Genomic DNA, 57,671 nt, shown 5'->3' with positions numbered 1-57,671 from the left:
CCAAAACCAGAATCTTGGCTACCGTGAATCGCTTCTGCCAATTCAATCGTTGATAGCGTTGATGTACCAAGTTTACCAACCACAACACCAGCAGCGGCATTTGCTAAAGCACATGCTTCATCAAGCGGTTTACCTGTTGATACTGATGCTGCCAGTACAGAAATTACCGTATCACCGGCACCAGTTACATCAAATACTTCACGAGCAAGTGTTGGTAAGTGCAGTGGTTCCATATCGCGACGAAGCAATGTCATGCCATGTTCACTACGAGTAACAAGCAAAGCTTCAAAATCAAATTCTTCAATGATTTGTTGGCCTTTCACTACCAAGTCATCTTCATCTTTTACTTTGCCAACAACCGTTTCAAACTCAAGCATGTTTGGTGTTAATAACGTCGCACCACGGTAACGCTCAAAATCCGCACCTTTAGGATCAATGAATACAGGAACATTTACTTTTCGAGCTTCTTGAATCATTAATTGTACGTGCTCTAGTGCGCCCTTTGCGTAATCCGATAATACAACGGCTTTTACTTTTGATAAGGTCGCTTGCATACGGCTGATCAATGGTTCAGCGGGTACATCATGAAAGCTCTCTTCAAAATCAAGACGAATAAGCTGTTGGCCACGGCTCATCACTCGTAATTTAGTAATCGTTGGAAACTCAGGAAGAGTAACAAAATCACAATGTACTTTTAATGACGCTAATGTTGCCTCTAGCGCTTTTGCTGGTTCATCATCACCAACAAGACCAACAAGATGAGCATCGCCACCTAATGCGGCAATATTCATCGCTACGTTAGCAGCACCACCAGGACGCTCTTCAATATTATTAACTTTAACCACAGGAACTGGAGCTTCAGGTGAAATACGAGTTGTTGGACCACCCCAATAGCGGTCAAGCATTACATCACCAACAATCAATACACCGGATTGATCGTAATTAGGAAGTGTTGGTTTCATTCTTTTCTCCGGGTAATAAACAGCAAATCATCCACCATTATTGGTTCGAGCTATTTATAAAAATTATCTGCTATAAATGGTAGCATTTACGCAAGTTCTGCGCCAACTTAGAAATAATAAACTCAAGGTTAAGTAATATTACTCACCAAACCATTGCTTCCAAGCTGTGACTACCGCTTGTCGCTCTTCGATAAAACTGGTATCAGCAACATCGGCATCGAAACCCAATAAGTTGCGATGATGGATCTCATTTCTCATTACACAATAAGCATGAATTAATGATTGAGATAACTCTTCACTCATTACATTCTGCTCAGAAAAGCTTTCAAAAATACGAACATTGTCGGACCATCGGGTTAGTTTTGGCGCTTGATGACTGTGATTCAAAACTAAATACTGTGCTAAAAACTCAATATCAGTAATACCTCCTGCATCTTGCTTAATCATAAAGCGACCAGCTTTCTTCCCACCTAAGTGATCTCGCATTTTTTCACGCATTTCGACAACATCTTTCTGTAGCTTATTTTCATCTCGCTCTAAACAAAGAATATCATGTCGCGTTGCATTAAACGCCGATTGTAACGCCGTATCACCATAGATCATGCGAGCACGAACCAAAGCTTGATGCTCCCATGTCCATGCATCTTCTCGTTGGTACTCATCAAAGGCTTCGCTAGTACTTACCAACAAACCTGATGCCCCAGATGGACGTAAACGCGTATCTACTTCATACAAAATACCAGAAGAGGTACGTACAGAGAAAATATGAATAATTCGTTGCGCTAATCGCAGGTAGAACTGACGACCATCGATCTCTTTTTTACCATTAGTGTACGTATTTACATCGCAATCGTGCATAAATACGATATCAAGATCGGAGTTATACCCTAACTCCCAGCCCCCCACTTTACCGTAGCCAATCACCGCAAAGCCTTTACTGTCTCGTCCCTCAAGATGAGTAGGTTCGCCAAATTTTTCAGTGACTTGTAACCATGCTTGATTTACTACAGCTTCAACAATTGCTTCTGATAAGTACGTTAAGTGGTCACTTACTTTCATTAAAGAGAGTCCGCCAGCAATATCTGAAGCCGCAATTCTTAATAAACAGACTTGCTTAAATTGGCGTAAAGCCTCCATCTGCTGTTCCATATCATCTTCTGGAATGCGGGCAAGAAACTCATTTAATTCAATTTTATATTGGCTCAACTCAATTGGGTTATAGAGTTGATTTATATCCAGTAATTCATCCAACAAAATTGGATAACGCGTTAACTGTTCTGCAACCATTGGGCTTGCCGCACACAGGCGAACCAGATGTTGCAATGCTCCGCTATGCTCATCAAGGAGCTCTAGGTAAGTCGTTCGAGTTGCAATCGCTTGAATAAGTTTGGTAATACGAGGTAAGGTATCACTAACATCTTCTCGACTGATCACCACACTAAACAACTTCGGCATCAGATTAGTAATCGCTTCTCGACCTCTTGGACCAAGGGTTTTCTTTTTCAACTCGCCTTTAAACTCAATAATATGTTGAGTTAACGATTCAGCTTGTTCTGGGTTGAGTTCTTGTAATATATGCTCAAGTACATCTTGGTTATGTGCCATATCCCATAACTCAATATACGCTTTACCAACACTACTCTCTGATTCCTCTTCTTCATGGCCAATTAAGTCTTCAAATACGGCATGAATCGTATTCATATGGTGCTCTATTTCAGAGTACAACTCAGCCCAATGTTCCATTCCCATAGCAAAAGCAAGACGAGTTTGGTCGCGATCATCCATTGGTAAGGTTTGAGTTTGTTGGTCTCCAATCGCTTGTAATAAATTCTCTAAACGACGTAAAAAGCAATAACCGTTGGTGAGGTCATCAATTTCTTGAACAGATAATTGCCCTAGTTCTTTAATCGCTATTAATGTTTCTAATAATCCTCGACCTCGTAAAGAAGGCTCTCTACCACCGCGAATTAATTGGAATACTTGAGCAATAAACTCAACTTCTCGAATACCACCAGCGCCAAGTTTTATATTGTCATGTAAACCACGGCGGCGAACCTCTGTTGTTATCATTGATTTCATTCGACGTAGTGCTTGAATGGCACCAAAATCAATATAACGACGGAAAACGAATGGGCGTAACATTTGACGCAATTCTTGGTAATGACTGTACGTTTCTTTTCCCATCACTCGCGCTTTGATCATCGCGTAACGTTCCCAATCACGTCCTTGTTCTTGATAATAATCTTCAAGTGCAGCGTAACTCATCACTAATGGTCCACTTTCACCAAAAGGACGTAAACGCAAATCAACTCGATAACAGAAACCATCAACTGTCGTTTGATCTAACGCTTTAATTAGTTTTTGACCTAAGCGTGTAAAGAATTGAGCATTCGCAATACTTCGACGAGCGCCTTCTGTCTCGCCATTTTCGGGATAAGTAAAAATCAAATCGATATCAGATGAGAAGTTCAACTCTCCGCCACCTAGTTTACCCATACCAATAATGAGCATCGGCTGCTCTTCACCTTGCGCATTTCTTGGTGTTCCCCAATCAATACATGCTTGCTTGTAAAGCCATTGGTAAGATTCAACTATTAGTGCTTCTGCGAGTAAGGAAAGGTGAGAAAGACTGATTTCTAAAGACCAATTATTGTCAGCGGAATGAGTATAAGTAAAATCGCGCCATGCTATATAAGCCATTTCACGTCGGCGGAAATAACGTAGCTCTCTCATTAATCCATGTTCATCAGTACAGGACGACAGTATTGCCTGTAATCGAGAGCGGTATTGCTCACTTCTGTCTGCTGCTTTAAACATTGATGGAAAATGCTGACACAGGAATTCATCTTTTTGAAAGCATTCGTGTAAAAAGTCACTACAGCCAAGAGCAATAAGTAATTGCTGCTGATACAGTTCAGGCCAATTTTGAACATGAGAAAGATGAGTCAACTCTTGCTGACGACGCTCAGCAAGAGTTTGTAATGATGATGGCAAAGACATGATATTCCTTATCGAAATTTCCATAACGTTAGTTAATACAGCATAACGGATAAAATAATGGTGCCAAACTTTATTATTAGCCGCAAACAAAAACGCCTACAACTGAGTGTAGGCGTCAGGAAATAAAACTAATGCGTTAGATCTTAAATACTTTCATTTTTTCTTCTAATTCTTCCGCATTTTTTTGCATCTCTTCAGAAGTCTCTGTTAGCTCTGTCATGACAACCACAGAAGCGTCAACCAGCTCTCGAACATTCGTCAGGTTTTGATCCATTTCTTCCGCAACGCTGCTTTGCTGTTCTGCCGCACTTGCGATTTGGAAGTTCATTTCATTAATACTACTAACTTGGCTCACAATACTGTTTAACTCTGTACCAGCGTTAGTCACTAACTCAACACCTTCAGCCGCTTCAACAACACTTTTCTCCATTAGCTCAACCGCTTGATTTGCACTATTTTGAAGTTGAGTGATCATATCTTGAATTTCAACCGTGGCACCTTGTGTACTTTGCGCTAGGTTTCTAACTTCATCTGCAACCACAGCAAAACCACGTCCAGCATCCCCAGCTCGTGCAGCTTCAATTGCCGCATTTAATGCCAATAAATTCGTCTGCTCTGAAATACCACGAATCGTTTCAACCACTGAGCTAATAGACATAACACGCTCTTCAACCTGATTAACCACCTCAGCAGAAGCGGCAATGTCACCAGATAGCGCTTGAATTTTAACGATCGTACCTTCTACAAACTGTTGCCCGACTTTTGCTTGCTCTTGAGCTTGCTCTGTACCAGCCGATGCATTACGTGCATTTTCTGCCACATTTTGTACCGTTGAACTCATTTCACTCATCGCCGTAGCAAGTTGATCTATTTCAGCAAACTCTTCTTGAGCAGCTTCTTTTGTTCCTTCCATACTGATCGTCATGATCTCTGTTAGGCTAGATAACTCTTGGGAAGCCGCCAATTGAGTTTCAACGACTGATTTAAGTTGTAAACGGGTTTTATTTAACTCTCTTGCTAAATCACCAAATTCATCTTTACAGTTCATTTCTACCGGTTCAGATAAATTTTGGGCTGCAATTTCTTTCATTGATGCATTTAAGTAGCGCATTTGACGTAACATAATACTTGAAGCACCAAGAAGAATAACCATAAAAGCAACGATCATGACTATCGTTTGCCAAATAACTTGGAAAAGATAATCTTGATAATATACCTCAGCACTCTCTGATGTTTGAGAAGCCACCACTACCCAATTATGGCTAGGCACTTTTACTGCAAATTCATAACGACTGTGATCATTAAGAGAATACGCTTTTTGAGAAGAAAGCCCCTGAAGCACCTCTTTTAATGAACGCCCCTCATCTAATGAAGACGAAAGAGAAGAAAGTGACTTCACCGATTGATGACCAAACACTTTGCCGCTATCACGATCTATCACATAAACATAATTACCTTTAGCCAATGCATTAGATTGAATACTAATTGCCTCACTAGCGAGTTCTTTACCGTTTGGCTTATTACTTAAAATGCTATCAACTAACTCAGCGCTGGCAATAGCTGACTCTTTGGCTTGCTCTTTTTGAATAGTAATTACTGCTTGATAAAAAGTATTTGCGTCCCATAACTGTTTTGACACCAATAAAACCGTACTAAATACCATTAAAATGACCAGCTTTGGCACTAACTTAATATCAGTGACCAGCCTTTCCCATGGCTTAAAAGCTATTGTTAACATTCTCTTCCCTCACTACCTTTCGGAATCAATTTTTTTAGTGCATGATAAAACGTATAACGCTTATCATCATGCAAACACATATTTCTATTTTATATCGACAGACAGACATAAGTAATTAACATGAATCATAACAAAATTGACCTTAAACCCATGAGTTTAATGTCACTGATACTATCCTTTTTATCGTTAATTGTGATCTCAAGCCTTCTGTTCGTACCACTAGAACACAATAGCCGAACGATACTGATCACCCTTGATACCATTATATGTGGTCTCTTTATATTTCAGCTTTCAGTTGATTTTTTCCGTAGCAAACATAAGCTCCAATATTTAAAAGAACACTGGATTGACTTTGTTGCTAGCATCCCAATTATTGAACCAGTACGCTATGCTCGTATATTTCATATTTTACGTGTTTTTCGTTTACTTCGTTCAAGCCAATCTTTGTTAAAACAAATCCAATCAAATCGAAAAGAAGCGACCATTGCTTCTATTCTAATTTTAATGGTCACCCTAATTTCTTTAGGGTCTGTCTTTATGCTGATGTTTGAAGGCAATGATCCTAATGCAAATATCCATACAGCAAGCGATGCGGTATGGTGGGCTTTTGTAACTATATCAACGGTTGGATATGGCGATCACTACCCAGTAACCATGGCTGGAAAAATACTGGCTGTATTAGTGATTATTTCAGGTGTGGGGATTTTTGGTATGATTTCAGGTTTGATAACTTCAATAATTACCGAGCCCTCAAAAATTGAGAAAAGAAAAAAAGAACAAGAAGATAGGCACCATAGAGATGAAAAGCTAGAACTACTTTTACAACAACAAACTGAAATACTACAAAAGCTAGATCAGATAAATAATATAAAAGAGAAGTGATTACTTCTCTTTTATATGATTACACATTCTTATTAGACGTAAAGTTATTGCCAATAAGGAGGGTATTCTAGCCCCGCTTTACGGGTTTGTTCCATCGCATGAAGAATTGAACGCTCTTGGCGGAGTAACCAACGCACAAGTTGCTCTCGCTCTTCCTCGTCATCCAGCAACTGAACTCGAGTTCTTAATGGTTCCAAACTCATCAAGTCATCTATACCTTGCAATAAATCAAGCCAAGGTAAGCGGAACCCTTTTCGTCTCTCATCGTCATAAATAAGAGCAAAACACGTCCCTGTCATTAGATTTCGGCGTAAACGCATTTTTTGCTTAAAGTAATCTACGGGTAATAATTGATTTTCTGTAGAGAATGCGGAATCTAATGCTTCCCAAGTACGGTCGAGTAAAGTCCCAGAATGACTATCGATAGATTCTTGCAATATTTGACGCTTTTTATCGTCTAAAAATGGCTGCCAATCACGCGTTAAAATCCAACGACTCAAATCTAATAGCAAACCACAATAACGAGATGACATTAATAAAGACATCATTTCATCTGTCTTTGGTAACGATTCTGCACTTTCTTTAAGACTAGCAACTAAGAACTTTCTCGCATCTAATTTTCTTAATACATTGCCTTTTTCTTCAATTAAGTAGTCTAGGTGCTCTGATTCATCTAACCAATGAAGCTGCTCTTCTAACCACTTTAACTCTTGGCGCAACAATTCACTTGCACGTTTTGGCACCATTTCACCAAACACCAAAAATATTTGGCGTAGAAAGGCTATCGCTATACGGATCTCCTGCAAAGCAAGTAGATCTTGTGTGTCGATATAAATTTGTTCGTGATAATGCCAATGAGAAAGTGCGTATTCCAAAGAATTAATAAAGCACGTTTCAACGCTGTCACTAGACTCCGTTCTCACTAACGACAAGTTTTTTACTTTATCCGCTGGAGTATTCATCGCTAAACGATACCCTTTGGCCGCTTTACTTTGGTTACCTAGACGCATTCCACCCGAGCTACATAAATCACGAGCTAGTGTAAATAATGCATCCGTTTGTCCTGACTTAAGCTCTAGTTCTACTTCGCAAATTGGTGTGGTTTTATCACCAGCAATGACTTCACCTTGGTCAAAGGCCAGTTCTATTTCACTGCCATCAGGCATCGCAACTAACCATTGTTGACGTACGAAATTAGTCGAAAATAAAGGGGCTAACTGTTGCTGAAGATCGTCTAACGTAATATCGCTAGGCCAAGCATCTTGAGGGTGTAAATTGACATTAGGGACATCAGAATCATGCTCTGCATTGTACTCTGGTCGCTGGTGTAATCCGGCAACAACTCGACCTGCAGTCTTCAATGTTTGGGTTCTTTCATCGTTAAATCGACGAATACGTAAGCCTGTGTCATGCTTACGAAGATGCTGTTCGGGTGTGTCAAAATAGATGTTACCCAAGTTAAGGCAACTCTGCTCTATGACTTTCGCTCCTGATATTTTGTCTATAATAGTGTCTACAAACTCAGGAAAAACAAAAAATTTCAGTTCTATTTCAGTTTCCATAATGACCTCATAACCGTTGTCTTTCCAAGGATATGGCTTAAACTGTTCGGTATCAAGCAACAAATAATGCCAAAACCATGATCTAAAGTAGTTTTATTGATAGTGGGATTGGGTTAACATTCGCGCCTTTATGGCCATCGTCTAACAATTCACCATTAGGTACTTGTTTTATTAGGTTAAGAAACCATGCCAGTAAATACTATTATGGGGTTATTCGCAAAGTCCCCAATGAAACCTCTGCAGCGTCACGTTGTTTGTGTCAATGAATGCTGCTCACTTCTTATTCCGTTTTTCGAAACGTGTGCAAAAGGTGATTGGGAAAAAGCGGGTGAACTTCGTGCACAAATTTCTCATTTAGAGAAAGAAGCGGATGTTCTAAAACGTGAAATTCGTTTAAAACTTCCTCGTGGGTTATTCATGCCTGTTGACCGTACCGACATGCTCGGTCTGTTAACTCAGCAAGATAAACTTGCAAATCTGGCTAAAGACATCGCAGGTCGCGTTGTTGGTCGCCAACTTGAAATTCCAAGCTCTATGCAGGACGCATTTTTAGCTTATGTTCAACGTTGTTTAGATGCGGCTAATCAAGCGCAAGAAGTCATCAGCGAATTGGACGAGCTATTAGAAACCGGCTTTAAGGGACGTGAAGTCACTTTGGTTGCTGAGATGATCAATAAATTAGATATCATTGAAGATGATACTGACGAATTGCAAATTCAACTGCGCCAGCAACTCATGAGCATCGAACACAAGTACAATCCGATCGATGTTATGTTCCTTTATAAAATCCTTGAGTGGGTTGGTGGCATTGCCGACCAAGCACAGCGTGTTGGTTCTCGTTTAGAACTAATGCTATCTCGCTCATAAGTTTGTGATTCAGTAACAGGTAATACAATGGATATTCTTGCTAACTACGGCACGACCCTTATTTTAGTTGCGGCCTTCTTCGGCTTCCTTATGGCTATTGGTATTGGTGCAAATGATGTAGCCAATGCAATGGGCACCTCTGTAGGGTCTAAAGCACTAACAGTAAAACAAGCGATCATCATTGCTATGATCTTCGAATTTGCAGGGGCATACCTTGCAGGTGGCGAAGTTACAGATACAATTCGTAAAGGGGTAATTGATACCTCTCTTTTTGCCCATCAGCCTGAAGTATTAGTTTACGGCATGATGTCAGCACTTCTTGCTGCGGGTACTTGGTTATTGCTTGCGTCTTACATGGGCTGGCCAGTATCAACAACTCACTCAATTATCGGTGCTATCATCGGTTTTGCGTGTGTTGCCGTAGGTACTGAAGCAGTTGATTGGAACTCAGTTCAAGGTATCGTAGGGAGCTGGTTAATCACCCCACTCATATCCGGTATTTTTGCTTATATGATCTTTATCAGTGCTCAACGACTGATATTTGATACTGATAAACCATTAATGAATGCTAAACGTTTTGTTCCTGTGTACATGTTCATAACCACTATGGTTATTGCACTTGTTACTATCAAGAAAGGTCTAAAGCACGTTGGTCTACATTTAAGCAACGGTGAAGCATGGATTGCATCTGCAGGCGTATCAGCATTAGTGATGGTTGGTGGTTATCTGTATATCTCTCGTAAATTTGCAAATACCGTAAATGACGAGAAAGACAGCCGTGGTTTTACTGGCGTAGAAAGTATTTTTAGTACGTTAATGGTTATTACCGCATGTGCGATGGCATTTGCTCATGGTTCTAACGATGTTGCTAACGCGATTGGTCCACTGTCTGCTGTTGTTTCAACAGTTGAACATATGGGTGAAATCACAACGAAGAGTACTATCGCTTGGTGGATCCTTCCTCTAGGTGGTATTGGTATCGTTGTTGGTCTTGCAACACTAGGCCATAAAGTAATGGCAACGGTAGGTACGGGTATCACTGAACTAACTCCTAGCCGTGGCTTTGCAGCTCAACTAGCAACAGCATCAACGGTAGTACTCGCTTCAGGCACAGGTCTCCCTATCTCAACAACGCAAACGCTTGTAGGTGCGGTATTAGGTGTAGGTTTTGCACGTGGTATTGGCGCACTAAACTTAGGTGTGGTACGTAACATTGTCGCGTCTTGGGTTGTAACCTTACCAGCTGGTGCATTATTGGCTGTAGTTTTCTACTACGCAATGCAAGCAATCTTCGGTATTGGCGTTAGCGCATAAGCTTAATCAATTTTGAAACAATTGCACAAAGAGGAGAGTAATATCTCCTCTTTTCTTGCATCTGGGCTTAAATATTTTTAGTATCTATAACTTCGTTTGAATCTGTCGTGATGAGTAAATTTTTTTTCTCTTTACTTAGAAGGTTCAAGGCCAATTTGTCAAAGGAATATTATTGTGAAGCATTTTATTAGCCTGATTCTACTTACTTGGGCTATTGCTGCGCCAGCGCAAGCTCAAACTCGTTATATTTCTGATAACCTGTTTACGTACATGCACTCAGGTCCAAGTAATCAATACAAGATCATTGGTAGTGTAAATGCCGGTGAACGCATTACTCTATTAAGCAGCAACAAAAACTCTGGTTTCACACAAATTGTTGATACTAAAGGCCGTAAAGGCTGGGTTGAAAGTAAATTTGTTTCTCGCCAAGCTGGTCTAGGTGAGCGTTTACCAAAAGTTGAAGCTGAACTTACTTCAGTAAAAACACAACTGGCTAACGCTCGTAAAGCAGCAAATGATGAGAAAGCGGGCTTAGCTGATAGTCTGACTCAACGTAACCAACAAATGCAAGATTTAGAGCAGAGCTACAGTGATGTAAATAACCAATTGGTTAGCTCTCAGTCTGAAATTCGCGAGTTACGCGCTAAGCTAGATACGCAAAAAGAAGATTTATTACTTAAGTACTTCATGTACGGCGGTGGTGTTGCAGGTATTGGTCTATTATTTGGCCTTCTACTTCCTCACATGATCCCAAGCCGTAAGAAAAAACAAAACGGTTGGTCTTAATCATTATTGATAACTAATCTTCAAACGTTATATACAAAAAAGCTCAGAATTATCTGAGCTTTTTTATACCAATGTAATTACTGGAATTGATATTAACCTTTCCACTCATACAGAGCGGGAATTTCTATCTTTTGACCTTCAAAATCAATCACTACATTTCTTGGATTTATTTCTAATAATGTAATTCCATTTGAAATATGCCCTCCAAGATTCACTTCCCTACCATTTACTTTTACCCAACGACGACTCGCCTTAGAAGTATAATTATGCGTTTGAAAATTAAGCGGTGGTAAGCGTCCTGAAAATTGAGCACCTTTTTTATCTAACTCAACATATGAGGAGTCACCATACTTAGCAGAATCGCTTTCATTTCGCTCCTCAACCTCAGATGGTTCATTTAAAATAGATTCAAATCGCGCAGCCAATTCCGGTGACAACCCAGATAAATCGAGATTATCAATATCTAAAGGTTCTTGATTTTGTTCAACTGCGATATTTTCTACATTATCTTTTGAATCCGACTTCCCTCTAAATTCTTCGATTGAATTCACTTTTTTCGTCGGTTCTTTTAAACGACTTAAAGATAACGCTGTCGCTCGTAGCGGTAGCTTTACCGTTTCTAAAACGGGTAGTGATAATACCGTATATGTAGGTTTGTAAGGCTCTATCTCCTGTTGAGACGCTTTATAGTAAGGTAATGAAAGATAGCTAGATATCATCAAAGGAGGAAGCACAACAATTGAGCCTAACACCCCTAAAGGAATACGGAAAGACGACATTTATTCACCTCCTTGCAGCAAAGGCGCATCAATATTAACCACACTGTCTAACCACATTAATGTACTTGAGCCTGCAACACCGTCGGTGGTTAAACCAAATATTTCCTGAAACTCTTTCACTTGCTTTTCTGTCTCTTTATTAAATCTATCTAAATTACTGAAGGGTTGTTCTAATGCAAAGGACAATAAACGATTTAGCTCTAAAATCGCCTCCCCTTTATCACCACGTTTCATTGCTCTGTCGGTAATAATTGGTTTTTTCCACAATTGAATATAAGCCCCATTCCAATGTTGCTCAAACCATTGATGAGAAACTTCAACATGTTCAGAGGGCAAAAGCAATTCCACCCCTTTAGAATCAACACGATAAACAAGCGCTAATAAATCATCACCTGTTGCCTGTTGTAACCAAACCACTGCAGGTCTGTTAATCGCCAGCAAATCATTTAAACTTCCGTTACTGTCTAAACAATATAATTGTGCTCTTTTTGCATTGGTACAATTGGCTTGAAATGAATTGGTTGAATAACCCCATACCGATAATAAAGCTTGAAACGCATCTGATTGAGATTCAAATCCAATTAATGGCGCCTCTACGATAGGCGCACTCATTGGGTAATGAGCATCTAAATATTTAGGAAGAAAATGATAACTCCCTAAACTCAATAATGCAGAGAGACCCAATGCTATAACTAGTGGGGTGAATGCAAAAGAATCTCTCTGATGAGTTCTCACTTCTGGAGAACTTTGCCAATCAAGCACCAACTCTCTCGCCTGCTCTACCGCTTTGCTATTTACGATCTTATTGCCGCTCTGATAACTTATCCAAAGTGCTTTATCACACAATAAATTTACGACGCGAGGTATCCCACTAGAATGATGAGCTATTTTTTTAATTACCGATGCTGGAAATAAGGAAATATCCCCACCCGCCACCGTTAAACGATGGGTAATATAATACTCAATTTCTTTTGGGGTTAATGGTAATAAGTGATACCTGGCCGTAATACGTTGCGCTAGTTGACGTAAATTAGTTTGTTGTAATTTCTGCTGCAGTTCAGGTTGGCCAATTAAAAGAACTTTCAATAATTTGTCACTGTCCGTTTCAAAATTCGTCAATAAACGAAGTTGTTCTAAAACATCTGGACCTAAGTGCTGTGCTTCATCAATCGCAACTATCGTTTGAAAACCTTTCTCTCTTTCTTGTTTAAGAAAGCCAACAATATTATCTGTTAAGTTTTTCAAAGAGGTGCTATTTGAATAGATAATCTCCAACTCATCGCAGATAGCTTCAAGCAATTCTTGAGCGCTAAATGTAGGGTTTAGAATTAAGGCTAAGTGCACTTTATTTTCTAATTTAGAAAACAAAGCTTTTGATACCGTCGTTTTACCCGTACCGACCTCTCCTGTTAATAATGCAAACCCACCACCTTGCCCTAACCCAGACAATAAATAATTCAGCGCTTCTTTATGGCGTTCACTCAAATAGAGAAAACGCGCATTAGGCGTCATTGAAAATGGAAGCTCATTAAAGCCAAAAAAATCTTGGTACATAAAAATGGTGTTTGCCTTATCTGAATAATTCCAAGAATAAATATGGAATAAAAAGTCGAAAACCTATGATTGCACGGTATCATTGGAGTTAAGAAAGTAAAGAAAGTTCTCTTTATCTTGACAGCTAGTAGGGCAAAACGTGGAAATTTATTTAGTTGGTGGTGCCGTTCGAGATTCACTTCTCAATATTGATGTAAAAGATAAAGATTGGGTTGTCGTTGGATCTACCCCTAACGAAATGGGTTCGCTCGGCTATCAAGCTGTCGGACAAGACTTTCCTGTTTTCTTACATCCAAAAACCAAAGAAGAATATGCGTTAGCAAGAACTGAACGTAAAAGCGGCCAAGGTTATAAAGGATTTACTTGTTATGCAGAACCTGACGTTACGTTAGAAGAAGATTTACTGCGCCGTGATTTAACCATTAACGCTATTGCTAAAACTGGTGATGGTGAACTCATTGATCCTTACAATGGACAGGGGGATTTAAAGAATCGCCTATTACGTCACGTATCAGAGGCCTTTGTCGAAGATCCGTTGCGTGTTTTACGTGTCGCTCGATTTGCAGCTCGTTTTCATCATCTTGGCTTTACTATCGCAGTTGAGACAATGACATTAATGAAAACCTTAGTAGAGAGTGGAGAGTTATCTCACCTAACTCCAGAGCGTGTATGGCAGGAATGGGAAAAATCCTTATCAAGCCAACATCCAGAGATATTTCTTTCTGTGTTAAAAGAGTGCGGTGCCCTAGCTGTTGTATTACCAGAGTTGGATGCATTGTTTGGTGTACCTCAACCAGAAAAATGGCACCCAGAAATAGATACTGGCATTCATACATTAATGGTTACTCAACAAGCCGCATTGCTAAGCGAAGATTTACCCACTCGCTTTGCTGCTCAAGTTCATGACTTAGGTAAAGGTATAACACCAGAATCTGAATGGCCAAGTCATAAAATGCATTGTCATACAGGTATTAAACTTATTAAAAAACTGTGTACTCGAGTTAAAGTTCCCAATGAATATAGAGACTTAGCTTTGTTAGTTTGCGAGCACCACACCAATATTCATCGAGCTTCTGAACTTCGCGCTCAGACCTTTATTAAAATACTTGATAAAATGGATGTATGGCGTAAACCAGAGCGTTTAGAACCTATTTTACTTTGTTGCCAAGCAGATCATGCAGGACGATTAGGATTAGAATCTGAACCTTATACACAAAAAACACGTTTTGAAATGGCGTTTGAAGCAGCAAAAAATGTGGAAGTAAAAGAAGTGGTTGCGGCTGGGTTTAAAGGACCAGAGATTAGAGATGAGTTGACCAAAAGACGAATTGAAGCGGTGAAGGATAAGTTGGATATCAAATAAGCTATACGCTACGCTGACTAGAACGCTTCGCTCTAGGAACTATAAAAGCTAAGGTTTCAGGTTTCAGGAAAATCAAAACCGAGTACACCTGAAACCTGCAAGCATAGCGCCCTGAAGCCTAGAACATTGCCACGCCAGCAATACTCGCTCTTATCGTTTCTAGTTAGCGAAGCGTATAGCCTCTAGTTTCTAACCGAAACTTAACCAAGCAAACAAGCCGGCACCTAACAACAAACGGTAGATAACAAACGGCGTCATTCCCATGCTTGAAATCAGCTTTAAGAAGAAATGAATACAAATATAAGCACTAATAAAAGAAACCAAAACACCCGTACTTAACAAGCCTAGATTCACAGAAACATCGCTCATTGCTAATTTAAGGCCAAGGTAAGAACCAGCAAGAGTGATGATTGGGATAGACATTAAAAATGAAAAACGAGCCGCCGCTTCACGAGTAAAACCTAGATAAAGAGCAGCAGTAATCGTAATACCAGAACGAGACGTACCAGGGATCATAGCCATTGCTTGAGCAACACCTAAAAATAACGCTTTTTTCCACGTCATCTCATATTCACCTTTCGCTAACTCTGAATTTTTATCCACCCACCAAAGCAAGAGACCAAATACAATCGTCGTCGTTGCAATCACCCATGCACTGCGTAGATATACTTCAATAAAATCTTTGAATAACAATCCACATAATGCGGCTGGAATAGTCGATAAAATAATTAACCAAGCCAGCTTAGATTCTTTATTGTGTTCTTTTTTAACAATAGAGCCAATCCAAGCAGTTAATAGAGTCACCACTTCCTTTCTAAAATAGATAACAACAGCAGCTAACGTACCAACATGCACAGCGACATCAAAGGCTAAACCTTGATCAGGCCATCCAAGAACGGCAGAAGGAAGGATAAGGTGAGCAGAACTTGAAATAGGTAAAAATTCAGTAAATCCTTGCAGTAAAGCAAGAAAAAAAGCTTCAAAGTACGTCATTGATATTCCATTAAAAATTTAAGTTAACTAAAACGGGTTTAAGTGATTGGCTGTGTGAAAAACCAGCCCATATTTGACTGATCGTTTTCTCAGTATTAGGGACAATAAGATCAGGGTTCAGCTCTACCATCGGCAAAATAGCAAAAGCGAACTTAAAAAGATCCTCTCTAGGTAATGTGGGATCTGATGCTGAAACGATGTCACCATACAGTAAGATATCAAGATCAAGAGTTCTATCTTGATTCTTTTTTGCATCAGGCTCTCTACCCCATTTAATTTCAATAGCACGCAATAAAGCACCAAGCTCACTCAATGAGTGATTAACCTTTAGCTCAACAACTAAATTGAAAAAATTATGACCAGAAAACCCCACAGGTTCGGCTTCATACACTGTTGACACTTTTGTTACTTCACCAAGTTGATGTAATTCATCAATGGCTCTTTTTACATTTTTTTCAGGAGAAATATTGGAGCCAACACCAATATAGGTTGTGATCATTTACTTCCTCGCTCAATCACAACACCTACACTATGTGCATTAACGACAGCACCAGGCTTAGATAAATGAATTCGAACCCAAGGCACTGAAAAACGAGCCATAATCAGATTGGCAATTTCTTCAGCTACGCGTTCAACCAAAAGAAAACGCCCTTGTTGAATATGTTCTGTTACCGCTTCACTCACCTCAGCATAGTTTAAGCAATGCTCAACATCATCTGAATCTGCCGCTGGTTTATTGTCGTGAGCCATATCAATATCTAATACGAGCTTTTGTTTAATGCCTTGTTCCCACTCATAAACACCAATGGTTGTAATAACTTCAAGTTGTTTTATAAATACTAAATCCATCTTTGATCACACTTTTTATTAAGAGGTCGGATACCCATCAAAAGAAAAACAACGTAATATTAATATTACTTTGCTCGATGTGCTGAGCAATATACTATAAAAATGATTTCTGATCGCTCTTGATCGCTTAAATAAAGGCTCATTCATGACCCCTCTTGCACTAATTATGATCATCATCGCCTATCTCCTAGGATCGATCTCTAGTGCGGTTTTAATATGTCGATTAAAAGGCTTGCCAGACCCAAGAACTTCTGGCTCTCATAATCCAGGAGCAACTAATGTTCTTCGCTTGGGAGGAAAGGGCGCAGCAGGCTTGGTTCTTCTATGTGATATTTTAAAAGGGATGCTACCGGTATGGGGCGGCTACTTTCTTGAAATTAACCCTTTCATTCTAGGTATTATTGCTATTTCAGCCTGTTTAGGTCACATGTATCCATTATTTTTTCATTTTAAAGGTGGGAAAGGGGTTGCAACCGCACTAGGTGCACTTGCCCCAATTGGACTCGATTTAACAGGAATGTTATTTGGTTGCTGGATCGTCACAGTATTAGTTACTGGGTATTCGTCATTAGCGTCAATGGTCACCGCTCTACTTGCCCCTTTATTTACTTGGCTTGTAAAACCTCAATACACCTTACCAGTTGCCATGCTTTCTTGCTTAATTGTTTTAAAACACCATGAAAATATTCGACGTTTTTTTGCAGGAAAAGAAACAAAAATTTGGCAAAGAAAAAGGGACTAATTAAGTCCCCTCTATATATTAAAGTCTAAAAGATCATTAACGATCTTTTTTGATCTGTACTATTTAGCAATAGGTTTTAGCTGATCTATCGGCCAACGCGGCTTCGCTTGAACCGCTAAGTCAGTTGTCTCACCATTTTTCAGACGCTGCATACCTGCATAAGCAATCATGGCACCATTATCGGTACAAAATTCAGTTCGAGGGTAAAATACCTCGCCACCAACTTTCTTCATCATCACTTCAAGCTCTTGGCGTAAATAGGTATTCGCACTCACACCACCAGCCATAACCAGACGTTTCATGCCTGTTTGTTTTAATGCTCTACGACACTTAATCGCTAAAGTATCAGCAACGGCTTCTTGGAAAGCAAACGCAATGTCAGCGCGAGTTTGTAAATCATCATCATTTGCACGAATGGTATTTGCCGCAAATGTTTTTAGGCCAGAGAAACTAAAATCTAAACCAGGACGATCAGTCATGGGACGAGGAAATTTAAATCTTCCTTTTATGCCACTCTCTGCTAATTTTGAAAGCAAAGGACCACCAGGATAATCCAACCCCATTAATTTAGCCGTTTTATCAAACGCTTCACCAGCTGCATCGTCAACAGATTCACCAAGAATTTGGTATTCACCAATGCCTTTTACTTCAACCATCATTGTATGACCGCCTGACACAAGTAGTGCTACAAACGGAAATGCTGGTGGCTCATCTTCAAGCATTGGAGCAAGTAAGTGCCCTTCCATGTGGTGAACAGGAATGGCTGGGACATCCCATGCATACGCGATACTACGACCGATAGTTGAACCAACTAATAACGCGCCCACCAAACCAGGACCTGCGGTATAAGCGATACCATCGATATCATCTTTAGTCATGCCTGCATCATTTAATGCTGCTTGAATTAGGGGGATTGTCTTTTTAACATGGTCACGAGAGGCCAATTCAGGTACAACACCACCATAATCTGCGTGCAATTTTACTTGACTATACAGCTGATGAGCCAGTAGCCCTTTTTCGTCATCATAAATAGCTACACCCGTTTCATCACACGAGGTTTCAATACCTAAAATTCGCATATTTTTCTCAGTTACCCGTTAATTTATCGCCATATTACCTACATCCCTAAGCTAGCTCAAGCGACCTGATGACTAGAGAAGACAAAATAAACAAAGAAATTACTCAATTCTTAATCAAGAATGCTTTACAAAACGTCTTGATCGGATTAAAATTCGGCACCAATTTGAATAATAGCTGGTTAATTATAACTACCAGCGAATTGACTAACACCTGAGGTGAAAGGCATATGCCAGTAGTTAAAGTACGTGAAAACGAACCGTTCGACGTTGCACTACGTCGTTTCAAGCGCTCTTGCGAAAAAGCAGGTATTCTTTCTGAAGTTCGCCGTCGTGAGCATTACGAAAAACCTACTACAGTACGTAAACGCGCTAAAGCAGCAGCTCAAAAGCGTCACGCTAAGAAGTTGTCTCGCGAAAACGCACGTCGCGTTCGCCTGTACTAATAACTTACCTAATTTAGGACTAAGTTATGGCTCTAATTGAAAAACTCAAAGACGAGCAAAAGTTAGCGATGAAAGCCAAGGATAAATTACGCCTTGGCACAATTCGTTTAGCTTTATCGGAAATTAAACAACGTGAAATCGACGGTCATACAACTTTGTCTGACGATGAAATCATTGCTGTTTTAACGAAGATGGTTAAACAACGTCGTGATTCAGTATCGCAGTTTACTGCCGCTGGTCGTGATGATCTTGCAGATAAAGAGAGTGCTGAAATTTCAGTACTTGATGATTTTATGCCGCAAGCACTTACCGATGAAGAAGTTGCCGAGTTATTAGACAAAGCAATTATTGAATCAGGTGCTGCAGGAATGCAAGATATGGGCAAGGTGATGGGCGTGTTAAAACCTCAAATCCAAGGCCGCGCTGACATGGGTAAAGTAAGCCAACTAGTTAAATCTAAACTGGCTTAATAGTACTCTATTTATAAAACAAGCCGTGCTATCTTTGATCGCACGGCTTGTTTGTATTTACAGGAAAAGAAAAAATGGCAGGACATATCCCTCGCAGTTTTATTGATGAGCTTTTAAATCGACATGACATTGTCGATATCATTGACGCAAGAGTAAAACTGAAAAAACAAGGGAAAAACTACGGTGCTTGTTGTCCATTCCATAACGAAAAATCCCCTTCTTTTTCTGTTAGCCAAGAAAAACAATTTTACCACTGCTTTGGCTGTGGGGTTCATGGTAACGCCATTGATTTCCTCATGGAGTTTGACCGCTTAGAATTTGTTGAAGCAATTGAAGAGCTTGCTTCAATGCTTAGTCTTGAAGTACCACGTGAACAACGCAGTGGTTTCAATGCTCCCTCTGGCCCAACAGCAAACTCAGAACAAAAACGAAGCTTATATGATTTGATGGGTGGCATCAGTCAATTTTATTGCTCTCAATTAAAATCCGCAGCAAATATTCACGCAATCAACTATCTTAAGGATCGAGGACTTTCTGGCGAAATAGTTCAGAAGTTTGGTATCGGTTATATTGCTGATGAATGGGAGTTAGTGAAAAACAACTTTGGTAGAGACAAAACATCACAAGACGCATTAGTCAGCGGTGGGATGTTAATTGAAAGCGATAATGGCCGTCGTTACGACCGTTTCCGTGGTCGAGTTATGTTTCCAATTCGAGATCGCCGAGGGCGTGTTATTGGATTTGGTGGTCGTGTAATTGGTGAAGGCACTCCCAAATATTTAAACTCACCAGAAACACCTATTTTCCATAAAGGAAAAGAACTTTATGGTTTATATGAAGCACTACAAGCTTATAAAGAATTACCACAAGCATTAGTGGTTGAAGGCTATATGGACGTCGTTGCCCTTGCTCAATTTGGCATTGATTATGCTGTTGCCTCTCTAGGTACAGCAACAACTGGCGATCACATGCAATTGCTGTTTCGTCAAACCAGTACTGTGGTCTGTTGTTATGACGGCGACCGAGCAGGTCGAGAAGCAGCATGGCGCGCAATGGAACAAGCTTTGCCATACTTAAATGACGGACGCCAATTAAAGTTCATGTTTTTACCTGATGGCGAAGATCCTGATACTTATATTCGTCAACATGGTAAAGAAGCATTTGAACAAGAAGTCGCTCAAGCTGATTCTTTAATTAATTTTATGTTTAGAAGTTTGGTTGATCAAATAGATACCAGTAGTCGCGAAGGGAAAGCAAAACTAACAACTTTAGCGGTTCCTTTGATTGATAAAGTTCCTGGTGGCACATTACGTCTTTATTTACGTGAGCAACTTGGCAAAACGCTTGGAATTATGGATGAAAGCCAATTACAACAACTAATATCTAAACAAGGCGCTCCAGAAACAAAGCGCAAGGCTCAGCCAGAAATTAAACGCACAGCAATGCGTGAAGTAATTACATTATTATTACAAAACCCAAATTTAGCTCAATTGGTTCCAGATTTAGAGAGTGTAAAAGACATTCCCCTCCCTGGATTAAGTTTATTTCTTCAATTACTTGAAAATTGTCGACATAACCCCCATATCACTACAGGCCAATTATTAGAATATTGGCGCGGTGATAAAAATGAAAAATTATTATCACGCTTGGCCGCATGGGAACTTCCTATCGACCAAGACAACATACAAGATTTATTTATGGATTCGCTGGACAATATTTTGGCCCAGTGCATCAATCAACAAATTGAAAGTTTGCAGACGAAAGAAAGAACACTTGGCTTATCAGCCGAAGAAAAGCGGGAGCTACTAGCCTTAATGCTAGAACTAAAAGCATAGAATCCCAGCATCGTCATCAATGAAAAAATTTGTTATTATTAGTAGTTTGCATTTCGCATACTAATTCCTTCACACAGACCAGAAGTAGGATACCGTCTATGGATCAAAATCCGCAGTCACAGCTAAAATTACTTGTAATCAAAGGCAAGGAACAAGGCTATCTGACCTACGCAGAAGTTAACGATCACCTACCAGAAGAAATTGTAGATTCTGAGCAGGTTGAAGATATTATCCAAATGATCAATGACATGGGTATCAAAGTGGTAGAAACCGCACCTGATGCTGATGATATGTCATTGAATGATGATGATGCCGTAACTGATGAAGATGCAGCAGAAGCCGCTGCAGCCGCACTATCAAGTGTAGAAAGTGAAATTGGCCGTACAACGGATCCGGTTCGTATGTACATGCGTGAAATGGGTACCGTTGAACTTCTTACTCGTGAAGGCGAAATCGACATCGCTAAACGTATTGAAGAAGGCATCAATGAAGTTCAGTGTTCTGTTGCTGAATTCCCAGGCGCAATTTCATACCTATTAGAACAGTTTGATAAAGTTCAAGCCGAAGAAATTCGACTTACTGACATCATTTCTGGTTTTGTTGATCCTAATGATGATGGTTCTGCAGCACCAACAGCAACACATATCGGTTCAGAACTGAGTGAATCAGACCTTGAAGATGAAGAAGCTGAAGATGATGAGGACGAGGAAGAAGAAGATGTAGGTATTGATCCAGAGCTTGCTTTGGAGAAATTCACTGAACTTCGTACTTCTTACCACAACATGCAACTTGCTTTTGAAGAGCATGGCCGTGATAACGCAAAGGCACGTGAAGCTATTGGCGAATTAACTAATGTTTTCCGTGAGTTCAAACTTATTCCTAAGCAGTTTGATTACCTTGTTCGTGAAATGCGTGGCAGCATGGATCGTGTTCGTACACAAGAACGTTTAATTATGCGTATGTGTGTTGAATACGGAAAAATGCCTAAAAAATCATTCATTTCACTCTTCTCTGGTAATGAATCTTCTGACGAATGGTTCAACGAAATCATCGCATCTGACAAACCATACGTTGAGCGCCTAAAGCGCTACGAGGATGATATTCGTCGTTCAATCAAAAAAATTGACAGCATTGAAAAAGAAACAGGTTTGCCTGTTGTAAATATTAAAGACATCAGCCGTCGTATGTCTATCGGTGAAGCGAAAGCTCGTCGTGCGAAAAAAGAAATGGTTGAAGCTAACTTACGTCTTGTTATTTCAATTGCGAAAAAATACACCAACCGTGGCCTACAATTCTTGGATCTAATCCAAGAAGGTAATATTGGTCTAATGAAAGCCGTTGATAAGTTTGAATACCGTCGTGGTTATAAGTTCTCAACTTATGCGACATGGTGGATCCGTCAAGCTATCACTCGCTCAATTGCCGACCAAGCACGTACTATCCGTATTCCTGTGCACATGATTGAAACGATCAACAAACTGAATCGTATTTCACGTCAAATGCTACAAGAAATGGGCCGTGAGCCATTACCTGAAGAACTTGCTGAACGCATGCAAATGCCTGAAGACAAGATCCGTAAGGTTCTGAAAATCGCTAAAGAGCCTATTTCAATGGAAACACCTATCGGTGATGATGAAGATTCGCACCTAGGTGATTTCATCGAGGATAATACCCTTGAACTTCCAGTTGATTCTGCAACTTCAACAAGCTTGAAATTTGCAACCAACGATGTTCTTGCTGGTTTAACACCTCGTGAAGCAAAAGTACTGCGTATGCGTTTTGGTATTGATATGAATACTGACCATACTCTAGAAGAAGTAGGTAAACAATTTGACGTAACACGTGAACGTATTCGTCAAATCGAAGCTAAGGCATTACGTAAATTACGTCACCCTAGCCGCTCAGAAGTATTACGTAGCTTCTTAGACGAGTAATAGCTCTCACTATTATTCATCAATAGAATCAAAAAGGTGGGCTTAGGCTCACCTTTTTTCGATCTAAAGTCACTTTTTTAACTAACTGATTAAAAACCAAACACCTTCTCTCTAGACACCCTTTTCATCTTCCCCTATAATCAACCACCTACAAAGGCCCCTTAGCTCAGTGGTTAGAGCGCACGACTCATAATCGTTCGGTCCCCAGTTCAAATCTGGGAGGGGCCACCAAATTTAGAAAAGGCTGATAAGTTAATTATTTATCAGCCTTTTTGCTTTTCTACTCTTTCTGTTTTCTTTTAATTATTAATACATAGCCCATCAAAAGTAAGAATAATGATAATTCAATCGTTGCCCTCATTAATCCAGAAGTAAATACCGCAACAACAATAAGAATAATAAAAAAAACGAGTATTCCTTTTTTATTCATCTTCTCTAATCCTTGAGTTCATCGAATAGATAATTATCCCTCATCATTTTTTAATTGGAAAATAGCCTTTTCCTCTATCAAAGAACCAATTGCACTATCAATATCTCACTATTAACCATTCCTTTTTTGGATATTTGATAAAGCTACCTATACTCAGAGCAATAACCTATTTGATTAAGGAATAATCGATGAAAAAATTAGGCATCTCGCTATTACTTCTTTCTACATCTTCTTGTGTCATAGCCAATGAACACGTTCCTACACAGAATCCTAAAATTAGTGGTTTTTATGTTGGTGCTGGCTTTGGTTCATTTGGTTATTCTGAAGAAGACTCTTGGGGCTATAGTAATAATAAAATAGAAGCAAAAGCAGATGGAAATACAACAAAAGTCTACCTTGGTTATCAGTTCAATAAGATAGTAGGGATTGAGGGGACTTACACCAACTATGGAAAAGTAAAAGCAAAAGTCGATGGCTACTCTATGGAACCAACCTCAATATCTCTTGCTGCTAATTTAGGCTACACTTTTGATAATGGTATCCGTCCGTTTGGTCTTGTTGGGATGTCTAATTTAGATTTAAAACAGAATAAAGAATATCTTAGTGATGATAATGGCGCGGCCTTTAAGTTTGGTTTTGGTGTTGAATATACCCCCGTATCTCTAAAAGGAGTCCAGCTTCGAGCAGCTTATGAGATGGATATGTATGCTGTTGATTATGTTGACATTCAAAATGGTTTTACAACAGAAACAAACTTATACGCTCTAGACTCTCTGTATATTGGCGCATCGTATAAATTCTAGTATATTTTATACATAAAGCAGTGGTTGGAGGTTCAATTACTGCTCTTATTGATAATAAAAACAAGAAATCACCTTTACCCTCTCTATTTTTTTCTTTTCCTTGATATACACTTAATCCATCCAGATAAACATTACTTCTCGATATAACACACAACAAAAACTAACAAAGGTTATATATGTACAATCTTGCTACCAATCTCGAACGTAACGCTACATTTCGTCCTAATAATATCGCGTTAATTTTCCACGATGTAAAAATTACCTATGCCGAGCTGAATAAAAAAGTAAATGCGATTGCTGATCATCTAACTCAACTAAACATACAGCCAAATGAGAAAGTTGCTCTATCATGCCCAAACACTCCTGAATTTGTTATTGCTTACTATGCTATACAAAAAATAGGTGCGGTCGTCGTTCCACTCAATGTTATGTTAAAAAGTGACGAAGTCGCCTATCACTTAAAAGACTCCGACGCTGTTGCCCTGATCTCATACCAAGGCTCTGATGCAATGCCTATCGGGAAGTTTGGCTATGAAGGATATGAAAAAGCAGATTTCTGTGAACACTTTATTTTAATTGAAACCATTGAATCTCAAAAACCAGTTGCAGCACACTCTTTTAATCAGTGGTTAAAAACGGGCAGAGAAACCTTTGATGCAGTGTATCGAACTGCCCAAGACAGTTGTGTCATTCTATACACTTCTGGTACAACTGGTGCGGCAAAAGGCGCAGAGTTAAGCCAAAGTAATATGCTATGTAATGCGCAAGCCTGTCAGTCATTAACAAACCAAAAGGGAACGGATGTTAGTATTGCGATACTTCCCCTATTTCACACTTTTGGTCAATCCTTGATCATGAATACCTCAGTTTTAGCAGGTAGCGCACTTATTCTTATTTCTCGCTTTGTTCCTAAAACAGTCCTTCAACAAATGCATGAGCATAAAGTAACGCATCTTGCCGGCGTTCCTACAATGTTTATTGGTTTACTTGCTTACGCAGAGAAACACAAAGGGGATTATCTCAAGGAAATAGCACAAACTCTTAAAGTTGCAATCTCAGGCGGAGCCTCAATGCCAGTTGAAGTTCTTAAGCAGTTCGAAGACAAGCTACAAGTTCCAGTCATCGAAGGTTATGGTCTATCAGAATCATCGCCTGTAGCGGCGTTTAACCATTTAGAATTTGAAAGAAAACCGGGAAGCATAGGCCAACCCTTACCAGGCGTTACGATGAAGGTCGTTGATAAGAATGGTCATGAAGTCTCTACAGGGCAAGAAGGCGAACTTGTCATTCGTGGTCATAACGTAATGAAAGGCTATTATAAAAAACCACAAGAAACAGCAAAAACCATTATTGATGGTTGGTTACACACCGGTGACATCGTACGTTTTGATGACGAAGGCTATATTTATGTTGTGGACCGTTTAAAGGAGCTCATTATTAGTGGTGGTTATAATGTCTACCCACGCGAAGTAGAAGAAGTGTATATGAAGCACCCTTCAGTTCACCTTGTTGCCGTAATTGGTGTTGAACATCCTCGTTTTGGTGAAGAAGTAAAAGCCTTTATCATTCTTAAAGAAGGTCATTTGGTCTCAGAAAAAGATCTTATAAAGTGGAGTAAACAGTATTTAGCTGATTATAAGTGCCCTAAACATCTAGATATTGTTGAAGCTTTACCAATGACAGCTACCGGTAAAATTTTAAAACGCATGTTAAAAGTGTAACCTTCAACTCTCTCGACTCATCCATCACAGGTATATTCCCATATAAAAAATAGGTATATACTTGTGCTACAACTTCATGATTGGATAACTACCATGTCAAATAAAACAGATAAAGGCATCTGGTTTGCTTATATTGCGAGCCTATTAACGCCAGTAACACTAATGGTTTCAGGCATTATTGCGATTATTTATGCTGGATACCAAATGAATAAAGGAACGAACGATGATGTTGTTGATAGTCATTACTACTCTATTATCAAGAGCTTCTTCCTTTTCCTTACATTTTTTGTTGTTCTTGCCGTTAGCGCTGCAACAATGAGTGGTATGGTTGCTGGATTAGAATATTGGGTACATAGCTCTATTCTTGATAAAGTTTATTCTGCAATTCCAGTTATTGGGGCAATCATTTCATTCTTAGCTATTGGCGCTTGGTTTGTTAAATTAGCCAAAGGAATGCAAAAACTTAAAGCATATCAACCAATTGAAAATCAATAATATAAAGGCACTCTATGTGCCTTTTTTATTTCGAACTATAAAATAAATATTTAGCAAAGATCCTTAAAACAAGAAAGTGATCTTCATCTATTTTACTGTTAGAATTTGCACCAAAAGCGATAGAAAATTACAGAAAAGATCTGATCGAAACGATGTTGAGTAATGTAAATTTGTTTTTAATATTGTAATTAAAGTGCAAATTGTTTACCTGAATCAATAATCCATTACTCTTTTCGGTCTAAACTACAGGCAATTATTAAATTTATATGCTTAGTCATAAAGGTTATGAGAATGAAATTTGTTGTAATTTATCAACATCTCATATCATTAGACTGAGCATTACTGCGTTTATCATTTTAAATATACTCATCTGGAGAGATTTCTCACATGAAAAAGACCAAAATCGTATGTACGATTGGCCCAAAAACTGAGTCAGTAGAAAAACTAACTGAACTTGCAAATGCTGGCATGAACGTAATGCGCCTTAACTTCTCACACGGCGATTTCGCAGAGCACGGTCAACGTATTGATAACGTACGTCAAGTGATGGAAAATACTGGCAAGCAACTTGCTATTCTTCTTGATACTAAGGGTCCTGAAATCCGCACTATCAAACTAGAAAACGGCGATGACGTTACTCTAGTTGCAGGCCAAGACTTCACATTCACAACTGATATTTCTGTTGTTGGTAACAAAGACGTTGTTGCTGTTACTTACCCAGGTTTTGCAAAAGATCTTGAAGTGGGTAATATCATCCTTGTTGATGATGGCCTAATTGAAATGGAAGTTGTAGCTACAACTGAAACTGAAGTTAAGTGTAAAGTTCTTAACAGCGGTGACCTAGGCGAAAACAAAGGTGTTAACCTTCCTGGCGTTTCAGTTAAACTTCCAGCTCTTTCTGAAAAAGATAAAGCTGACCTTAAGTTTGGTTGTGAGCAAGGTGTTGATTTCGTTGCTGCCTCTTTCATCCGTAAAGAAGAAGACGTTAAAGAAATCCGTGAATTACTTGTTGCTAATGGCGGCGAAAGCATTCAAATCATCTCTAAAATTGAAAACCAAGAAGGCGTTGATAACTTCGATTCAATTCTAGAAGCTTCTGACGGTATCATGGTTGCTCGTGGCGATCTTGGTGTTGAAATCCCAGTTGAAGAAGTAATCTTCGCTCAAAAGATGATGATCGAGAAATGTAACCGTGCACGTAAAGTTGTAATCACAGCAACTCAAATGCTTGATTCTATGATCAAAAATCCACGTCCAACTCGTGCTGAAGCGGGCGACGTTGCGAATGCAATCATGGATGGTACAGATGCAGTAATGCTTTCTGGTGAGTCTGCTAAAGGTAAATACCCAGTTGAAGCAGTAACTATCATGGCTCAAATCTGTGCTCGTACAGATTCAGCACTAAAAGCAGAACTAGGTTCTCGCCTAGACAGCCCTCGTCTACGTATCACTGAAGCGGTATGTAAAGGCGCTGTAGACACAGCAGAAAAACTGAATGCCCCTGTAATCGTAGTAGCTACTGAAGCAGGTAAATCTGCTCGCTCTATCCGTAAATACTTCCCAACAGCAAAAATCATCGCAGTAACGACTAATACTAAGACGGCTGCACAGCTTTGTCTTTCTAAAGGTATTACTCCAATGGTTGTTGATGCTATCGACAGTACTGATGCGTTCTACCTACGTGGTAAAGAGCTAGCTCTTGAGTCTGGTATTGGCGCTAAAGGCGATATCGTTGTTATGGTTTCTGGTGCTCTAGTACCATCAGGCACAACAAACACAGCATCTGTACACGTATTATAATTCTCTGAAACTATAATATTTTACAATGCTAAATAAAAAGAGGGCTTACGCCCTCTTTTTTTATAAGTTTTTATTGCACGACATATACAAGACGCTATACTACACAACAGGACGATAACTGGTATATAGTGATCATTGATCATTCAAACCTTTTTTTGCATGATTATTTATATAGAGAGTGACAAGTGTCTAGCCCAACCCTGACTGATAAAGTGTCAAAAATGATTTACCAAGATATTCTTACTGGCAAATTAAACCCTGGTCAAAAATTGGTTGTTTCCGAACTGAAGGAACGCTACTGCGTTGGTGCATCTCCAATTCGTGAAGCTCTTGTACAATTATCTTGGAATAAATACGTAAAGCTTGAACCTCAAAAAGGCTGTTGGGTCGCATCTATTTCACAAGAAGAATTAAAAGAATTATTTGAAGGCTTGCAGGTTATTGGAAATATTTTATTAAAGAAAGCAATCACAAATGGAAATGAAGCATGGGAATTAAATATCCTAACTAACTTCCATAAATTAACAAAAATAAATAGAGAAGAGATCACGCCTGAAGGTATTCAAGAACGAGAAGAGCGATACTCAGCTTTTCACTCTGCACTTCTTGAGGGAGCTAATGCTCCTATCATGTATCAATTCCATCAAGAACTAACCAATCAAATTAAACGTTATCGCCATCTTCAAAGTAATTATAATACAGATAAAAAAGTGCATATTGAATATCTAGAAGAGCATGAAACCATCATGAAACTCGCATTATCTCGTAACTCAGAGCAGGCTGTTGAATTGCTAGAAAAACATTATATAAAAACAATGGACCTCTTATCCGGTTCCTTTGAGGCTTAATACTTCAACTCACACTGGCTGACCAAATAATCACACAAACAAGTACAGATATAGAAAACCAGACACTATCGTCTGGTTTTAGTTTTCTTACCAACCAAAAAACTCTTTATTGTGAGTTCCTATCAGTAATACCATTAATAAGAAATAAATAGCACTCAATTTAAATCCCAAAATGGCCAAGCTTCCTACCGTGAGTCGTACTAAAAAATCCGTAAACATAAAGGCCTCACACTATCATTAGCCTGCTAGTATCTTCCTTTTAATGCAATCGCGTCCTACTTTAGGCCTGTTAATCCGTAAGAATAAGTATAGACAACCCTAGACTTTAGTCTAACACCCTTAACCTTGATAATTAGTAAATCAGATAGTTACAAAGAAATCAGAATAAAATACCTCATTGGAATAAGAAGGCAGCTAAGCCAAATCATCTACATTAGTGCATATAGAAATTGTATTTCGACCATTTGCCTTTGATTCATACAGTGCAATATCTGCACATTTATATGCATTTCGATGAGAAAGACCTATATCAGTAAGTCCCCCACTGATCGTTACTTGATACTCATCCAGTTGAGAAATCGCAACTCGAAGGCGGTTTATCACCATTTCAGCACTTTTTAACTCGGTATGAGGCATGATAATCGCGAATTCTTCACCTCCAATGCGAGCAACAAAATCAGTCTCTCTGCTGCTTTGCTTTAAAACATCGGCAACAAGTTTAATGACCTTATCTCCAACGTCATGCCCTTGCGTGTCATTAATTCGTTTAAACCAGTCAATATCAAGAATCGCCAAACAGCATTGATGTGCGGGATAATAACGGTCAGTTAATAATGTTTGATTTTCTAATTCAAATTCAAACTTTCGGCGATTCCAACAATCAGACAAGCTGTCTTTCTCACTTAAATAACGCAATTCTTTTTCTAACGCTTTACGCTTACTTATATCAATATAAGAAATAATATAATATTGGATTTCTTTCGCTTTCTTTTTTACAACCCTTATTCTAACAAGCAAACTCAACTCCTCCCCCGATTTGCTGAGCACTTCAATTTCACCTTCCCATGCCCCTAAGTCATGCACAGTTTTCCAATTATTAATCCGTTTTTGAAATTCCTCACTATTGGAATTCAAGACATCAAAGGTCGTTTTTCCAATCGCCTCTAAACTACTAAAACCACTAATTGACGTAAATGCGCTATTCACCTTAATTATTCGTTGGTGCTTGTCGGTGATTACAACCGCTGACATTCCTTCAAGAGCTGACTTTGCTAGCTGGCTTTCTAAATTCGATTTATCCCATAGTGTAAGTAACACGCCAAATGGGATAACAATCAAACCCAATAAAAGAAATAACAAACTCGCTTCTTCTATAATCTCTAATTGAATAGTATAAAAAACTGCATCTAATTCTTTTTTCGGATAATCGAGTAAAAAATACGCTTTTTCATTTGGTCTATTAACCGTTATCGAAAACTGATAGAAAGAATAAATATTGCCGTTAAGGTATACACTCCCTATTTTATCATTAACCATTAAATTCCAAAGTTCTGGCTTTTTAGCTTTGAGTGTTTCAGCCTCGCGTCCCTTAACTAAATGTCCAAATACTTGGTTTAAGTTATCAGTTAAAAGGTAATAACCGCCTTGATTAACCATTGATGGGGAGATACTAAGGGTTGGTGAAAAACGAATGACATTAATAATGCTTGTGTCATTCAGCTCTGCAAGTACATAGCCTTTTCTCAAACCAAAAACATCAATAGGTATCGCGAGCTTCATCATGGGTTCATAAACACCAGATTTGGCCAAATCCTGATTAAGAGTGATACCCTCTGAAAAAATAGAGCCTTCATCTAATTCAGATAATTTCTCTAAGTCATTACTATTAATTAAAGATTGATCCTTAATGACCTTAATAGCATCGTCGTCATTTTCATTATAGATAAAAGAGAATTGGCGAACGCCTTTATTATCAATAAGTTCTAATTTATAAAAGAATTTTTCGGCTAAAACTAAGCGAAGCCAAGATGACTCTACCGCTTGTTTTACTCTCATTGAAGGATATAAAAAGTAGTCATACAAAGGACGGCTATTCGATAATAAGTCCAATGTATTAGCTATGCGTATAGAAAGCTCCTTATACTCATGATGAGTATAAGCTAGCTGCCGAGTCGATTCATTTTGAATTTGCTCAATCGCGATCTTTTTCTGCTTTTGAAAGTCATTGTATAAGTAAAGAGAGGTTAATAATGATAGAACTAAGTACACAAAAATCGAATACGCGACAATCTTAATCTTCTTATTACGCATTACCGAATTTCCCTTATTTTACTTACCAACACACTTACCGACTCGAATTTTATATTTATTTGATATGATTAACAATTAGGCCCTCCTATAAAGGAGGGCCTAATTTATAAAGAAACCAAATCCAAGTGTAAGTAAATATTACACCCTTAATGATTTATCTCCACGAGCAATACCGACAACACCACTTCGCGCTACTTCAACCACTTCTGTTACTTCTGATACTGCAGTAATAAACGCGTCGAGTTTTTCAGAAGTACCAGCTAACTGAATCGTATATAGTGAGCTTGTCACATCAACTATCTGACCTCGGAAAATATCAGCCGTACGTTTAACTTCTGCTCTTGCAAACCCACTAGCTTTCACTTTAACAAGTAATAGTTCTCGTTCAACATGCTCAGTCTCAGTCACTTCTTGAACTTTAATCACATCAATAAGTTTATGCAGTTGCTTTTGAATTTGCTCTAACTCCATAGCATCACTTGCTGTTGTAATATTTAAGCGTGACAAAGTAGGGTCTTCTGTCGGAGATACGGTTAATGACTCAATATTGTAACCACGCTGTGAAAATAGCCCTACAACTCGTGATAAAGAACCTGATTCATTCTCTAATAATAGTGAAATTATATGTCTCATTAGGTTCTCTCCGTTTTGCTTAACCACATTTTATCCATTGCTTCGCCTTTAATTTGCATTGGATAAACATGTTCTGTTTCATCAACATTTATATCAACAAACACCAAGCGGTCTTTTAATGATAATGCTTTTTCTAACCCTGACTCAAGTTCATCTGGATGATTAATACGGATCCCAACATGGCCATATGCTTCTGCAATCGCAGCAAAATCAGGTACTGAACTCATGTAAGAATTAGAGTGACGACCTTGATAGATGATATCTTGCCATTGCTTAACCATGCCTAAGAAACGGTTATTTAAGTTGATAATTTTAACTGGAATATCGTATTGCAATGCTGTTGATAGCTCTTGAATGTTCATCTGAATACTGCCATCACCAGTGACACACACAACCACTTCATCAGGATGAGTAAACTTCACACCTAATGCTGCTGGTAAGCCAAATCCCATGGTGCCAAGGCCACCAGAGTTAATCCAACGACGTGGTTTATTAAATGGGTAATATAACGCAGCAAACATTTGATGCTGACCAACATCAGACGCGACATAAGCATCACCATTCGTTAGCCGATGTAAGGTTTCAATAACTTGTTGAGGCTTAATACGGTCAGGTGAGGTTTCGTAAGATAAGCATTTTTTATCTTGCCATACTGAAATTTCTTTCCACCATTGTTTTAAATCTGCCTCATCATTACTTCCACCTTGCTCAACAAGCAATTTCAGCATCGACTCTAAAACGACCTCTGCCGAACCAACAATAGGTACATCAACTCGAACATTTTTAGAAATAGATGAAGGGTCGATATCAATATGCATGATAGTGGCATCAGGACAATATTTTTCTAAATTATTGGTTGTTCTATCATCAAAGCGCACTCCGACACCAAAAATTAGATCAGCGTTGTGCATTGCCATATTGGCTTCATAGGTACCGTGCATACCTAGCATACCTAATGCATTTTTATGAGTACCAGGAAAAGCACCCAAGCCCATAAGCGTGCTAACTACAGGTAAATTAAGTGCTTCGGCTAATTTAATAACGTGTTGCTCAGCTGATGAGATAACCGCTCCACCACCAATATATAGCACTGGTTTTTTCGCAGCTAAGAGAGTTTTAAGGCCTTTTTTAATCTGCCCTTTATGTCCTGTTGTCGTTGGATTATAAGCTCGTAATGACATTGACGTAGGATACTGATAAGGGAATTTAAATGCAGGGCTCATGACATCTTTAGGGATATCAATAACAACAGGACCAGGACGGCCTGTTGAAGCAATATAAAATGCTTTTTTTATAATTTCAGGAATGTCTTCGGCTTTTCTAACTAAAAAGCTATGTTTCACTATCGGGCGAGAAACCCCTACCATGTCACACTCTTGAAAGGCATCGGTGCCAATCATGTTATTTGGTACGTTTCCAGAAAGCACAATCATCGGGATAGAATCCATATAGGCGGTTGCTATTCCAGTAATCGTATTTGTTGCTCCTGGGCCTGAACAAACTAAAACCACACCAGGCTTACCCGTTGCTCTAGCAAATCCATCAGCCATGTGTGTCGCTGCTTGCTCATGCCTTACTAACACATGCTGAATATCATCAGCTTTCATGTGTAGTGCATCATAAATATCCAACACTGAGCCACCAGGGTAGCCAAATATGTGTTCAACACCTTCATCAATCAGAGATTGTACAATCATCTCTGCGCCAGATAACATTTCCATATTTATCTCCAGACATAAAACCTTTAAATTAACGACATGAATTATCGATAAATTATTGGTTTACATAGTTAGGGCTTATTTTTAGCCTAAACCGACATTAATCAGATTAAAATCCTATGTAGATGTACGTTATTAATAACAAAAACCAACATCACGAAACAACTTTAACCTTTTATTAGCACCTTGGTCTAGAGGGGATTTCTTTAAATCGATGATACCTTCAGCTTTAAGAGATAAAGCAGTGACTTACACTTACACACAATAACAAATAAAGAATGAACCGCTAATATTGACTAAAAAATGAAAGATAATAAATTGTTAGCTGTAAGGTAGTGATCATTTTCATCCACCCCACTTTAAAGGCATAAAAAAACCAGTCTAAAAAGACTGGTTTATATATTCTAATATGAGAATGAAAAAGAAAAATTACTTCTCTTTTCTCTCTTTCTTTTCATCATACATGTCATCAATTTCGTCTTGGTAACGTTCACTAATAACTTTACGACGTAATTTTTGAGTTGGTGTTAGTTCACCTTTGTCCATAGAGAACGCTTTAGATAATAAAGTGAACTTTTTCACTTGCTCAAAGCGAGCTAACTCTTTTTGTAAGTTCGCAACACGCTTTTCTAGCATCTCAACAATTTCGCTATTCTTAACTAAATCCATGCGGTCATGATAAGCAATATTTAGCTCTTTTGCGTATTCTTCCAATGCGTCATAGCAAGGAACAATCAAAGCCGATACGAATTTTCGGGTATCTGCAATAACCGCAATCTGCTCAATAAAGTGGTCTTTACCAATCGCCCCTTCAATCACTTGCGGAGCGATGTATTTACCACCAGAGGTTTTCATCAACTCTTTAATACGATCGGTAATATATAAGTTACCAGCCGCATCAAATTCACCAGCATCGCCTGTTTTTAAAAAGCCATCCTCAGTAAAGTTCAGTGCTGTTTCTTCTAGTTTATTATAATACCCCTTCATAACCATAGGGCCACGAACTAGGATCTCATTTTTTTCACCAATTTTAACTTCAGCACCTGGCATTAATGTACCGATGGAGTCTGGATGAAACTTACCATCTTCCCAACATGAAATAGTGGCAGTGGTCTCTGTCATGCCATAACCCAGTTTGACGTTAACGCCAAGAGCATGAAAAAAGCGACCGATCGTTGCATCTAATTTAGCGCCACCACAAGGCATGAAATTAATATGCCCACCTAAAATCATACGCAACTTAGAAAGTACTAGTTTATCAGCTACCTTATAAGCTTGCTTGAGAGCCCATGATGGTTCACGACCTTCTTGCTTGCACGCCGATATTTTAGCGCCCATGTTTACCGCCCAGGTAAACATCACCTTACGGTGGGCAGGGGCACGAGATACTTTTTCATGTACTGTTGAAAAGATTTTCTCATAGAAACGAGGAACCGCACACATTACCGTCGGTTTCACTTCTGTTAGCGCTTCTTTGATTAGATTTGTATTTGGCAAATAGCAGTTTACTGCACCTTTGTATAATACATAAAAAGTCCAAGCTCTCTCAAACACATGAGAGAGAGGCAGGAAAGATAACGATACATCTTTCTCTGTTAGTGCTAAATTCGTGTTATGCCCTGCTAGCTGGGAACCGATATTAGCGTAATCTAGCATTACCCCTTTTGGCTCGCCAGTCGTACCAGAGGTATAAATTAACGTAAGTAAATCATCCATTTCAGCACTTTCAAGACGATGAGTAACTTCATCTTGATTAACCGCATCAGCTTTAGATATAAAATCATTCCACGAAACACCCGCTTCATGATCATTCAAATCAATATCGTCACTCAAAGCAACAATATGAGTCAGTAGTGGACACTGCTCAAAAATAACAACAGCCGCATTATATTGCGCTTGCTCACCAACAAATAGAATACGAATATCAGCATCATTAATGATATAAGCTGCTTGTGTAGGTGTATTTGTTGGATAAATAGGAACAGGAACTGAACGTAGTTGCATCGTTGCAAAATCAGCAACCGTCCAGCGAGGCATATTATTGGAGAAGATCCCTACTTTCTCTTGTATTTTCAATCCATGAGCTAATAGTGCCAAAGATAGAGTATCCATTTGTTGGCCAAACTCGCCCCAAGTGATATCACTCCATGCAGAACACTGAGTGTCACTCCAAGCACCGCATTTACGTTCACGTAATGCAGTATCATTAGGCTTATTAGCAATATGTTTGCGGATCTCTTTTACAATATGTAGGTTTTGAATAGTCATCTCGAATCACCTTTAGGCTTACAGGTGTAAGCTATAATCTGTACAAAGTGTACAAGTGGCAGTAAAAAAGGCAACTGTTTCTCTGTATAAAATGTAAGTATTGTTGTGTGAAACCCATTTCAGGATAGCTCTATTAACAAAATAATTATTTAAACTCTACATTCTGTTTATATCGTATGAATACCAATAAAAAAGGCAACCTTTTATAGGTTGCCTTAATCTCATTTTTTAGTGTGGAAATATGGCTTAAAACATCATACCTTTGCTTGAAGCAACGACTTCCTCACCACAGATAAGCATCAATTGATCTCTCATCCAAATATGACCTTTGTCTTTTTGGTATGAGTCATGCCAACTTAAGTAACCACGAATGCTCTTTGATTCGATCGGCAGCGGCAATACCATCAATTGCTCACGATTCTGCATTGAGTTAACTAACCATTTAGGTGCTACTGTTATTAAATCTGATTGAGATACAACATACAGAACATTGCTGATACTTGCGCCTTTATAAGCTTGTTCATACAGTGAATCCATATAAAGGTGATCAGCAAACCCTTTAGTATTTTCAACACGGGCAGGGACAGCATGTTTTTCGTTTGCTAATTGATCTTTAGTTATCGTTCCTTGAATACGAGGGTGATTAACTGAAGCAACAACCACTAATTCATCTGTAAAGAGTTCAGTACTCATGTAGCCCGGTTCATCAAAACGAACGTAATCAATAACAAAATCTATTTCTTGATATCGCAATTTTTGTGCTATATCGAGATCATATTCACCAGATAGCTTTAAACTAATATGAGGGGCTTTTTGTTGAATATCTCTCAAAATACGTGGGGCAAAACGTATGTCTGATGGACTACAAATTGATAGCTTAAACTGTCGTCCTGAGCTTTCAGGAACAAATGTAGAACTAGGCAGTTCATTTTTAACTAGTTGCAATGCTTGACGCATTGGTGCAAACAATTGACGAGCTCGTTGAGTAGGCTGAATACCTCTTCCATGACGAATAAATAATTCATCATTAAACATCAACTTTAAACGAGAAACAGCATTACTTACTGCTGGTTGTGACATTCCCAAGTTTTGAGCTGCTCTTGTAATGTTTTGCTCTTGCATTACAGCATCAAATACCGTCAATAGATTCAAATCGACACTACGTAAAACTTGTTCTGAACTGATTATAGACGTTGGCTCTGGGGTAGATTCTGATATACTCATATGATGACTCTCTCAATCGGGCAGTTTTATTCAAATTAAATAACAGTAAATGGCTACAAGTTTTATTATTATTTCGAGATATTGACCTTGTATATATTAGCCATTCTTCAATTATCATCACTGAATAGATTTACAAAATCCATAGCATGGAAAGTATTTTAATTTTAATTTATGCTTAATTTAGTTTAACGATTAAATTATAATTACAAATCAATCAATTAAGGAAAAACATAAAATAATCTAAACGCACTCCAATTACGTTTTTTCCTACAAAGTCAATAAAAAAGCCATGCAAGTATGCATGGCTTCACAAAATATCAGGTAAAAAATTCGATTAAAAAAGCGCTGATATTCGATTTAAATCAGATTGAATAGCACCAGCAGTAACCTCTCTTCCCGCACCCGGCCCTCGAATAACTAATGGATTATCACGGTACCATTTACTTTCAATTGCAAAAATATTATCACATGGTAACAAGTTAGCTAATGCATGATGCTCGACCAGAGCTTCAATGCTTACCGTCGCGCAGCCATCTTTATTTAAGCGTGCCACATAACGTAATACCTTTTGTTCTCTTTGCGCTTTTTCTAAACGTTCAAGTAACTCATTATTAATTAACTCACCTTTTGCCAAGAACTCATCCAAGCTCACTTCTCTGAGTTCTACAGGAACGAGAGACTCTACTTTTACTTGAATTGGTTCTATTTTCAATCCTGCCTCTCGAGCTAAAATGACAAGTTTTCTCATGACATCAGAGCCATCAAGATCGTGCCTTGGATCTGGTTCTGTTAATCCTTGTTGCCAAGCAAGATCCACTAACTCGGTAAATGGAACCTCACCATTATACTGTTGGAATAACCATGACAAGGTACCTGAAAATATACCCGATAATGCGACTATCTCATCACCACTTTCTCGTAAATCTCTTACTGTGTGGTTAATTGGAAGACCGGCACCAACAGTCGCGTTATATAGCCAATGACGACCTGTTTTTGTAAACGCATCAAGCACTGCTTGATATTCATGACTTGGTGCTGAACCTGCAACTTTATTCGCAGAAATAAGGTGTATGCCTTGCTCCGCAATTTTAGTGTACTGTTGTGATAGTTCAGGGCTTGCCGTCACATCTAATACAACAACATCATCATATCCTTGAATTGCGCCAATTTTTTCTATCCATTCAAAGTGCTCATAGGCGGTAGCTTCATCATCAAATTTATCTACAATTGATGCACTGTCTAACCCATCAAAATCTAACCAGTGACGATGACGATCAACTACACCAATCAATGAAAATTGCATACCATGGCGTTTCTCAAGGTTACGTTTTTGCTCAGTAAAAAGAGATAACCATTGAGAGCCAATATTTCCATGCCCACATAACACGAGCCCAACTCTTTTTTGAGCTTGAAATAAATGTGTATGAATGGCGTTAATGATCGAGGCTGTATCTACTTTACGTAAAATTGCAACCAAACTTAGCCCTGACTCAGATTCACATACAAACTCTAATGGGCAATTTTTTAATTGATGATAGAAACCATGGCTATGAATGGCATTCCCAGTAACACCTGCGCCAACGGCCGCAACCATTGAATAGCCTTCTTTCAATTTAATTTCAGCATGTACCGCAGAGTTTTGTAGAACATCTAATGCTTCATTCACGACTTCAGAGGTATACGCCAATAAAAGTGTATATTGGTCATCTTGAACCTCTAATGCTAAAGGCTGTAACTGAGAGCGAGTCAGTAAAGAAAGTACTTCTTGTTTCACTCGTTCAAAATCTTGCCCACGCCCAAAACCTAATTGAATTAAATACACATCTTCTAATGAAGTAACAATTTTAGCCCCACGACCAGAAGCCAATACTCGTTCGATACGGGTTGAGCCTGATTCAGGTTGGTAACTGCAACGCAAGCTTAAATCAAGTGCACTTTGAGCAACAGGTTGTAGTGTTCGACTATGTAATACAGGGGCGGCTAATCGAGCTAATTCACTGGCTTCATCTAAACGAAGCAACGGCAATAAACAAGCATCTTCTACTTTACGAGGATCGGCACTGAATACGCCAGCAACATCACTCCAGATAGTTACACGAGAAACTTCAGTCAATGCACCAATAATTGTTGCTGAATAATCAGAACCATTACGGCCCAGCAATACCGTCTCACCATTTTGATTACGAGCCATAAAACCGGTAATAACAAGTCGACCATGAGGATGTTGAATCATTTGCTCTTTAAATAATGGCCACGATAGTGCGCGATCAATTTCTGGCTGACATCCTCGTTCAGCTCTTAAAAAAGAACGAGAGTCCAAAGGTGCCGCTTGCAAATCAATTTGATTTAAATAAGCAGAAAGTAATCGAGATGACCACACTTCACCATGACCAAGAATGTCGGCTTGTTGGATGTCCGTTAAAGGCGCGTGTAATTTTCCAATAGCAATAAGTTCTTCATGAAGAGTATCAAGTAAAGGCGCTGCACTTTCAGGAGTTAATAAGTCTGAAATTAAACCTTGTTGATATTGACGTAAAGACTCCAAGACATCATGAGCTAAGCGACCATCTTTTGATAAACCATCAATCCACTCTAAAATCCTGTTAGTCGTGTTACCTGCAGCAGAAACAACCACTAAGTCATGATCGCTTGAATACTCTTTTAAAATTGTTGCAACACGGCGATAACATTCAGGGTCAGCAAGGCTACTCCCTCCAAATTTATGTAACTGACGTGGTACTAATCCTGTCATTACTTCACCTCAGCTGAGATAAGGAAGGCTTGCTTAAGATCCGCAATCAAATCGCGGCTGTCTTCTAACCCAACAGAAATACGTAACAGTGTTGGAGCTAATCCCGCTTCTGCTTGTGCTTCATCTGACATCGCTCGATGAGTCATGGTGCCAGGGTGTGCAATCAAACTTTCTACACCACCAAGAGATTCGGCTAACGAGAAATATTTTAGCTCTTTTACAAAGACCTTAAGCTGCTCTAGTGAACCATTTAACTCAAAACTTAACATAGCACCAAACCCTGCTTGCTGACGCTTTGCAATCTCATGCCCTGGATGCTCAGGTAAGCTTGGATGATAAATTGTGCCAACTAACTCTTGCTCTTGGAGACATTTAAGTACCTCCATCGCATTTTCTTCATGTACACGCATACGAGCACCAAGCGTACGAATACCACGTAAAGTTAGGTAGCTATCAAAAGCCGTTCCCGTAGCTCCAATACAGTTTCCCCACCATGCAAAGTCATCTGCGTGCTCTTGAGTTTTAGCTATCAATACGCCACCAACCACATCAGAGTGACCGTTAATGTATTTAGTTGTCGAATGAAGGACAAAATCAGCACCCAATGTTAGAGGTTGTTGTAGTACAGGAGAAAGGAAGGTGTTATCTACCGCAACCAAAGCCCCTACTTTTGCTGCTTTTTGACAAATTTCAGCAATATCCACCACTCGAACCAATGGGTTAGATGGCGTCTCTAATAGGATAAGTTTTGGTTTTTTTGCAAGAGCTGCATCAAGTGCTTCAGTATTTGATTGGTCAACAAATAAAGTTTGGAAATCACCTTTGTTCGCACGTGTATTAAACAAACGATAAGTACCACCATAACAATCATGAGGTGCCACAATAAGATCATCCGGACCAAGTAAAGCCGATACCATAAGGTTAAGAGCAGCTGTTCCGCAGTTTGTAACGACAGCCCCAGCACCACACTCTAAATCAGATAAGGTGGTTTCGAGTTGCGTACGAGTTGGGTTTCCTGAGCGAGCATAATCATACTTAGGAACATCACCAAACTCAGGAAAGCTATAATTGGTAGATAAGTAGATAGGAGGCACAACCGCGTTATGTTGTGAGTCAGTTTCGATGCCGGTACGGACAGCAATAGTTGCAGGTTTTCTCTCGCTCATAATTTCCCTTCCAAACTGCTAGGCAGTGGTCTGATACCAATTACCTGAATGAGATATAAAGCAGTAATTTTCTACTCTTCCATTCAAGATGACTGATATAATCTAATCCATAAGTTATATTCTTCTACTCTACCATCACAAAATGAGACGTCAATACTTCTAGACGTCTATATATCTTTGCTTATAGCCGTAAATATCGCTAGAATTAGTCTATCCTATTTTAAACAACAATAATTCAGAACGAAGGTGAGCAATGGCTGATTGGAATGGTGACTATTTAAGTCCTTATGCCGAGCATGGTAAAAAAAGTGAACAGGTAAAAAAAATTACCGTGTCAATTCCAACGAAGGTACTACAAATCCTTACCGACGAGCGTACTCGTCGCCAAGTAAGTAACCTACGTCACGCAACAAACAGTGAATTATTATGTGAAGCGTTTCTTCACGCTTACACAGGCCAACCTTTACCTACAGATGAAGACTTACGTAAAGATCGCCCTGATGATATTCCAGCAGAAGCTAAAGCATTAATGACCGCAATGGGCATTGAATTCGAAGCATTTGATGACGAGTAAGTAACTCTTTATCTCCTCCTGCTGTCTCCTCCTTCTTTTAAACAAATTAGGAGGATTACATTTCCATTTGCTTATTAAATAATCACAGTGCCCTACTTATAATTATAAAGGACTAACTGTGAAAAATAAGATCGCCAAAACAGTGATAGCACTCGCTATTACTTCTCTATTGAGCGCATGCAGCTCAACCTCAGAAACAACACAAACAACCCCTGTATATCAATGCAACCCTCAAATGATGGAAGAGAGTAATCATTTACGCATCTACCAAATCATGGTGGAAAGCTTTGTTGATGGTGATAGCAGCATTGGTCATGGCACCGGTTATGGACCAAGCCATCATAATGGTGATCTACAAGGGATTATTGATTCATTAGATTACATTCAATCACTCGGTATGAATGCTATTTGGATGACGCCTATTTTTGAATCTGCGCCAATTGAAGGCCAGGACCATTGGGCTGATAAGTTGGATGCAACCGGCTATTTCGCAACTGACTTCTTCAAAATTGATCCTCGCTTTGGCACATTGGAAAAAGCAAAAGAATTAGTAGAAGAAGCACATAAACGCGGGATCTATGTCTTATTTGATGGTGTATTTGGTCATCATAAAGAAGGACTCATTAAGCCATCACCATCAGGCTTACTACCGAGTGGCAACAATAACCCTGTTGATTACCCTGAGAGCGAGGACTTTTACTCTGAAGTCGCCGCTTATTGGATAACGGAATTAAAGATCGATGGTTGGCGATTGGATCAAGCTTATCAAGTTCCGACAGAGTCCTGGATAAACATTAGAAAAGCCGTTGATAACGCATCAAAAAACACAACATATACCAATAATAAAGGCGAGCAAGTGACCCCTCTCGGTTACATGGTGGCAGAGATATGGAATAACGAAAATCACATTACAGAGACAGGTTATGGAGAAGAAGGAAACCCTGCATTATGCTCCGCATTCGATTTTCCTTTGCGTTTTCGAGTGACTGAAACCTTTGCGGTCAATGAAAGTAACGTTGGAAACAAAGGGGGAGGATGGTTGAATGAAGGGATGAAAATGCATGAACTTTATCCTTCTCATGCAACACCAAACCTTATGTCAGGAAATCATGATGTCGTTCGCTTTGGTGATTTATTGCAGCGTGGTGATATTGCTGAACCAAGTGACACTAATTATTGGTTACGTCATAAAGCTGCCCTTTCATTTCAAGCTGCTTATACCGGTCCTATCACTCTTTATTACGGAGATGAAATTGGCGACCAAGTTGATGGTTTCTCTAATAAAGAAAATAAAGACACCTGCGCTATCAACGGATTATGTGATGACCACATTGCTCGCTCATCTGCCAAAATTGATGGCCTTACCACAACACTAACCCCATCCCAACTCAACTTAAAGAATTACGTCACTGAGTTAATGAATTTACGTATTGATAACCCCGCGTTATCTGAAGGTGTTCGAACCAATATTATCGCGAATAAAGCGGTATACGTAGATCATAAAAAAGCAGCGAATAATTCAATTTTATTTATAGTTAGTACTCAAGAACAAAACCAAACACTCTCTCTTGAGGCCAAACAGATTGGTTCAACAGGTCATTTAATCGATTTATTAACTAACCACGTATTCACACCTAATGAAGGGATATATACCATCCCGTTATCTAACTTTGAAAGTCGATTTTTAAAAATAGAAGAACCAAGTTCAGCTGGCCCTAAAGCGACAGAAAAAGAAATAGCTCTGTATGGCAGTGGTTTTATGGCTCAGTGTGATAATCCAACGATATCTGATACTAATGCCCCAATAAAAGAGACGTTATACCTCGTCGGTGATTTCTCTGATTCTCGTTGGAGTCATAAAGCACAGCGCGCTTATCAATATAAAGGAAACAACATCTATCAAGTGGTCGCAAATGAAAAACGCGGGCCTTATAAAATGCAATACGCAACTAAAGATTGGGCTTCACAGTATACAGCCGATGGTTTATCTCCGAAACTAGGGCAAAACAATACGTTGATTACCAGTGGTTACGGGCAAGATACTGCAATCTACCTTCCAGAAGATGGTAATTATGTATGGAGCTTAGAATTTACTCCTCAAGGGGAGCCTAAATCAGTGATGGTTTCGAAGTGTAAATAACGAATAGAAACTGAACTATTTCTAGCTAATGAGGTCTATCATTAGCTAGATCACATTTCTGCTTATTTCCTATTTTCTTTACTTTCCCTGTTTCTCCATTATTTCCCATTTCAAAATATCTTCCTACGTGATTTCTCTCTCATAAATAAATCTAATCCCACCTACCAAGTGTGATTTTTATCAACAGAAGACCTCCTATCTAATTCTCTCATCCCTCAGTCTACGCCCTCCCCTTTATAAAAGAAGGAGGATTTCAACCTCGTAATTTATTTTTAATCTGTCCCTCGTTCAATAACGACGACGATGTTTACTTTGCTTCCCTACACTGCCTTAGTTAAGTAAATATTTTCAAATCAAAATATCCTTTAAAAAGGAAATAGGATTTTAAGATGAAAATAAATAAATACACATTACTTGCTGCCGCTGTTTCTACAGCATTACTTTCAGGTGCTGCATTCGCTGAAACAGACCTTGCATTAGATGTTATCTCTGGTGATGAAGCTGCACCTAAAGTTGAAAAAGTTAATGGCACAGATGTATTAACAGATGGTTGGGAAGTACACGGTTACGCATCTATGAACTTCCGTATGGTAGATGGCGAAACAGTAGATACTGAATTTGGTAAACCAGATTACAAAACAGCAGGTACTCATGGAAAAAGTACTAACCAAGTTGAATTCGTAATCAAAAAACACACCGAGCACGCAAATGGTGTTTGGTCTGACTTTGTTGTACGTTCTGAATACGGCAATGGTAACTCTTACGCTTATTCATCTCCTGGTAGCCAAAAAGACAACACAACAGCACAATTTGAAATCAAAGAAACTTTTGTTGAGATTGGCGGGCTATCATATTTAGGCGAAGATACGTCTATTTGGGGTGGTCAACGTTATCTAAACCGTTCTGCAAGTGCTCTATCTGGCGAGTTCTGGAAACAATCATCAGGTGTTGGTGCTGGTATCCAAACTAAAATTGCTGGCAACACGGCAGGTTTTGCAATTGTAGCCGCAGATACCGATGGTGATATTAATAACGGTCCAGGTACAGACGGGCGACAAACACTAACATCTCATGATTTATACTATTACGGTGTTGATGTTGGCTTTGGTAGCCTAGATTTTGATTTCAAATACATCACTCAAGCTAACGTTCAAGATGATGACGGCATCGGAGCTTCTATCACATTAAACTCTAGCTACTACGGCTTAGATGGCTGGTCACAAACTGCTATCGCTTACGGTAAAGGCGCAGCTCAAAACCGTGGTGTTAACTTTGGTAGCTGGTCTGGCGGCGATGATAATGCTGAATCCATCTTCTTTACCTCTGGTGGTGTAGTAAACATTTCAGAAAACTGGCAAATGGGTTCTGAGGTAACATACTTTGCTGGGTTGGATGAATTATTTAGTGCCAAAGATCTAAAACGCTACATCATTGCAGCGCGTCCATCATACAAAGTAAATGAGAACCTGCGTCTTGAAGCTACGGGGTCTTATGCTCATGAAGAAGTTGAAGTTGGTGGAGTATGGGGTAAAAGTGCAGATGCCGCAGAAAGTGATATTGTGAACTTAGAGTTAGCCGCCGCATTTACGGTAAACGCGGACTATTTCGGTCGTCCACAAATCAAACCATACGTAAGTTATATCCTAGCTGATGATGAAGCAAGTGCTAAAGATATTGGCATTAAAGATGGTAAATCTGAAACAATTATCGGTGTTCACACTGAAATCTGGTTCTAATTACTTTAAAATTAAAGGCAGCCAAATCGGCTAATGCCGATCAGTTAGTCACTTTATTGAGTAATTATGCACTATTTATTCAATGTCTAATAGATATGGCAAAGTACCCGTTAAGAGAGTGAAAGATAGATACAACAAGGGCTCAAGAATGATTGTAATAAATTCGTCTGAAGCCCTTGTTTTTATTGATGTTCGCTTAACTGACTGGCATTAGCCAAATCGGCTGCCTTTTTGCGTTTATTTATCGAATCATGGAGAGTCTTGATGAACACCAAAAAATTATTATTTAGCTTACTTGTCGGGCTTTCTTTAACCGCATGTTCTTCAACTAAAACCATTCAAGAACCAATAGTTCCTATAGCCTCTTCAGAAGTGTGTTGCAGTGACTTTACTCAATTCCCGTGGATACAACTTAACAGCACTGAAGAGATCGATTTTCAATTAGATGCTGATTCTCCTATTGGTCATTTCTCTGATGGAAATAGTTATTTTAATGCTTTTAAATTATCTGACCGTTCAGCAAAAGTTCAATTGCGTCTATCGAGCCTAATGGTTAACGATTCAGTTGTTGCCCCTAAATTAATCGCATTAGATAACCAGTTTAATATTATCAGTACCACAAGTTTAGACCAATTTGATATAAAGCCATCAGATGCTTTTACTCGAACCCAATTTCAATTAAATTTTGACCTTGATGCAACAAAAACACCTTATTTTATTATTTACTCCTCTGAATCATATTTAAGAAAATCCATAAAAGTAAAACACCCAGCAAGGATAAGAGCTGAAGAATTAGGCGAAGCAATGCCAATGGTGACTGATCCTACTTATGTTTATAAACGATTTGGTAAATTAGAATTATCCGTTAAAACGTTATCCCTACAGTCACATAAAGTACAAAAAAAACAAACTAAACTAGCAACAGTAGTCGCTCAACCAGAAACAAAAACGTTTTACCATAATGCGATTATTGAAGCGGCAAAGAAAAATGATATCACCAAAGCTCTCGCTTTATTAGAAGAAGCAAAAGCCTTAGGAATCAAAGACGCTGAAGAAGTTTTTGTTAATGCATTAGAAAATAAAAAATAACAATAATATAAAAAACATAATATAAAAAGCCTTTAAAGATTACCTTTAATGGCTTTAGCTGTTGGTTTAAATAAATGGTATGATATTTTTTTAAAGTTAAATAACTTCTAGTTACCATGATCACAATATGTACTTATTAAATAATATTATTCTTATCTTAATTTATTAACCCTACAAATAAATATATGGAAATACTTAACTGTGAATAATATTAATAAAATATTCAAACCGTCTTATCTAGCTAAATCTATTTTAACTGTCATTACATCATCAATGCTTTTTGGTTGTAATTCCCCTTCTGGGGATATTGAAAAACCAGTTGAATCTAATAACACCGTTAAAGTCTATTTCAAATCAACATCTAGTAATTACAATAATCCAAGTTTGTATGTTTGGAATGACGATAACTGTGGTGCTTATTTGGGTGATAATCCTGATGCCAAAGATTGGGCTATAGGGATCAAACCTGACGGAGAAGATACAGAATTTGGAGTGTACTGGTCACTCAACGTAGATAAAAAACACCCCTCTCAGTGCGTGAATTTTATTCCTCGTATCGGCGAGAACAACACTAAACCTTTAAATGATTTTAATGGCAAAGTCGATTTATTCCAGACCAATACTAGCGGGGAAGTATTCACACAAGAAGGTATCTCCTCTGTTTATCCCGAATTAATTCCAACTGGTGATATTCCTGCTAACCATGCTCGTGTATACATGAATACACCAGATGCAGATGCAAATGCATTCCGACTCCATGTATGGAATGAGGGGTCATGCACCAACCTAGATACGACCAATTCAGCATGGCCAGGTATTGAACCTTCCGGTGTTAGTGATACTTATGGGGTCTATTGGGATATTCCTATTAATAGCACTGATAATTGCTTAAATATCATTCCAAATACAAAATTTGATGGCGATTACCAAAGCGCGAATCTAAAAATTGAGTTTGAAAAAACAACAGCAATAGGTAATGTCGCTTTCCTCTTCAAAGGTACCGATAAAGTCTATTATGATCCGATGGCTAATAAACCGGTTAACTCAATCGAATTATTAGGTGCTAGTGCCATTTTCGCTAGTGATAACACCCTACTAATAAACAGTAAAGATGCGACAAAGATAGAGTTATTTTATGCAAAAAATGCGGGAATGGTTTTTGATAGTAAAACAAGAAAAGTCATTGGTTCAGATAACGTTATTAGTAGTAAGACATTAAGTCGCTCTGATACGTGGAAAGGTTCAGAAGAAAAACCACATCTAGCGTCTGATTTTATCGCGTTTAATATCGATTTTTCTCAAGCAGATATTACTTTAAAAGAAGCACTAAAAGGCCAATTGATACTAGTAGCATCAAATGCTACTGGTGTAATTAAAGCAACCGAAGTTCAAACAGCAAGTGCATTAGATTCACTATATGCTAGCCAAGCAGTGAATGAAAAATTTGGTGCTCTTATTAATTCTGATGGAAGCACAACTTTCCGCTTATGGGCACCAACCTCTCAATCTGTTGTTTTAGTATCTTATGACAACAGCAAGCAAGAGAGCAGAAAGATCCCTATGATCTTTAATCAAACAACAGGTAGTTGGGTTGCTGAAAACACAGAACTTACACATGGTGATTTCTATAAATATGAAGTAACCGTTTATCACCCAGCGACAGATAAGATTGAAACGTACCAAGTAACTGATCCGTACTCATTAAGTCTTTCTACCAACTCAGAATTAAGCCAAGTTATTGATTTAAAAAATGCTGAAGTAGTGCCTGCAGGTTGGAATAACCTAACATCACCTCACTCTCAAACTAACCCAGCCGAATTTATTTTATATGAAGCTCACATCCGTGATTTCTCAGCACTAGAGCAATCAATACCAACAGATAGCAGAGGTAAATACTCAGCCTTCAGTCAAGCAGATTCAGCACCCGTAAAACATTTAAAGTCACTCTCTGATTCTGGCGTATCACACCTGCATTTATTACCAACCTTTGATATTGCAACCATCAATGAAGATAACACGCAAATAGCGAATATTGATGAATCCTTCACAAAGTTATGTGGTTTGAAACCAACCATCAAAGACGATAAAGATTTTGGCAGCTACTGTAGCGGCAATGACAGTATCGCATCTGTGTTTACTGCCATGCTAGCAAAAGACTCTCCAGAGAATGCGGTAATACAACGCTTAAATAGTTACGTAATAGACGTTGATGGTTTTAACTGGGGTTATGACCCATACCATTACACCGTGCCTGAAGGCTCTTACTCAAGTAATCCAGACGGGATGATTCGAATTAAAGAATTCCGTGAAATGGTCATGGCAATAAAAAATGACATCGGAATGAATGTAGTTATGGATATCGTTTACAACCATACTAATGAAGCCGGTGTAAGCGATAAATCGGTTTTAGATCGCATTGTTCCCTGGTATTACCAACGCTTGAATGAAATCACAGGTAGTGTTGAAAACTCAACCTGTTGTTCAAATACCGCTCCAGAAAATGCCATGATGGGTAAATTAATCTCTGATTCATTAGTTGTGTGGGCGCAAGATTATAAAATTGATGCTTTCCGTTGGGATTTAATGGGCCATCACCCTAAAACGCAAATCTTAGAGACATTAGCAGCAGTGAAAGCCGTTGATCCAAAAACTTATTTCTATGGTGAAGGTTGGAACTTTGGTGAAGTGGGTAATGATCGCCAATTTACTCAAGCAACTCAACCAAACATGTATGGCACAGGTGTTGGTACTTTTTCCGATCGCTTACGTGACTCCGTTCGTGGTGGTGGTCCATTCGACTCTGAAATGGGATTACGTGAAAACCAAGGTTTTGGTAATGGTGCATTTATCTTACCTAACGAACAAAATAAAACAAATAAAGAAACGGCACTTCACCTAGCTGATTTAACTCGTTTAGGTATGGCTGGTAACTTATCTGATTTCACTTTTGTAGACAGTAAAAACAAAAGTATCAAAGGCTCAGAGTTAGATTACAACGGCCAACCTGCAGGCTATGCAAAAGACGCATGGGAGATTCAAAACTACGTATCAAAGCACGATAACCAAACCTTATGGGATAACAACCAATATAAGATCGGTTACGACGTATCAGCAGAAATCCGAACTCGTATGCAAGCTGTTTCATTAGCAACCGCAATGCTAGGTCAAGGGGTTCCATTTACACATATGGGTAGCGAGTTATTGCGTTCTAAATCGATGCAACGTGACTCTTATGACTCTGGTGATTGGTACAACCGTGTTGATTTCACAGCACAAGACAATAACTGGGATGTTGGTTTGCCTCGTGAAGATAAAGATGGAAGTAACTGGACGGTTATTCAAGGCGTAATAAATAATTCAGCCGAAAATGCCACCCCAACACCCGCCAACATCCAAGCAATGAAAGCCTTTTATGAAGAGTTTGCATCACTACGAGCGTCTTCAGGCTTACTTACTTTAGGTCATGGTGATAAGATTATTAAACGAGTGAAATTCCACAATACAGGTAGTAATCAAACCGTTGGTGTCATTGTGATGAGCATAGATAACAGTGGTAATAACTACGATACGTCTATTGACCAAGAACGGGATGGACTCGTGGTTGTAGTTAATGCAAATCCAGCTGCTATCAATGAATTTGCCAACTTTGATGCAACAGGTTATACGCTTCATTCAATCCAAGCAGCAAACGGGGCTAAGTCCATTGCTCGCAACGATTCAAAAAGCTCAAGCGTGACGAACAATAAATTAAACACGCCAGCTTGGTCGGTTGCCGTTTTTGAAAAACGTCACAACTAATACCAAAATACGCTAACATCCCTCCAAGTAAAAAGGCTTCCCCATCAATGATGTAGGAAGCCTTTTTTATACCCTAAAGAAAAATAAAAGCGACTTACGCTTCCATGTAATTCTCAGGCATTTCAATACGTGCTACGCCTGAATCAACCGCAGCTTGTGCCACAGCTTTAGCAACACGAGGAAGTAGGCGAGGATCCATTGGTTTAGGAATGATGTAGCCTTTACCAAACTCTAACGCATCAACACCAGCTGCTTTTAATACTTCAGCTGGTACTGGTTCTTTTGTTAACTGACGAATTGCTTCAACTGCTGCTAATTTCATTTCATCATTAATCACGCTTGCACGAACATCCAAAGCACCACGGAAAATGAATGGGAAACAAAGCACATTGTTAACTTGGTTTGGATAATCCGAACGACCTGTACCCATGATTAAATCATCACGAACTTCATGAGCCAACTCTGGCTTGATTTCAGGATCAGGGTTTGAACATGCAAACACGACTGGCTTATCCGCCATTAATTTAAGCGCTTCAGGTGGTAATAGGTTTGGACCCGATACCCCTAGGAATAAATCAGCGCCTTCAATAACATCTTCCAGCGTACGTTTGTCTGTGTTATTCGCAAAACGTTGCTTATATTCATTAATATCATCACGGCGAGTGTGAATAACACCTTTACGATCTAGCATGTAGATCTTTTCACGCATCGCGCCACACTTAATAAGCATTTCCATGCACGCAACTGCTGCCGCACCTGCGCCTAAACAAACAATAATAGCTTCTTCTAACTTCTTACCTTGAAGTTCGATAGCATTCAACATGCCCGCTGCCGTTACAATTGCAGTACCGTGTTGGTCATCATGAAATACAGGAATGTCACAACGCTCAATTAAACGACGTTCGATTTCAAAACAATCAGGGGCTTTAATATCTTCTAAGTTAATACCACCAAAGGTGTCAGCAATATTAGCAACCGTATCAACGAATTCATCTATTGTGCGGTGCTTTACTTCGATATCAATAGAATCTAGGCCTGCAAAACGTTTAAAAAGTAATGACTTACCTTCCATAACTGGTTTTGATGCCAAAGGACCTAAGTTACCTAAACCAAGAATTGCGGTACCGTTAGAGATCACTGCAACCATATTACCTTTTGATGTGTATTTATAAACATCATCAGGATTCTTTGCGATTTCACGTACTGGCTCTGCAACACCGGGGCTGTATGCCAGTGCTAGATCTTCTGCGGTATCAGCAGGCTTAGTCAATGCAATTTCAATTTTACCTGGAGTCGGGTAAGCGTGATAATGGAGAGCTTGTTCGCGAAAATCTTCAGACATGGCGGTTTTCCTGAATACTAATAATTATAGGAGGACTGTTTAAAAACAGTGAATCGTAATAATAGTTGATCTAGCTCAAACTTCATAGTCCTCACTTACAGATCATACCAACAAAAATGTGGGTTTTAATGGAAGATTTTATTCCTTTATTTCAAACAAGAAAGTGACACTACTCCGAATTTTAGGCATAAAAAAAGGAGCCCTATTGGACTCCTCTTTTATCGGAAATTGGTAATTATTTCTTAGAACCAATTGCACCGAAACGTTTGTTGAAGCGATCAACACGGCCGCCAGTATCAACGATACGTTGCTTACCAGTGTAGAACGGATGACATTCGCCACATACGTCTAGGTGGATTGTGTCTTTGCCTAGCGCTGATTTGAATTCAAATTCGTTGCCGCAAGAACAAGTAGCTTTAACAGCTTTGTATTCTGGGTGGATACCTACTTTCATGGGAAAACCTTATAATTTAGGCCGTGTCGCCATCCGAATCTAAGCCGGACACCACACGTCGTGTAACAAAAATAGTAAGCATAGATAAATTACACTTACTTAAGGTCGCGTATAATAATGAATCGCGGCCGATCAATCAACTAATCTGTTACTTTTTCCACCAATTATTTTACCCCTTTGCGATATTTTTATCTAAGAGTAGACTATTCATCCTATTATTCTTGATTAATGTTGGCTATGTCCTATTCAATTGCACACGTTTCACTTCCCGTACCTCTTGACCGTACCTTTGATTACTTAATTAAAGCCGGACAACACCCAGTCATTGGGGGTCGTGTAAAAGTGCCTTTTGGTCGTCAACGCCTTATCGGAATTGTCACAAAATTAAGTAACGACTCTGAATTTGCCCGTAAGAAATTAAAAGGCCTAGATTCTGTACTAGATACAACCTCTCTATGGACGCCTCATCTTTATAAGCTTCTTAATTGGAGCAGTACGTATTACCAATATCCATTAGGGGAAACCTTAGCGAATGCCATGCCTGCATGGTTACGAAAAGGAAGAGAAGCCAGTTTTTCAGCACTAAAAGCATGGCAAATTACTGAGCTAGGAAAAAACCAAGATCTCAATAAACTCACTCGAGCACCTAAACAAGCCAAAGCCCTTAATCTTGTTCGTCATCAACAATGCAGCCACGAGCACATGCTTGAAGAAGACATTACAGCAGCAACCTTAAAAGCGGTGGTCGATAAAGGATGGATTGAAGAAATATCGCTTGCTCCAAAACCAACCTATTGGCAACGTAATGTCCAAATAACACAAGAAAAACCACAATTAAATGAAGAGCAAGCCATTGCGATTGCTACCGTTAACGCCAATCCTGAATTTGGCTGTTATCTATTAGACGGAGTGACAGGCTCAGGAAAAACAGAAGTGTACCTTCAGTTATTAGAGCCGGTTTTAAAAGCAGGACGACAAGCCCTTATACTTGTGCCAGAGATAGGCTTAACCCCACAAACGATTAACCGCTTTAAGCGTCGCTTTAATGTGCCCGTTGATATGATCCACTCCGCACTTAATGATACAGAACGCCTAAATGCATGGTTAGCCGCTCGGGATAATCACGCCGGCATTATTATTGGTACTCGTTCCGCGCTTTTTACCCCCTTTAATGATCTTGGGATTATTATTGTAGATGAAGAGCATGATGTGTCTTATAAACAACAAGACAGCATGAGATACCACGCCCGTGATTTAGCTGTCATGCGTGCAAACTTAGACAATATCCCGATTATTTTAGGTTCAGCGACTCCTGCACTAGAAACGCTGCATAATGCAAAAGTAGGTAAGTACCATCACTTAACATTAACTAAGCGTGCTGGCACCGCAATTCCTGCGCGTCATGGCGTACTAGATGTAAAAGGACTATACCTAAATAGTGGATTATCAGCTCCCCTAATAGCTCAAATGAGAAAACATTTATCTGAAGGTAATCAGGTAATGCTATTTTTGAACCGTCGAGGTTTCTCTCCTGCATTGATGTGTCATGAATGTGGTTGGATGGCTGAATGTAAGCGTTGTGATGCCTTCTATACCTTTCATCAACAAAGTAATGAAATTCGTTGTCATCATTGTGGCTCACAACAACCTATTATTCATCAATGCCAAGGGTGCGGCTCAACTCAACTCATTTCAGTTGGTGTTGGTACAGAACAGCTTGAAACCCAGCTCATGAATCTATTTCCTGAATACAAAACCGTTCGTATTGATCGAGACAGCACTCGTAGAAAGGGCAGTCTAGAGAATTATTTAGAAGCCATTAAAAACAATGAATATCAAATTCTGATTGGTACTCAAATGTTAGCTAAAGGTCACCATTTCCCTAACGTTACGCTCGTTGGTTTAATTGACGTGGATAGCTCACTGTTTAGTAGTGATTTTCGCGCACCAGAGCGCTTAGCTCAGTTATTTATTCAAGTGGCAGGACGTGCAGGCCGCGCAAGTAAACCTGGCGAAGTAATCCTACAAACTCATCACCCAGAACACTCTCTACTTCAGAGCTTATTACATCAAGGCTATGGCCACTTTGCTGAGTATGCTTTACAAGAGCGAAAATTTGCTCAATTACCGCCATATACTCACCTCTCTCTATTTAGAGCGGAAGCAAACAACAGCGATAACGTGGAACAATTCTTACGACAAGTTCGTGATATTTTAGAAAGCCATCCACAATTTCATGACGCAACCCCCGTCCTCGGACCAATACCTGCACCGTTAGCAAGACGAGCAGGAAAGTATCGTTGGCAATTACTTTTTCAAGCACCAAATAGAACCGTTATGCAATCCATGCTACGCGGAGCTAAAACAGCAATTGAATTACTACCGCTGGCAAAAAAAGTACGTTGGACTTTAGACATAGAACCACAAGACCTTACTTAAAATAAGGGTTTATTAATTAAACTTTATTCTTTAAATGAAAAACAATCGACCCTGATGTGAGTCAATTCACGATCCAGATGTAATTTTTGTTAAACGCGCCGTATTTAAATCTTTATTTTACACATAAAATATCTCTTCAAATAATTAGAGCAATCGTTTACTTTAGATTTAAAGACAGTTGGGAGAGGAATATATATGGCGACAATGAAGGACGTTGCTTTATCGGCAGGTGTATCAACAGCTACCGTATCACGAGCATTAATGACTCCAGAGAAGGTGTCATTATCCACCCGTAAACGCGTAGAAGGCGCCATCGTAGAAACTGGCTATTCTCCAACGACATTAACCCGTACATTACGTCGTAATGAATCAAAAACCATTGTAACGATTGTTCCTGATATCTGTGACCCTTACTTTAGTGATATTTTACGAGGTATTGAAGATACTGCCGTTGAAAATGGTTATGTCATTTTAGTGGGTGATAGCAGCCAACAGAAAAAGCGCGAGCAATCTTTTGTAAACCTTGTTTACACCAAACAAGTTGATGGCATGGTTTTACTCGGTTCTGATCTTCCTTTTAATGCCAGCCGCCAAGAACAAAAAAACTTACCTCCTCTGGTAATGGCTTGTGAATATGCACCAGAACTCGAACTACCAACAGTTCATATCGATAATCTAACAGCAGCATTCGAAGCAGTAAATTACCTAACCAAGTTAGGCCATAATAGGATCGCTGAATTATCTGGACCCGAAGACTCTGCATTGTGTCAATTTAGACATCAAGGTTACCAACAAGCCTTACGTCGTGCTGGCATTGCAATGAACAATTCATATGTGCATTATGGCAACTTCAATTTTGAAGCCGGAGCAACCGCAATTGCTCAATTGCTTTCACTTTCATCGCCACCTACCGCGGTCTTTTGCCATAACGACATAATGGCAATAGGAGCAATTCAAAAAGCAAAACAAATGGGATTCCGTGTTCCCCAAGATATTTCCATCATGGGTTTTGATGACATTGAATTCTCTCAGTATTGCGATCCACCACTGACGACTATTTCACAACCTCGTTATGAGATTGGTCGCCAATCTATGCTCATGCTTTTAGATTTACTAAAAGGGCATGATGTTCGTTCTGGATCTCGCTTACTTGAATCCTCGTTAGTACTTAGAGGAAGTACTGCACCACCAAAGAACCGCTAAAATAGGGCTTTAAACCAACATAAAAAGAGTCAACACACAAAAGTCATTCTTATAAGACGATGAATCTGTCTAAATAGTGACTTTTTGCGTACTTTTTTACACAAGTGCTGGTATGCATTAATACAACTGATTACCATAGCGTATTCTCTCTGTAATTCTGTATAAAGTTAAAGTACTGTGGCCAATAAAGATTATGTAAAACGTGGGCGCTCTCCTAAGAAAGCGACAAAGAAACCAGCCAAGAAAAAAGGGGATAAACAACCTATATCTAATGGTTCAACACCATGGAAAGCAGTTGCTGTTGCCGCTCTCTTAGTCGCTGTGTTTAGTTACGCCCTTTACTTTCTAAATGACTCTCCTGCACCAGAGACAAAATCAACGGTGACGGAGGTTGTTCCAATTAAAGCTAAAAAGAAATCTAACACGGAAGAGATACCTCCAATGCCTGAAGAGCAATGGAGCTATATGGATGAACTGCCAAATAAAGAAATTGAAGTTGAACAAAAAGAACTTAAAGTTTCTGAAATCCCTTATATCATGCAATGTGGCGCTTATAAAAATCGCTCACAAGCCGAAGAACGTAAAATGAACATTGCGTTCCAAGGGCTAACTTCAACGGTTAGGCATGCAGAAGGCAGCAGCTGGTTTAAAGTAGTTTTAGGTCCGTATAAATTTAAGCGTGATGCTGAAAAAGATCGCCATAAATTACAACGAGCTAAAATAGAGCCATGCGCTATCTGGAAAGATCAGTAAAGCTCAGCATAAAAAGTCGTAATAACATCACACATTTCCCAAAAGGAGCACATCAAGTGCTCCTTTTTCTATTCTACTCATCTTGAAAACCAACATCATCCCCCCCATTACAATAGTAATAATCATAAAGATTAATGTAAGAGTCTCACTAAATTACATCATCGAATAAGAGGTTTTACTCGTGACTACAATAGTTTCTGTACGCCGTGAAGGCAAAGTCGTGGTTGCTGGCGATGGCCAAGCATCTCAAGGTGATATGATCGCAAAAGGTAACGTAAAGAAAGTACGTCGCCTTTACAATGATTCCGTTCTAGTTGGCTTTGCTGGTAGCACTGCTGATGCATTCATTCTGTTTGACCTGTGTGAACGAAAATTAGAAATGCACCAAGGTAATTTAACCAAAGCTGCCGTTGAACTCGCTAAAGAATGGCGTAGCGATCGCGCTTTACGCCGTCTTGAAGCAATGTTAATTGTTGCTGATAAAACAACGTCTCTAATCATTAGCGGTACTGGTGATTTAATTAATGCCGATAATGACCTTCTTACTATAGGTTCTGGTGGCTATTTTGCTCGTTCAGCCGCAACGGCGTTACTAGAAAACACAGAATTAGATGCACGTGAAATTGCCACCAAAGCATTAACTATTGCTGGTGATATTGACGTCTACACTAACCATAATCATACCGTTGAAGAACTGAACGTTTAACGACAAATAATAAGGAATAACCATGTCTGAGATGACTCCTCGTGAAATCGTACACGAATTAGATAGCCATATTATTGGTCAAGATAAAGCAAAGCGTTCAGTTGCTATTGCCTTACG

At 39.1% G+C, this 57,671-nt stretch carries 45 protein-coding genes and 1 tRNA gene (2 of these 46 cut by a window edge); 26 read left to right on the top strand and 20 right to left on the bottom strand.

What is annotated here, in order from left to right:
- From hldE to BTO22_RS00970, 3 genes are all read right to left on the bottom strand, one after another.
- Positions 1–962, bottom strand: the 5' portion of a protein-coding gene (hldE, locus tag BTO22_RS00980; protein ID WP_105053922.1) for a bifunctional D-glycero-beta-D-manno-heptose-7-phosphate kinase/D-glycero-beta-D-manno-heptose 1-phosphate adenylyltransferase HldE. It extends 469 nt beyond the left edge of the window; 962 of the gene's 1,431 nt are visible here — the first part of the coding sequence; it begins with the start codon at positions 960–962; the stop codon falls past the left edge of the window.
- Between the two features lie 138 nt (positions 963–1,100).
- On the bottom strand, positions 1,101–3,962 hold the full coding sequence (gene glnE, locus BTO22_RS00975) for a bifunctional [glutamate--ammonia ligase]-adenylyl-L-tyrosine phosphorylase/[glutamate--ammonia-ligase] adenylyltransferase (RefSeq protein ID WP_105053921.1): 2,862 nt from the start codon (positions 3,960–3,962) through the stop codon (positions 1,101–1,103).
- A 136-nt stretch (positions 3,963–4,098) separates the two neighbouring features.
- Entirely contained in the window at positions 4,099–5,700 is a 1,602-nt protein-coding gene (locus tag BTO22_RS00970) for a methyl-accepting chemotaxis protein (RefSeq protein ID WP_060992583.1), read from the bottom strand.
- Between the two features lie 120 nt (positions 5,701–5,820).
- Between BTO22_RS00970 and BTO22_RS00965 the strand changes: the two genes are divergently transcribed.
- Entirely contained in the window at positions 5,821–6,582 is a 762-nt protein-coding gene (locus tag BTO22_RS00965; protein ID WP_061004707.1) for an ion transporter, read from the top strand.
- Positions 6,583–6,626: 44 nt separating this feature from the next.
- Here the strand turns inward: BTO22_RS00965 and BTO22_RS00960 are convergent, their stop codons facing one another.
- Positions 6,627–8,144, bottom strand: coding sequence for a CYTH and CHAD domain-containing protein (locus BTO22_RS00960; protein ID WP_060992585.1), 1,518 nt, complete (start codon positions 8,142–8,144; stop codon positions 6,627–6,629).
- Positions 8,145–8,330: 186 nt separating this feature from the next.
- Between BTO22_RS00960 and BTO22_RS00955 the strand changes: the two genes are divergently transcribed.
- The 3 genes from BTO22_RS00955 to BTO22_RS00945 all read left to right on the top strand — a co-directional run bounded on the left by BTO22_RS00955 (position 8,331) and on the right by BTO22_RS00945 (position 11,111).
- Positions 8,331–9,011, top strand: a complete 681-nt coding sequence (locus tag BTO22_RS00955) for a TIGR00153 family protein (RefSeq protein ID WP_105053920.1) — start codon at positions 8,331–8,333, stop codon at positions 9,009–9,011.
- A gap of 27 nt (positions 9,012–9,038) precedes the next feature.
- Positions 9,039–10,325 carry an inorganic phosphate transporter gene (locus BTO22_RS00950; RefSeq protein ID WP_105053919.1) on the top strand — a complete coding sequence of 429 codons (1,287 nt, stop codon included), beginning with the start codon at positions 9,039–9,041 and terminating at the stop codon, positions 10,323–10,325.
- A 174-nt stretch (positions 10,326–10,499) separates the two neighbouring features.
- On the top strand, positions 10,500–11,111 hold the full coding sequence (locus BTO22_RS00945; RefSeq protein WP_060992588.1) for a TIGR04211 family SH3 domain-containing protein: 612 nt from the start codon (positions 10,500–10,502) through the stop codon (positions 11,109–11,111).
- Between the two features lie 92 nt (positions 11,112–11,203).
- On the opposite strand, the gene BTO22_RS00940 is transcribed toward BTO22_RS00945, so the two are convergent.
- Together BTO22_RS00940 and BTO22_RS00935 are read right to left on the bottom strand one after the other, a co-directional pair.
- Entirely contained in the window at positions 11,204–11,890 is a 687-nt protein-coding gene (locus tag BTO22_RS00940) for a general secretion pathway protein GspB (protein ID WP_105053918.1), read from the bottom strand.
- Positions 11,891–13,444, bottom strand: coding sequence for an AAA family ATPase (locus tag BTO22_RS00935; protein WP_105053917.1), 1,554 nt, complete (start codon positions 13,442–13,444; stop codon positions 11,891–11,893). It lies immediately after the preceding gene.
- Positions 13,445–13,583: 139 nt separating this feature from the next.
- Here BTO22_RS00935 and BTO22_RS00930 point away from each other — a divergent pair, with 139 nt between their 5' ends.
- Complete coding sequence (locus BTO22_RS00930; RefSeq protein WP_105053916.1) at positions 13,584–14,807, top strand: multifunctional CCA addition/repair protein; 1,224 nt, start codon at positions 13,584–13,586, stop codon at positions 14,805–14,807.
- Between the two features lie 189 nt (positions 14,808–14,996).
- Here BTO22_RS00930 and BTO22_RS00925 read toward each other — a convergent pair whose 3' ends face one another.
- From BTO22_RS00925 to folB, 3 genes are read right to left on the bottom strand one after another with little or no spacing between them, the layout of a single operon-like run.
- Positions 14,997–15,800, bottom strand: coding sequence for an undecaprenyl-diphosphate phosphatase (locus BTO22_RS00925; RefSeq protein WP_105053915.1), 804 nt, complete (start codon positions 15,798–15,800; stop codon positions 14,997–14,999).
- A 10-nt stretch (positions 15,801–15,810) separates the two neighbouring features.
- The gene (gene folK, locus BTO22_RS00920; protein WP_105053914.1) at positions 15,811–16,299 is read right to left on the bottom strand and encodes a 2-amino-4-hydroxy-6-hydroxymethyldihydropteridine diphosphokinase; all 489 of its coding nucleotides are present in this window, start codon (positions 16,297–16,299) and stop codon (positions 15,811–15,813) included.
- On the bottom strand, positions 16,296–16,649 hold the full coding sequence (gene folB / locus BTO22_RS00915; protein WP_105053913.1) for a bifunctional dihydroneopterin aldolase/7,8-dihydroneopterin epimerase: 354 nt from the start codon (positions 16,647–16,649) through the stop codon (positions 16,296–16,298). The genes folK and folB overlap by 4 nt, the downstream gene beginning before the upstream one ends.
- Before the next feature lie 145 nt (positions 16,650–16,794).
- Here folB and plsY point away from each other — a divergent pair, with 145 nt between their 5' ends.
- Positions 16,795–17,391, top strand: coding sequence for a glycerol-3-phosphate 1-O-acyltransferase PlsY (plsY, locus tag BTO22_RS00910; RefSeq protein WP_105053912.1), 597 nt, complete (start codon positions 16,795–16,797; stop codon positions 17,389–17,391).
- A gap of 59 nt (positions 17,392–17,450) precedes the next feature.
- Here the strand turns inward: plsY and tsaD are convergent, their stop codons facing one another.
- Positions 17,451–18,470, bottom strand: a complete 1,020-nt coding sequence (tsaD, locus tag BTO22_RS00905; RefSeq protein WP_105053911.1) for a tRNA (adenosine(37)-N6)-threonylcarbamoyltransferase complex transferase subunit TsaD — start codon at positions 18,468–18,470, stop codon at positions 17,451–17,453.
- 227 nt (positions 18,471–18,697) lie between these two features.
- Between tsaD and rpsU the strand changes: the two genes are divergently transcribed.
- The 5 genes from rpsU (at position 18,698) to BTO22_RS00880 (ending at position 23,383) form a co-directional block, all read left to right on the top strand.
- Positions 18,698–18,913 carry a 30S ribosomal protein S21 gene (gene rpsU / locus BTO22_RS00900; protein ID WP_005421025.1) on the top strand — a complete coding sequence of 72 codons (216 nt, stop codon included), beginning with the start codon at positions 18,698–18,700 and terminating at the stop codon, positions 18,911–18,913.
- A gap of 26 nt (positions 18,914–18,939) precedes the next feature.
- Positions 18,940–19,383, top strand: coding sequence for a GatB/YqeY domain-containing protein (locus tag BTO22_RS00895; protein WP_105053910.1), 444 nt, complete (start codon positions 18,940–18,942; stop codon positions 19,381–19,383).
- A gap of 74 nt (positions 19,384–19,457) precedes the next feature.
- On the top strand, positions 19,458–21,218 hold the full coding sequence (gene dnaG / locus BTO22_RS00890) for a DNA primase (RefSeq protein ID WP_105053909.1): 1,761 nt from the start codon (positions 19,458–19,460) through the stop codon (positions 21,216–21,218).
- A 98-nt stretch (positions 21,219–21,316) separates the two neighbouring features.
- Entirely contained in the window at positions 21,317–23,152 is a 1,836-nt protein-coding gene (rpoD, locus tag BTO22_RS00885) for an RNA polymerase sigma factor RpoD (protein WP_105053908.1), read from the top strand.
- Between the two features lie 155 nt (positions 23,153–23,307).
- Positions 23,308–23,383: transfer RNA gene (locus BTO22_RS00880), tRNA-Ile, on the top strand.
- 49 nt (positions 23,384–23,432) lie between these two features.
- On the opposite strand, the gene BTO22_RS19895 is transcribed toward BTO22_RS00880, so the two are convergent.
- Positions 23,433–23,582 (bottom strand): hypothetical protein, encoded by a 150-nt coding sequence (locus BTO22_RS19895; RefSeq protein WP_181044529.1) that lies wholly within the window; start codon positions 23,580–23,582, stop codon positions 23,433–23,435.
- Between the two features lie 188 nt (positions 23,583–23,770).
- Here BTO22_RS19895 and BTO22_RS00875 point away from each other — a divergent pair, with 188 nt between their 5' ends.
- From BTO22_RS00875 to BTO22_RS00855, 5 genes are all read left to right on the top strand, one after another.
- Entirely contained in the window at positions 23,771–24,385 is a 615-nt protein-coding gene (locus BTO22_RS00875) for a porin family protein (RefSeq protein ID WP_105053907.1), read from the top strand.
- Positions 24,386–24,561: 176 nt separating this feature from the next.
- Positions 24,562–26,106: a long-chain-fatty-acid--CoA ligase gene (locus tag BTO22_RS00870; RefSeq protein WP_105053906.1), complete on the top strand. Its 1,545-nt coding sequence runs from the start codon at positions 24,562–24,564 to the stop codon at positions 26,104–26,106.
- A gap of 93 nt (positions 26,107–26,199) precedes the next feature.
- On the top strand, positions 26,200–26,601 hold the full coding sequence (locus BTO22_RS00865) for a hypothetical protein (protein ID WP_105053905.1): 402 nt from the start codon (positions 26,200–26,202) through the stop codon (positions 26,599–26,601).
- A gap of 387 nt (positions 26,602–26,988) precedes the next feature.
- Entirely contained in the window at positions 26,989–28,401 is a 1,413-nt protein-coding gene (gene pykF, locus BTO22_RS00860) for a pyruvate kinase PykF (RefSeq protein ID WP_105053904.1), read from the top strand.
- A gap of 185 nt (positions 28,402–28,586) precedes the next feature.
- On the top strand, positions 28,587–29,249 hold the full coding sequence (locus BTO22_RS00855; protein WP_105053903.1) for a GntR family transcriptional regulator: 663 nt from the start codon (positions 28,587–28,589) through the stop codon (positions 29,247–29,249).
- 414 nt (positions 29,250–29,663) lie between these two features.
- On the opposite strand, the gene BTO22_RS00845 is transcribed toward BTO22_RS00855, so the two are convergent.
- From BTO22_RS00845 to BTO22_RS00815, 7 genes are all read right to left on the bottom strand, one after another.
- Entirely contained in the window at positions 29,664–31,559 is a 1,896-nt protein-coding gene (locus BTO22_RS00845) for a sensor domain-containing diguanylate cyclase (RefSeq protein WP_105053901.1), read from the bottom strand.
- A 138-nt stretch (positions 31,560–31,697) separates the two neighbouring features.
- Positions 31,698–32,192, bottom strand: a complete 495-nt coding sequence (ilvN, locus tag BTO22_RS00840) for an acetolactate synthase small subunit (protein WP_105053900.1) — start codon at positions 32,190–32,192, stop codon at positions 31,698–31,700.
- Complete coding sequence (locus BTO22_RS00835; protein ID WP_105053899.1) at positions 32,192–33,913, bottom strand: acetolactate synthase 3 large subunit; 1,722 nt, start codon at positions 33,911–33,913, stop codon at positions 32,192–32,194. Before BTO22_RS00835 ends, ilvN begins: the two co-directional genes overlap by 1 nt.
- 426 nt (positions 33,914–34,339) lie before the next feature.
- Positions 34,340–36,178, bottom strand: coding sequence for an AMP-dependent synthetase/ligase (locus BTO22_RS00830; RefSeq protein ID WP_105053898.1), 1,839 nt, complete (start codon positions 36,176–36,178; stop codon positions 34,340–34,342).
- A 246-nt stretch (positions 36,179–36,424) separates the two neighbouring features.
- A complete protein-coding gene (gene leuO / locus BTO22_RS00825) occupies positions 36,425–37,402 on the bottom strand; it encodes a transcriptional regulator LeuO (protein WP_105053897.1) in 978 nt (325 codons plus the stop codon).
- A gap of 334 nt (positions 37,403–37,736) precedes the next feature.
- A complete protein-coding gene (locus BTO22_RS00820; protein WP_105053896.1) occupies positions 37,737–40,154 on the bottom strand; it encodes a bifunctional aspartate kinase/homoserine dehydrogenase II in 2,418 nt (805 codons plus the stop codon).
- A complete protein-coding gene (locus tag BTO22_RS00815) occupies positions 40,154–41,320 on the bottom strand; it encodes an O-succinylhomoserine (thiol)-lyase (RefSeq protein WP_105053895.1) in 1,167 nt (388 codons plus the stop codon). Before BTO22_RS00815 ends, BTO22_RS00820 begins: the two co-directional genes overlap by 1 nt.
- 253 nt (positions 41,321–41,573) lie before the next feature.
- Between BTO22_RS00815 and metJ the strand changes: the two genes are divergently transcribed.
- The 5 genes from metJ (at position 41,574) to pulA (ending at position 50,657) form a co-directional block, all read left to right on the top strand.
- A complete protein-coding gene (metJ, locus tag BTO22_RS00810; protein WP_045101132.1) occupies positions 41,574–41,894 on the top strand; it encodes a met regulon transcriptional regulator MetJ in 321 nt (106 codons plus the stop codon).
- A 118-nt stretch (positions 41,895–42,012) separates the two neighbouring features.
- Entirely contained in the window at positions 42,013–44,034 is a 2,022-nt protein-coding gene (locus BTO22_RS00805) for an alpha-amylase family glycosyl hydrolase (protein ID WP_181044528.1), read from the top strand.
- 389 nt (positions 44,035–44,423) lie between these two features.
- A complete protein-coding gene (locus tag BTO22_RS00800) occupies positions 44,424–45,770 on the top strand; it encodes a carbohydrate porin (RefSeq protein WP_105053894.1) in 1,347 nt (448 codons plus the stop codon).
- Between the two features lie 264 nt (positions 45,771–46,034).
- Positions 46,035–46,859, top strand: a complete 825-nt coding sequence (locus tag BTO22_RS00795; protein ID WP_105053893.1) for a MalM family protein — start codon at positions 46,035–46,037, stop codon at positions 46,857–46,859.
- 273 nt (positions 46,860–47,132) lie between these two features.
- Positions 47,133–50,657 carry a pullulanase-type alpha-1,6-glucosidase gene (gene pulA, locus BTO22_RS00790; RefSeq protein WP_374954011.1) on the top strand — a complete coding sequence of 1,175 codons (3,525 nt, stop codon included), beginning with the start codon at positions 47,133–47,135 and terminating at the stop codon, positions 50,655–50,657.
- Between the two features lie 94 nt (positions 50,658–50,751).
- Here pulA and BTO22_RS00785 read toward each other — a convergent pair whose 3' ends face one another.
- Both BTO22_RS00785 and rpmE read right to left on the bottom strand, forming a co-directional pair.
- Positions 50,752–51,999: a malic enzyme-like NAD(P)-binding protein gene (locus tag BTO22_RS00785; protein WP_105053892.1), complete on the bottom strand. Its 1,248-nt coding sequence runs from the start codon at positions 51,997–51,999 to the stop codon at positions 50,752–50,754.
- A gap of 235 nt (positions 52,000–52,234) precedes the next feature.
- Positions 52,235–52,453: a 50S ribosomal protein L31 gene (rpmE, locus tag BTO22_RS00780; RefSeq protein ID WP_012551187.1), complete on the bottom strand. Its 219-nt coding sequence runs from the start codon at positions 52,451–52,453 to the stop codon at positions 52,235–52,237.
- A 237-nt stretch (positions 52,454–52,690) separates the two neighbouring features.
- Here rpmE and priA point away from each other — a divergent pair, with 237 nt between their 5' ends.
- The 5 genes from priA to hslU all read left to right on the top strand — a co-directional run.
- Positions 52,691–54,892, top strand: a complete 2,202-nt coding sequence (gene priA / locus BTO22_RS00775) for a primosomal protein N' (protein WP_105055526.1) — start codon at positions 52,691–52,693, stop codon at positions 54,890–54,892.
- A gap of 195 nt (positions 54,893–55,087) precedes the next feature.
- On the top strand, positions 55,088–56,095 hold the full coding sequence (gene cytR / locus BTO22_RS00770; protein ID WP_060992618.1) for a DNA-binding transcriptional regulator CytR: 1,008 nt from the start codon (positions 55,088–55,090) through the stop codon (positions 56,093–56,095).
- 177 nt (positions 56,096–56,272) lie between these two features.
- Positions 56,273–56,848 carry an SPOR domain-containing protein gene (locus BTO22_RS00765; protein ID WP_060992619.1) on the top strand — a complete coding sequence of 192 codons (576 nt, stop codon included), beginning with the start codon at positions 56,273–56,275 and terminating at the stop codon, positions 56,846–56,848.
- A 181-nt stretch (positions 56,849–57,029) separates the two neighbouring features.
- On the top strand, positions 57,030–57,554 hold the full coding sequence (hslV, locus tag BTO22_RS00760) for an ATP-dependent protease subunit HslV (protein WP_060992620.1): 525 nt from the start codon (positions 57,030–57,032) through the stop codon (positions 57,552–57,554).
- Between the two features lie 22 nt (positions 57,555–57,576).
- A protein-coding gene (gene hslU, locus BTO22_RS00755; protein ID WP_105053891.1) for an HslU--HslV peptidase ATPase subunit crosses the window boundary here: on the top strand, positions 57,577–57,671 show its 5' end (the start). It continues 1,240 nt past the right edge of the window; only the first 95 of its 1,335 coding nucleotides appear in the window; the start codon lies at positions 57,577–57,579; its stop codon lies beyond the right edge, outside the window.

Origin of the sequence: Aliivibrio sifiae (assembly GCF_002954705.1) — a bacterium.
Lineage (GTDB): Bacteria > Pseudomonadota > Gammaproteobacteria > Enterobacterales > Vibrionaceae > Aliivibrio > Aliivibrio sifiae_A.
The sequence above is the reverse complement of the archived record's forward strand: the minus strand, read 5'-3'. Positions and strand labels throughout refer to the sequence as shown.

What these genes read in the sequence shown, in the direction of transcription:
- glnE (WP_105053921.1), bottom strand. Translation starts at nt 3,962, where the DNA reads ATGTCTTTGCCATCATCATTACAAACTCTTGCTGAGCGTCGTCAGCAA.
- BTO22_RS00970 (WP_060992583.1), bottom strand. Translation starts at nt 5,700, where the DNA reads ATGTTAACAATAGCTTTTAAGCCATGGGAAAGGCTGGTCACTGATATT.
- BTO22_RS00965 (WP_061004707.1), top strand. Translation starts at nt 5,821, where the DNA reads ATGAATCATAACAAAATTGACCTTAAACCCATGAGTTTAATGTCACTG.
- BTO22_RS00960 (WP_060992585.1), bottom strand. Translation starts at nt 8,144, where the DNA reads ATGGAAACTGAAATAGAACTGAAATTTTTTGTTTTTCCTGAGTTTGTA.
- BTO22_RS00955 (WP_105053920.1), top strand. Translation starts at nt 8,331, where the DNA reads ATGCCAGTAAATACTATTATGGGGTTATTCGCAAAGTCCCCAATGAAA.
- BTO22_RS00950 (WP_105053919.1), top strand. Translation starts at nt 9,039, where the DNA reads ATGGATATTCTTGCTAACTACGGCACGACCCTTATTTTAGTTGCGGCC.
- BTO22_RS00940 (WP_105053918.1), bottom strand. Translation starts at nt 11,890, where the DNA reads ATGTCGTCTTTCCGTATTCCTTTAGGGGTGTTAGGCTCAATTGTTGTG.
- BTO22_RS00935 (WP_105053917.1), bottom strand. Translation starts at nt 13,444, where the DNA reads ATGTACCAAGATTTTTTTGGCTTTAATGAGCTTCCATTTTCAATGACG.
- BTO22_RS00925 (WP_105053915.1), bottom strand. Translation starts at nt 15,800, where the DNA reads ATGACGTACTTTGAAGCTTTTTTTCTTGCTTTACTGCAAGGATTTACT.
- folK (WP_105053914.1), bottom strand. Translation starts at nt 16,299, where the DNA reads ATGATCACAACCTATATTGGTGTTGGCTCCAATATTTCTCCTGAAAAA.
- folB (WP_105053913.1), bottom strand. Translation starts at nt 16,649, where the DNA reads ATGGATTTAGTATTTATAAAACAACTTGAAGTTATTACAACCATTGGT.
- plsY (WP_105053912.1), top strand. Translation starts at nt 16,795, where the DNA reads ATGACCCCTCTTGCACTAATTATGATCATCATCGCCTATCTCCTAGGA.
- tsaD (WP_105053911.1), bottom strand. Translation starts at nt 18,470, where the DNA reads ATGCGAATTTTAGGTATTGAAACCTCGTGTGATGAAACGGGTGTAGCT.
- rpsU (WP_005421025.1), top strand. Translation starts at nt 18,698, where the DNA reads ATGCCAGTAGTTAAAGTACGTGAAAACGAACCGTTCGACGTTGCACTA.
- BTO22_RS00895 (WP_105053910.1), top strand. Translation starts at nt 18,940, where the DNA reads ATGGCTCTAATTGAAAAACTCAAAGACGAGCAAAAGTTAGCGATGAAA.
- dnaG (WP_105053909.1), top strand. Translation starts at nt 19,458, where the DNA reads ATGGCAGGACATATCCCTCGCAGTTTTATTGATGAGCTTTTAAATCGA.
- rpoD (WP_105053908.1), top strand. Translation starts at nt 21,317, where the DNA reads ATGGATCAAAATCCGCAGTCACAGCTAAAATTACTTGTAATCAAAGGC.
- BTO22_RS19895 (WP_181044529.1), bottom strand. Translation starts at nt 23,582, where the DNA reads ATGAATAAAAAAGGAATACTCGTTTTTTTTATTATTCTTATTGTTGTT.
- BTO22_RS00875 (WP_105053907.1), top strand. Translation starts at nt 23,771, where the DNA reads ATGAAAAAATTAGGCATCTCGCTATTACTTCTTTCTACATCTTCTTGT.
- BTO22_RS00870 (WP_105053906.1), top strand. Translation starts at nt 24,562, where the DNA reads ATGTACAATCTTGCTACCAATCTCGAACGTAACGCTACATTTCGTCCT.
- BTO22_RS00865 (WP_105053905.1), top strand. Translation starts at nt 26,200, where the DNA reads ATGTCAAATAAAACAGATAAAGGCATCTGGTTTGCTTATATTGCGAGC.
- pykF (WP_105053904.1), top strand. Translation starts at nt 26,989, where the DNA reads ATGAAAAAGACCAAAATCGTATGTACGATTGGCCCAAAAACTGAGTCA.
- BTO22_RS00845 (WP_105053901.1), bottom strand. Translation starts at nt 31,559, where the DNA reads ATGCGTAATAAGAAGATTAAGATTGTCGCGTATTCGATTTTTGTGTAC.
- ilvN (WP_105053900.1), bottom strand. Translation starts at nt 32,192, where the DNA reads ATGAGACATATAATTTCACTATTATTAGAGAATGAATCAGGTTCTTTA.
- BTO22_RS00835 (WP_105053899.1), bottom strand. Translation starts at nt 33,913, where the DNA reads ATGGAAATGTTATCTGGCGCAGAGATGATTGTACAATCTCTGATTGAT.
- BTO22_RS00830 (WP_105053898.1), bottom strand. Translation starts at nt 36,178, where the DNA reads ATGACTATTCAAAACCTACATATTGTAAAAGAGATCCGCAAACATATT.
- leuO (WP_105053897.1), bottom strand. Translation starts at nt 37,402, where the DNA reads ATGAGTATATCAGAATCTACCCCAGAGCCAACGTCTATAATCAGTTCA.
- BTO22_RS00820 (WP_105053896.1), bottom strand. Translation starts at nt 40,154, where the DNA reads ATGACAGGATTAGTACCACGTCAGTTACATAAATTTGGAGGGAGTAGC.
- BTO22_RS00815 (WP_105053895.1), bottom strand. Translation starts at nt 41,320, where the DNA reads ATGAGCGAGAGAAAACCTGCAACTATTGCTGTCCGTACCGGCATCGAA.
- metJ (WP_045101132.1), top strand. Translation starts at nt 41,574, where the DNA reads ATGGCTGATTGGAATGGTGACTATTTAAGTCCTTATGCCGAGCATGGT.
- BTO22_RS00800 (WP_105053894.1), top strand. Translation starts at nt 44,424, where the DNA reads ATGAAAATAAATAAATACACATTACTTGCTGCCGCTGTTTCTACAGCA.
- BTO22_RS00795 (WP_105053893.1), top strand. Translation starts at nt 46,035, where the DNA reads ATGAACACCAAAAAATTATTATTTAGCTTACTTGTCGGGCTTTCTTTA.
- pulA (WP_374954011.1), top strand. Translation starts at nt 47,133, where the DNA reads ATGCTTTTTGGTTGTAATTCCCCTTCTGGGGATATTGAAAAACCAGTT.
- BTO22_RS00785 (WP_105053892.1), bottom strand. Translation starts at nt 51,999, where the DNA reads ATGTCTGAAGATTTTCGCGAACAAGCTCTCCATTATCACGCTTACCCG.
- rpmE (WP_012551187.1), bottom strand. Translation starts at nt 52,453, where the DNA reads ATGAAAGTAGGTATCCACCCAGAATACAAAGCTGTTAAAGCTACTTGT.
- priA (WP_105055526.1), top strand. Translation starts at nt 52,691, where the DNA reads ATGTCCTATTCAATTGCACACGTTTCACTTCCCGTACCTCTTGACCGT.
- cytR (WP_060992618.1), top strand. Translation starts at nt 55,088, where the DNA reads ATGGCGACAATGAAGGACGTTGCTTTATCGGCAGGTGTATCAACAGCT.